Genomic DNA, 57,671 nt, shown 5'->3' with positions numbered 1-57,671 from the left:
CGATCGGGATCGCGCAAAGTCGCCAGAAATGCCACATCGGCCCCGTCCAGATCGCCGGGCAGCGAAATCAGGCTTTCGCCATCTGGGAAGTGGTGCCAGTCGAGAGCGAGCAGGTCCGCCCCAAGCGCGGGTGCCAGGTCTTCGGCAAGCGGCCTCATCTCGGGAAACGCGACAAGGATCATGACACTGCCTCGGACAGCGTCAGCACCCCGGTCTGGGACTCCGCGTAAGCCAGGGCATAGGCCAGTTCGCCTGGTGTCTCGGCATGAAGCTCATAAAGCGGCTGGCCCTTGTCCACCCAATCCCCGATCCGCACCAGAAGGCGGATGCCGGCGCTCTTCTGACGCGGGGCCCCGGCCAGCTTGGCGATGCGTGCGATGCGTCGGTTGTCGATGGCGGTCAACTGGCCCGCATGAGGGGCGCGTATTTCGATCTGCTGCGCTGCGGTTCCGGGTTTGCGGAAACCGCCCTGTGCCGCGCAAATTGCCATGAACTTTGCCTCCGCTGCACCACTATCGAGAAGCGCCTGCGCGCGGTCCCGCCCCCGCCCAGCAACGGCGTGCGGTGCGAGGTCCAGAAGATGTCCGGCCAGATCCAGCGCCCGCGCACGCAGGTCGCCAGGTGCATCCGGCGCGCGCCGCAAAACCGCGAGCACGTCGTGCGCCTCCAGCGCCGGGCCCATGCCACGTCCCACCGGGGCCACGCCATCGCTGATATGTAGCGCCAGGTTCAGACCCAACGCCTTGCCCACCGAAGACAGCCGTATCCCGAGTGCCTCCGCCGCTCCGGCAGACCGCACCTTGGCCGTTGGTCCGACCGGCATGTCGATCAGAACATGGGTGGCACCGGCGGCCGCCTTTTTAGACAGTACGCTCGCTACGAGTTGACCGGTGGAGTCGAAATCGAGGGGGCGTTCGACACGGATAAAATGATCGTCGGCAGGACTGAGGGCGAGCCCGCCACCCCAGACGAGGCAACCGCCCTCGGCTTCGACCACCCGGCGCAGCGCGGCGGCGTCAAGCGCGACGGGCGCCATCACCTCCATGGTGTCGGCGGTTCCGGCAGGCGATGTGATCGCACGGCTCGACGTCTTGGGGATCAGATGCCCCGCCGCCGCGACGATCGCGACGACGATGGGTGTCGTCCGGTTGCCCGGCAATCCGCCGACGCAATGCTTATCGAGGACAGTGTGCTGCCCCCAGTCGAGCGTCTGCCCTGCTTCCTTCATGGCGCGGGTCAGCGCCACGGTTTCGGCCTCGTTCAGCCTGTCGCCGGCGCAGGCGGTCACGAAGGCGGCAAGGTCGAGGTCCGATAACCGGCTGTCGAGCGTGTCGTGCACGATCGTCGCGAACCCGGCCCGGTCCAGCCTCTCGCCATAGGCTTTCGCCCGGATCATAGACGCCGAAGCGGGCGGTTCAGGGTGCGAGAAAGCGGCTTCGTCTCCAATCTCAGCGCCAAGCGCGGCCCACGCGGAAACGGACAATGCCGCCTGGTCCACGGCAAGCCATGCTCCGCGGCCGACGACATTCAGGGTCGCGATGATCCAGCGGTCCTTCAGGTCGATCCGTATGCGTGTCTGAGCAGCAAACCCCTCGGAACGGCAAACGTGACAGTCTTCATGCATGTAGACGACCAGCTGCCGGTAGGTGTCGATGCGGGAAGAGACCAGGGCAAGCGTTTCGGTCATCGCGGCCTGTCCAGGTAGACGGATTCGAGATGTTCGGGCACGCGCGCGGATCGCCCTAGCTCGTGTTCGACGCGGAATCGCAGGGTATCGGCGGCGACAGGTTCCCCATGGGTGAGATAGGTCATCTCGGGGGCGGGACCGGCGGACATCCAGCGCAGGATCTCATCGGCATCGGCATGTCCGGAAAAGGACTGGAGCTGAACCACTTCGGCCTCGATCGGGAACTCCCGTCCGAACATGCGCAATGTCCGCGCGCCTCCGGCCAGCGCCGCGCCGCGCGTGCCACCGGCCTGGAAACCGGAGAGCAAGATCGCGTTCCGCCGATCGCCGCCGAAGCTGGCCAGATGGTGCAGGATACGCCCGCCGGTCAGCATTCCGCTGGCGGAGACGATGATCATCGGGCCCTGGCGCGTGTTCAGCTCCTTGGATTGCTCGACCGTGTTTACCCTCTTGGCGATCTCGAACATCGCAATGCAGTCTTCGCGGCTGACGTGGTGCTCGGCGTGATGACGGTGATAGATCTCGGTCGCATTCACCGCCATCGGGCTGTTGAGGAACACCGGGACATAGGGAATATCGCCGCGCTCCATCAATCGCGCAATGTGCAGCATCAGCCCCTGCGCCCGTCCGACGGCAAAGGACGGGATCAGCACCGTGCCGCCGCGGGCAAAGGTGCGTTTGAGGATCGGAGCCAGTTCGGCTTCTGGGTCCACGTCGGAATGGGACCGGTTGCCATAGGTGGACTCGCAGACCAGAACATCTGCTCCGCCGAATGGCTGGGGCGATCGCATCAGCGGATCGGGATCATGGCCCAGATCGCCGCTGAAATGGACAACCCTGCCGCCGACCTCAAGCCGGATCTGCGCCGCCCCGAGCAGATGCCCCGCCGGAATGAAACGGGCCGCGATGCCGTCGCCTAAATCTATTCGCCGGTCGAAGGGGTGAAGATCAAAGCGGTCCAGCGCGGCCTTTGCATCCTTGAGCGTATAGAGCGGTTTTGGCTTCTTGTGTTTGGAATATCCCCTCCGCGCGGCAAAGCGCGCCTCTTCTTCCTGGATATGGCCGCTGTCGGGCAGAATAAGCCCGCACAGATCTGCCGTTGCTTCTGTGCAAAGAACCCGCCCGCGAAACCCCGCCCGGATCAGTGTCGGCAGATATCCCGAATGGTCCAGATGAGCATGGGTGAGCAGCACAGTGTCGATGGTGTTGACACGCACAGGGAAAGGTTTGCGATTGCGCGCCCGCAACTGCTTGAAGCCCTGGAACAGCCCGCAATCGACCAGAATGCGCCGCCCCAGGGCCTCGACCAGATAGCGCGATCCCGTCACCGTCCCGGCGGCGCCAAGAAAGCGCAGTTTCGGACGTGCGGTCGGGATCACGTCGCTGTTCCCCTTGCCGCGATGGCGTTGTAAAGGCCGCCGAAGATCAGCGCGGCGTACCAACCGTAGAGAAAGCTCTCGACCAGCCCGATGATGAAGCCCACCGGGGTCAGCCAGACGAAACCGGGCAGCAGACCGGACCAGGTTTCATACATTGCATAGGCGGGAAAGATCAGATCGAATGCGATGCACACAAGGTAGGTCAGCGCCAGGAACAGGCTCAGCGCCCAACCAAGCGGCACAACCGGCAGACGCACACGCCCTGCCCCGGCAGGCCCGCCCATGACGCAGGCCCCGCACGTCATGCGCAGGGCCAGGAAAAGGATCACCGCGACTGCGGTGAAATAGAAAATGGGCATCATGGCTTTCTCCCTTCTTGTCGTGGATCCGGACGGAGCGCGAACACATCCGCTGGACGGCGCCGGTTCAGGATGGGCGCACCAAGCGCCAGACGCCCATCCTGCGGTGGCTTTGCCTCGGCCCTAGCCGCAGCAGCAGCCGGATTTGGCCGGTTTTGCCTTTACGGGTTCCGCGACCTGCGGTTCGACATTTGCTTTCGGCTGCGCGTCGGTCTTGCCACCGCAACATCCGCCCTGTTTTTGCTGTGCTGTGTCTTGCGTCTGAGAAGTTGATCGGTCGTCCATCTGGACCTCCTTTTGTTTGGTTTCGTTCTATAGACGCGCCCCGACCGGAAGCATTACAGAAATTGACAACCTGTCGGTCTTCGTTAGTATAGGAGCAAGTGTATCGCTCTGCCGTAGGAAGGCGTCGATATTGCAGACAGAGTTACTGCATCCCGGCAGGCTATCGGCTGACCGGTGCCATAGGTTACAGCAGCCGCCGCGCGGCCCATCCGATCACCTCGAAACCTCGCGCGCGCCAGCCGCGGGAATGCCAAGCCCGAAGAGTGACTTCGCGGGCATCCGAAAGATCTTGCAGATATTGGGCCTGCAACTGCCCTGCCAGCACGCGGTCATGTGCGACCAGAACCAGCTCCTGATTGACGAACAGGCTTCGGTAGTCGAGGTTAGCTGACCCGATGATCGACCAGCCTGTATCGACGACCGACGTCTTGGCATGCAATGGACGGGGCAGATACTCGTAGACCCTCACGCCCGCCGTGAGAAGCTGCGCATATGCCGCCCGCGTCGCCCAGCCAGCGACCATAGGATCGCTCGTGCGAGGCACCAACACACGGACGTCCACGCCGCGACGCGCGGCATCCTGAAGCGCCCGGTCGACCACGGTGCCCGGACCGAAATAGGGCGACGTCAGATAAACGCAGGTCTGTGCCATCCCGATCAGTCCCGCGTGCAGACAGGCAAGCCTCTTTTGACACTTGCGCGAATAGCTCGGTACCAGCAGTCCTTCGATTGCGTCGGCCTCTTCGGGAATGGCGTTTGATGGAAGCGGGCGGGCGTCCTGCCAGAGCCGGTCGAAGTGGCTTTCGGCAAGCGTCGCCAACGGCGCCGGGACACGCACATGTGTATCGCGCTGGCGAGTCTCGCCGTGAAGCCGACGCGAGTTCAACCGGCGGATGTTGAAACCGCTCAGGAACGCTTCCCGGCCGTCCAATATGAGAAGCTTGCGGTGGTTGCGTTGAAAATATCGCAGCGGGTGTCGGAGATCAAAGGGACGAAACCAGCGAAACCGCACGCCGCTGCGTTCCAGTTCCCGCCGAAACTTGTCGAAATTCCGCTGGCCGGCACCGAAAGCGTCGAGATGCAACCGCACGTCAAGCCCGGTTCGCGCTTTGGCTGCGAGCAAGGCGACAAAACGCGCCCCGACTTCGTCGGCGGCAAAGATGTAGGATTCCATCCAGATCGTTTCGGTCGCGCCCTCTATCGCCGCGAGCATCGCATCGAAAAGAGCATCTCCCTCGACGAACAGCTGGAAAGCGCCCTGCCCTTCGCCCAGATTTGGCACACAGATCGCTTGCCGGGCCTGCGGCAACGTCACGGAATTTTGACGAGATGCGTGCGAGCTGCTCATGATCGCGGCTTACCGCCCCACCGGTCCAGTCGCAACATCGGCGTCACGAAGCCGACGCTATGCTTGGAACGCGAATTCGCAAGGAGGCACATCCGTCAGGTGTCCGCTACTTCATGCGCGCCGTGCTGGGACCAGACACAATTGCAGTTGTTGTGGCTGCAACTGCGATCCTGCAAAGGGTTGCGATAGTGAAATCGGGCGAACGGCAGCAGCAGGCGCATAGGCAACGACAGCCGGTAGGCCTGGCCCAAGGCGTCGTCCGTGTCGTTCGATCCCAGCTTTCCGACCAGGTAGTCGATCCCGCGAGGCCCGCGTGTTCGCCGATCACCGGGTTTCTGCCCTGCATCGCGGTGCGCGGCAATCGGACATTCCCGAAACCCCCGAAGCCTCTCGGTCTTTGCATTTGCAGCCCGGCGTGACGTTCGAAATATGATACAGTCGCCGCGAGATATTCTGCCTGATCGTGAAAGCCCGAGAACATGTAACTGGCCACCGCGCCGCGTCCTTGGTGCACGAGCAAATAGGCGTAGCCCTTCGAGGCTATCTCCGCCCCGAACGCCAGCCACGCACCATCGGCCATGGTCGTGTCAAAGACGTAGCCCACGGCGATGATATCGGCCCGCCGTGGCCCGCCCGCCAGGATCATATTGCCCGCGGTTCTTTTCACGCGATCATTGAATCGCACCTCGACCCCGGCTGCGCGGGCCCGATCCAGCAAGGCCCGGTCGAGCGTTCCCGTGGCATTGCCGCGCCGCAACAGATAGAACAGGGGTTGCGATCCATGCACCCGGTGCGCTGTGGCGCGGCTGTCGAACACGACGCCATCGGTCACGCCAAAATGATCGAAATCTGCGGCGGCCCCTGCCTCCGCCAATTCGTCCGGAACGTTCCCGTCGGCGGTCCAGTTTTCAAGGCGTTGAAAGTGGTCGCGGAACCGATGGCCGACATCTTCGTGCCACTCTCGCACCACGACCCGACGATTGGCGTTGGCCAAAACGATTGCACAGACCAGACCTGCGGGACCGGCCCCGACGATTTCAATCGTTTTGTCTTCAGGGTCGGCGGCACCTGGCGTTAGCGCCATCATACGAACCCTCCTCGATGCGATCGACGTCCTGACAGGCCGGGTTTATCTGCGCAATGTGAGTCAGATCCCGTAAGCCCAGGCCGGCAGTCGCCCCATATGGACCTCAACCGTCCTGACACCGGGCACGTTTTCGACGGCAACCCGGATCGCATTCTCCTCGAAATCGCTGTCGGCGACACCCCAGACGGCGACATTCCCCTTGTCCACTGTGTAGTTGATTAGGTTGACCACTGCACCAGGCACTTCTTTCAGAGCCTCTTCAATCTTCGCACGCAGCACGCGGTCGTCCTCCGACGGCTCCGGCAGCGCCCCATCCTGAAGCGCCGACAAGGCGTGGAGCAGGTTCGCCCGGCTCACAATGCCGACCACTTTGCCGGTTCTCACTACCGGCACGCGCTTAATCCGGTGCTTTTCCAGAAGGCTCGCGATTTCCGCGACATTCGTATCCTCTTCTACTGAAACCACATCCCTTGTCATCACGTCCTCGACGCGGTGGCTTTTGAGCTTCACGAAATCCCTGGCAGCATCGCCCGATCCGCCCAGCACCTCGAGCCACCATGACCGGCGTGGTCCGTCTGTTTCGCGGACACGCCGCATGAGGTCGCCTTCGCTGACAAGTCCCTTGAGGTCGCCCTCGGCGTCAACGACGGGCAGCGCGCTGATATTGTGGTCGAGCATCAAGCGTACCGCGTCCTCGATTTGTCCCTCCAGCGGGACCGAGATCACCGATGTTGTCATGATATCCCTGGCTTGCATGTCATAGTCTCCTTCTTGAATTTTGGCTGGTTCAGCACGTCAGGTGCCGATAACGAGTTGCAGGTCGTCGCCCAGATCGTAAGGTGGGATGTCGAGGTTGCGTGGGGCCGGCCCCTTCCGGATCCGGCCCGAGGTATCGTAATGCGATCCGTGGCACGGGCAGAACCAACCGCCGAACTCGCCCACCGCCGACCCATCCTGCCCCAGCGGAATGCACCCCAGATGGGTGCAGACACCGATGACGATCAGCCATTCGCCATCCTCGCCCGCCGCGCGGTTTTCATCCAGCGCTGGCTCTTCACTACTTGCGTTCGGATTCTCGACTGCTTCGTCAACAGGATCGGGAAGCTGGTCGGGATCGACGGCTCGTGCAGCCTCAATTGCGGCTGGTGACCGGCGCCAGACGAAGACCGGGCGCCCCTGCCATTTCACGGTAATACGTTGACCCGGTTCGACGCCGGAAAGATCAACCCTGACCGTGCCGGACGCGGTCACGTCGGCCGAGGGGTTCATCGAATTGATCAACGGCCAGACCGCCGCGCCTGCGGCAATCGCGCCGGTTGAGGCCGTTGCGTAATACAGGAAATCGCGGCGCTCTGTTGCGGGCAATTGATTGGTTTCGTCAATGGTCTGGCGCATCATGATTCCTCCGATTTGACGTTCATTTTGGCTGCGGCGACAGGGCTTTCGACGTGAACACCCGCATCGACATGCAGCACCTCGCCCGTGATGCCGCCGGTATATTCGCTGGCGAACAGCAGGGCGGCGCGGCCCACCTCGTCGGCCGTGACGTTGCGCCGCAATGGGGCAACTCGCGCGGTCGCGTCCAGAAGACCCGCAAAGCCGGTCAGCCCGGACGCCGCGCGGGTCATCACGGGTCCCGCCGAAATGGCGTTGACGCGGATGTTCGACGGCCCGAGTTCGTGAGCCAGATAGCGCACGGTGGCTTCAAGCGCCGCCTTGACCGGCCCCATCACGTTGTAATTCTCCACCACACGTTCGCCACCCAGATAGCTCAGAATGATCAGGCTGCCGCCGCTTTTCATCAGGGGCTCGGCAAGATGCGCCATGCGGATCAGCGATTGGACGGACACATGCATCGCTTGGGAAAACCCTGCAGCCGAACAGTCAGTCAGGCGGCCATGAAGGTCGCCGGGCGGCACGCTGCCCACGGCATGAAGGATGAAATCCAATTTTCCCCAGCGGTCCGTGATGGCGTCGAAGACAGCGTCGAGTTCGTGCGGCGCATTCACGTCACAGGGCAGCAGGATCGGCGCTTCGAGACGTGCAGCCAATGGCACCACATGAGGTTTGGTGCGCTCATCGACGTAGGTGATGGCGAGCTCGGCACCCGCTTGACGGAAATGCAGGGCAGCAGGCCACGCCAGACTGCGATCATTGGCGATGCCGACAACCAGACCCTTCCGGCCGGACAGATCAAGCAGTTCCGCAGGATCGCAGCATGCGTCGAATTCAGGCATTCTCCGACACTGCCTCGGTATCGGCGGAAGCTTCGGTCTTCTTGTCGTGCGCACCATGACGCTTGGCCGACTTGCCATGTTTGTGTCCGCCATGTCCGTGCCCGAAAAGGTGCATGGCGGCCATTCCGCCGAAGACGAGAACCAAAACCCAGTTTTCAAAAAGCCATTCCATAATTGTTCATTCCTTTTTTGATGAGGCCGACAGTTTTTCCGCCTGTGTGACTGCCGCGGCGAACGGGAAATTGCCGAACATCGCGCCGAAGACATGGGTGATCCAGGCATCGCGTCCCTTGCGCCATGCGCCTATACCCTCGCCGGTGCGCGCCGACAGCGCACGCTCGGCCACGATCGCGGGGTGGTCGTCCGGCAATGGTGAGCGCGTCTCGCGCAGCGTTTCGGCGGTGGACTTGATCAGGGCCATCCACGGGTTCACCTGTTCGGAGAACATCATTCTGGTCCAGCGCATGGGGTGCAGCGCACGGAGCGCCTCAGCGCTGGCCGGGGTCGTCGCGGCGCGGATCCAAGGACTGACGAAAGTCGAATAGACCGCCTCGTTGATCCGCGATATCTGCGCCACTTGTTTCAAGGCCGCATCGTCCGATGCAATGCCCAGATCATCGACCTCGCGCGGCTCGAATCGCACCTCAAAATCGCCGGTCTCGCAGTCCGGGTCACCCGACGGGTTGTCGATCACCATCTCGTAGAGACCCGGGGAAAGGGCCTCGACATCGTCCAGGCTTTCCAGAATCGCACGATGCTGGAGCCGCGCGACAGAGCCGGAGACGAAGATGCCCAGATGCCCGACACGCGGATGCGTCATATAGACGATGCGCTGCCCGGCTGCCTTGAGCGCATCGGTATCGGGATAAAGCTTGCCAATCCACCCCATTGCCTGTTCGGGCGGCGTGATGTTGTCACCGTCCGAGGCGAAGATGATCAGTGGATTGCTGATGCGCTTAAGATCGACGGTGCAATGCGCATCCAGCTGCATCTCGCCCTGTTCCAGCCGGTTGCCGATGAACAGGTTCTGCGTGATGCCGAGGATTTCCTCGCGGCTGAGCGTGTAGTAGCCATTCCACCAGCGTTCGAACTCAAGGAACCGCTCGCGTTCGGTGTCGGCATGGGCAAAGAGGTTCGCGTATTTGTCCCAGATCGCCTTTTCGGGTTGCAGGGTCTCAAAATTCTGCGCCAGCCAGGCACCGTCGAACCGCCCGTCCCCCAGATCGGAGATCATATGGGCGGCCCATGCCCCGCCCGACAGTGCGCCCATCATCCGCATCGGGCTGCTTGCCGCCTCGCCCGACCAGTAGCTGAGCGGCGAGCCGTTCAGCACCACGGGTCCGGTCAGACCGTCGCAATCCGCCGCCAGCAGCGTGGCCGCCCAACCGGCCTGGCAATTGGCGTAGAGCACGGGGGCTGTGTCCGGGTGACGGCGAGCGACCTCGGAGACGAAGTCGCGCAAGGCATAATGCACATCCGACAGCGTCTGATGTGGCATGGGCTCGGGGTAGAAGATCACGAAATAGACCGGATGGCCCTCGTGCATCGCCATGCCGACCTCGCTGTCGCGCTTGAACCCGCCGATACCGGGCCCGTGCCCGGCGCGCGGATCGATGACGATCACGGGCGGCTTGGCCTCGTCCACGCAATCGTCCCAGCAATCGTCGCCGACCCGCGTGATCCTGAGCAGCGCGTAGTTGGCCGACCGCTCAAAGGTGCGTGCGTCCAGCAGCAGTTCGTAATCGAAATCCAGTAGCGGCGGCATGCCCTGCCGCTCATGCGCGATCATGTTGTCGGCGCGTTCACCCAGCGTGTCGAGAAACAGCATCCAGCGTTCAAAGGCGTCTTGAGCATAGGAAACGTGAGTGCCTATCTTCGCGTCATCGGAGGCAGCTGCGGGGGGGTGCTCCGGCGCCACGGTTGCAAGGCGCAAGCTCTTATTCATCGCTGATTTCCTTCTCATAGTTGGTCTTTGCGGGCGGTCTCTTCGCATCCAGCAGAAGCACGAAATCCTTCGCCACATCCTCGCGCAGACCGGAAAGGAGATAGGTCGCATCGCCAGGTGCAATGCCCAGTGCACTTGCCGCAAGTGTCCGGGGTTGTTTCATCACTTCCACACGGTTGAACATCGCGCGCGCCATCGGGGCATCTGCGTACGCGGAGGTCTCGGCACATGCGCAGGTCATCCGGGAAAAAAAGACGCGAAGATCGTCATCGGATGATGGTTGACGGGGTACTCCCGAGTTCCAATCCGACGTGATACGTGGCATGTTCAATTTCTCCTGCGGTTGTGCCTTCGGGCAGACTCACAGAAGAAGACGCTGGATCATGGAAATCGTTACAGACCCGACTTCGCTGCGATCAGGATAGTTGTCCCTCTTCTTCGCAATCAGTCTCGTGTTTGTCGTTCTCGCAGCCCTCGGGCGGACAGTAACAATCGTCCCGGTCCTCTTGGCAGCACTTGCCGCAATGCGTTGTAAGCGCCTCGCGCAAAGCAGTGCGTGCCCGGTGTAGCCGGACACCAAGTGCGTTGCGGTTAAGCCGCAGATCGGCTGCCACGCTTTCGCGATCCTCTTCGCCGAAATCGATGCGCCGGATCAGTTCGGCATCCGCCGGGCGCAGTTCGGAAATCAGCCCGCCATGGCAGGTGCACAGCCGCGCCATCTGTGAGGGCGCATCGGCAATCCATTCCTCTGGTTCGCGCGCCGCCGCCGCCGCCAGGCGGCTGCGCCGGGTCCCTTTGCGGTAGTGATCGTTCAAAGTGGACCGCAGGATTGTGTAGAGCCACGCATCCATTCGTTCGACGTCTCGGAGCTGATCCTTGCGTGACAGCACGCGGATGCAGAAGTCTTGCAGGACATCCTCTGCATCTGCGCGGTTGCCAAGCCGTTTGACCAGAAATCCCATAAACGCTCCGCGCCCGTCCAACAGGGCGCGTTCCGGCGAAGCGTCGGGCACATCGGGCTTGCCACTGTCTTGCGATGCCATGATGTCTCTGCCCTTTCCAAGAGGTTTGCGAAGGTGCGATCAGCGCCGATACAGCGCTGATTCGAGCATTGTCTCTCTAACGTACAATTTGCCCCTCCGCGCGTCACTCTGAATAAGCAACACACATTCGTATCGAAGCAAACAGGCTTTCGACGAAGACAATAGCCGAAACGACCGTTTGAAAACAGGTTAACAGGTTGTTCTGTATTATCGACCTTGAGACCGCCGTGTTCCCTTTAAGTTGACGAACACGATCCCCAAAATGACCAGCGCAATACCGGAAAATTGAATCCCGGACAGGCGTTCCCCGAAAAACAAGGCACCAATTGAAAGACCGAAGATCGGAACAAGAAAGCTGAACACAATCGCCCGGTTCAGTTCAACTGCCTCCAGCACGGAAAACCAGAGCCAATACACCAGCGCTGAGCCGAACAGCGCCAGCCCCAAAAGCGATGCCGTGAAGACCGCGTTCCATTGAATGGCGTTTTGATCTTCCAGCGCGAGGGCTGCGAACGCGAGCGGCGCGCTGCCGATGAGCAACTGTAACCCCATTGCAAAAAGCCCGTCCACTTTGCCGGCGATGGACTTGATGGCCACGTTGCTGATGGTCACCCCAACCGCGGCCAAAACGATATAGGCGAAACCGATGGCCGACCCCTCTTGCCCTCCATCAAGCAATTGCGGCAGCGCGATCACGAGGATTCCCATGAATCCGATCGAAAGGCCGACCCAACCGACCTTCGGCAGCCTTTCGCCAAGCCATACAACACCCAGTATTGCGGCCAGCAGCGGCTGCGCGTTTGCGATGACCGTGGCGAGGCCCGGAGACACGAATTCTGCTGCATGAAACATGCCCAGAAATCCCAAACTTGTCGCACCAATCCCGACGATCCCCAAGGTCAACCACGTGCGCCAACCGCGCGGGAATGGTCTGCGCAAAATCATGGCCAGACCCACCAAAGTTGCTCCGGCCAGAACTGCGCGCATTGTCGCAAAAGTCAGATGCGGCGAGTATTGCAGCCCTGCCGTGATCAACGGAAAGCACGCCGCCCACAGGAACATGGCCAAAACGATTTTGGTTATGACAGTCGGCGACATCGAGATTTCCTTTCCAAGTCAGAAGTGGCAGGAATTGCAGAAATTTTCCGATGTGCCAACTCAGGGGCGAAGTAAGAAGACGCTGCGGCAGCCGAAACCTTACGCATTCCTGGGCATACGCCCGTTGGCCCGGGTTCCAAAAGACCGCGCCTGTGCATACCCAACAGCAAAACCACCAACAATCAGGTCACCCGAAGCACCCGAAAAAGTGTAACGTTCTCGATGGTTCGGCGTCTTACTTTTCAGAGGTGTATCATGAATCACGACCCGAATGATCGGTTATCCACAGCAGATCAGCCCAACACAGCCGCCAAGGATGCGGACATCGCTGTCCGTCGCTCGCTGGTGGAAGGTCGGCAGCATATCCTGAATTTCCTGCGTCGGCGACTGGGAGATCCGGAGGCAGCCGAGGATGTCCTGCAAACGTTCATGCTGCGCGCCATTGACCGCTCCGAGCAACTTCGCGATGTGCGCGCCGTTCGTGGCTGGCTCGGCCAGATTCTGGCGTCGTCCATCGCCGACTACGGTCGCAAGGTTTCGCGAAGGCGCCAGAGGGAGGTAGTCATGGCCCCAACCGACCTGGACAGCGTCCAAAACGGGTTCGACGAAGAACTCGACGAGGCGATATGCAATTGTCTGTACAAGCTGTTGCCGACGCTCAGACCGGAATATGCCGAAGTAATCTGGCGCGTCGATCTTCAGGAGCAGCCGCGCGATGCTGTCGCCAAAGACCTTGGCATCACCTTGAACAACATCACGGTCCGCCTTCACCGGGGTCGGCAGGCGTTGAAGACAAGGTTGGAACAGATGTGCCTGACCTGCCCGGTTCATGGCTTTCTCGATTGCGATTGCGACGCAGCGGAAAAGGCCCGCGCTCGTTTTCAAGCGATGAAGGACGACGCCGGAGCGAAAACGACGGACTGAGCCCCGATGTGCTGGCCCTCTCTCACCGGCGTGTCTGCAATTCACGGATCGCGTTCTATTGTCCGCCAGCGAGGACACGCCGATCCGTTTTCCAAGGGTTCCGCCTACGCACGCCTGTGCACCGCGGGCACCGTGTCGGCAGGCCGCTGCGCTGTAATGAACCTTGTCATCTTTCGTCTGTTTTATCAGAAAGCGGCGGTTGACGCCGCCTGCCGACAAAAAACAAGACGGAGCAAGCGATCATGTCCAATAGCGAAACCTCTCCCGACGAACGCTTTGAACAAGAAGGTAGCCGGATTGAAACCGGACGTCTCGCACCGGGACGGGCGGCCATGTGGTTGCTCGCCAAATCGCTGCGACGCCTCGTTCAAAACGGACGCCTCACCATCTACGATCCCTGCGGCCAGACGTGGCATTTCGGCCCCGGCGGCGAACCCGCCGTTTCCGTCCGTTTGACCGAAAAGGTGCTGCCTGTGCAACTTCTGGTGAACCCCAGCATTGCACTTGGCGAGGCTTATATGGACGGGACGCTGCGCATTGAAACTGGCAGCCTGCGCGACCTCCTCTCGATCTGCATGACCGACATAGATACTATCGACGCATTGCCTGGCAGACGATTGACCCGCTGGCTGGACGCATTCCTGAGCCGCAGGCTGCATCATAATCCGATCAGCCGGTCTCACGCGAACGTGGCGCATCACTACGACATCTCGACCGAACTCTACGACCTTTTTCTGGATGCGGATCGACAATACTCCTGCGCCTACTTCCCGATCGGGACCGAAACGTTGGACGAGGCCCAGGCCTTCAAGAAAAAGCACATCGCAGCAAAGCTCTTGATGCGACCCGGTCTGGAGGTTCTCGACATCGGCTCGGGCTGGGGCGGGCTGGCGATGGAGCTTGCCCAGCAACACGAGGCGCGCGTGACCGGGCTCAGCCTCTCGACCGAACAGATTGCCGCTGCCCGCGAACGTGCCCAGCAAACCGGCCTGTTTGATCAGGTGGCCTTTGAACGGCGCGATTACCGCGAAGAGCATGGGCTATACGATCGCGTCGTGTCCGTAGGTATGTTCGAGCATGTGGGCCGCAGCGGATTCGATGCGTTTTTTACCACCCTTCAGCGCGTTCTCAGGCCCGATGGCGTCGCACTTTTGCATGCGATCGGCAGGATGGCGCCCAAAGGCGGCAGCGATCCGTGGATCCGCAAATACGTCTTCCCCGGGGGCTATCTGCCCACGCTGTCCGAAACCATCGCGGCAGCAGAGCGTGCGGGAATGTGGGTCACGGATGTCGAGGTCCTGCGGTTGCATTATGCCGAGACTCTGCGCCACTGGTCCGAACGATTTGCCCAGGAACGCGAAACAGCGCGCATGCTTTACGACGAGCGGTTCTGCCGTATGTGGGAATTCTATCTGGCTGTCTGCGAAATGGCGTTCCGGAATGGGCGGTTGATGGTCTTCCAGATCCAGCTTGCCAAGCGCCGTGATGCGGTTCCGCTGACCCGTGACTATATCGCCAAGGGGCTTTGTCAGGTTGTTTTGTCAGGACGAGACCAGGAACCGCGCCCCGTTCAAGCAGCCATTTCAGCCGCATAGTTGTTCCACAGGCTGAACGCGTCAGCCCGAGATTGGCGGTAGGGTGCTGCGGAAAGGCGGTGGCGTTTTGGTCGGAAGATGGTCGCGGTCTGATCATGGACGGATAGAAGACGCTGCGCCTGGCGTGGGGATTTGAAACGACCCATGATTTTTTCTCTTCGTCGTGTGTGTCGATGCGACGCCTCTGATCGGTTGTTCAAACCCTTGTGGGATCGATGATCTACGCTTGGGCAAAGGTCACGGACGGCCACGCCATAGCTGCGCAGTTTGTCCGTCACGAGGACGCGTGGCACACCCCATCGCTTCATTAACTTCATCAGGAAACGCTTGGCGGCATGGGCATTTCTGCGGCTTTGCATCAGGATCTCCAGTACGTCTCCGTTAGCGTCGACCGCTCGCCAAAGCCAATGTTTTCGCCCTCGAATTGAAATCACGACTTCGTCCAGGTGCCATTTGTCGGCGGGAACCGGGCGATCGCGACGGATCTTGGCCGCTAGCTGCGTTCCGAACCGCTGGCACCACACCCGGATGCTTTCATACGAGACTATTACGCCCCGTTCCGCCAATAGATCCTCGACATCGCGCAGGCTCAGGCCAAACCGATGGTACGCCCAGATGGCATAAGAGATGATGGACCGAGGGAACCGGAAGCCCTTCAGACGCGGCTGTGAAACTTGGCTGATCATGCCCGATGGCTATGCGTGCAGCCGGGCCGCGTCAACAACATGACAAAGCCCGGGGACAAAACCCCCAATTTGATCCTTCGCTTTGTGGGACAAATCACCGATTCGATATGTACGCAGCGCGTCAACTTATTGAGCGTTGCGGAGAAGATTCCACAACATCTTGAGTAACGCCGCTCGAAGCTAATTTTAGCTCGCATTAACATGCTGTTAGCGTCATAGCTTGAAGAAATTGATAGCGCGACATCATTTGTTAAAGCAGCATCCCGCAAAAAATTTGTTGCCTGAGGATAAGTTGCGTGTCATGAGTTCAGTTGTCGCAGTTTGACGTAAATCACGCGGTTTAGCGACGAAATACAGATGACCCACTAAGAGGTCGTGAGGGCAGTATGAATTCAAACGCAGATATCGCGCAAACCAACTCTATCGCCGCATCTATTGCGTCGAACGCTGCCCGCCTGTCAGAGGCGCTTAACAATCATATGCGCAATAGCTTTCAGCCCGATAGCAGAAAGACGCTGCGTAAATTTCATCCTGCAGAGGTTTCAGAGCTGACCGGGATCAGCATGTCGAACCTTCGGACGCGGCATCAGGAAGGCGATTTTCCCGATGTAGAGACTGATTCCAGAGGTCGCAGGCTCTACACAGCCCAAGAGATCAACCAAATTCGCCATGTGATGGCGAAGACTGGTCGGAACGGTGAAACATATCTTCCCGGTCGGCGAGAGAACGATGCCCTTCAGATTATTTCTATTGTCAACTTTAAGGGCGGCTCTAGCAAGACAACCAGCGCCATCCACTTGGCCCAACGCTACGCTTTGCGAGGCTATCGCGTACTTGCAATCGACATGGACCCACAGGCAAGCTTGACTACTATGTTCGGATACCGTCCGGAGATTGAGTTCGCGGAAAGCGGTACGGTTTATGACGCGTTAAAGTACGAAGACCCGGTGCCGCTGAGCCAAATTATCCGAAAGACTTACTTTCACAATCTTGATCTCGCCCCCGCCGGCCTGTTGTTATCAGAGTATGAGACCGAAACAGCCTACGCGCTTCAGCACAAGGTTGATCCGCCATTTACTCAACGTCTTGCAATCGCGATCGACGAGATTGAGGCAAACTACGATCTTGTCATCATCGATTGCCCGCCTCAGCTTGGCTTTACAACCATGACCGCTTTGTTGGCGTCTACAGGCCTTCTGATCACAGTCGTTCCCAGTATGTTGGATGTCGCTTCAATGGCGCAATTCCTTGAAATGGCTGGAGAAACTGTCCAGACCCTTGAGGAGGCAGCCGGACCTATTGACTGGAATTTCCTTAAGTTCTTGATTGCTCGATATGAGCCAACCGACGTGCCACAATCACAAATGGCAGGTTTTTTGAGGTCTATTCTCTTGGATCAAGTGTTGACTACACCAATGCTCAAATCCACCGCAATCTCAGACGCTGGGATGACGCAGCAAACCATCTATGAATTGGACCCCTCTCAGGTCGTGAAAAAGACTCTAACCCGGATATTGGAGTCAGTTAATGGTGTCGCTGATGAATTCGAAAACACAATACAGCAAGCTTGGGGAAGGGAAACTGACTAATGGCCCGTCGAAACCTATTCCAGCCTCCTCCCCCACCTGACACAGACAACTCGGCGGTTCCAGCCAGTGAGCAGAAGGTACGTTTTCCTAATACTGGGGCGATGAGTGGCGTGAAGTCCACTTTAAAGGATGTGGCGAGCAACGCTGTGAGAGAAATCTCGGTTGATGTCATAGAAGAAAATGGCCCTAAGGACCGGCTCTCTTTCAGCGATGCTGATGTTGTAAAGCTAGCTGAAAGCATTAAGGCTCACGGCCAACAAGTGCCTATCATGGTGCGCCCGATTGCGGACAAACCCGGACACTATAAGATCGTCTATGGTCGCCGTAGACTGCGGGCTTTGAGATCGCTCGGTATCCCTGCGAAAGCACTTGTCAGGTCTCTTTCTGACGAGGAAGCAATCCTCGCCCAGGGGCAAGAAAATACCCAGCGTTTGGATCCCAGCTTCATTGAAAAAGCGCTGTTCGCGGCTGAACTTTCCTCAAGTGGATACGAACAGGGCATCATTCTTGATGCCCTCGCGGTGGACAAACCAATGTTGTCTAGAATGACCAAAGTAGCGCGGTCCATTCCAAAGTCAGTCATTGAGCAGATTGGATCCGCTCATGGCATTGGACGAAGACGCTGGGAAGAACTTGCGGACCAGTCGCGTAACAACAGCATCGATCTTGAACAGGTTACCTCAGCACTTCAGCTTAATGCGACTAAAAGTCCCGACGACCGCTTTAGCATGATCTGTGGCGCCGTTAGTCAGATGCTGAAACCTAAGGCAACTAGTAAACCCGTTCCCTCCCCTACCCTCGCCATCAAGCTTAGTGATGGGACTGCCATAGCAGAGGTGAAAGAAACGGCCCGTGCTTTGACGGTTAAGCTGTCGAAGGCTGAAGCCCCAGAATTTGCTCAGTGGATGCGTAACAACGCAGAAGCGGAGCTTACACGCCTCTATGAGGCATGGCAGGCAGAGCGAAAGCCTGACTGATTATCGACCGAGCAGAAACACCAAAAAAGGAGCACACCAACAGCCTAAAAAGAAAGAGCCCCCCAAGGTTTCCCAAGGAGAGCCCGATCTGTTCTTTGCACTTTCAGATTTAACAGCTTCTCCGCGCCAGTCAACAACAACCGATTCGGTTGTTGAAGATTTGCGGCCTTTTTTCTGATTTTCAGGGTTATTGGCGCCTTTCACATCAGGTTGTCGTGAAAAATACATGGCATTTAAACAAGCAACTGCACCCTCCGGGTTGCGGACCGGTGAATTATTGTCCGCGGACAACTCCATTCCAGAGCGCCACATCATTGTTGCGACACTGCGAAATGCGGCCCCCCGCTTGGGTCTCAGCGCTTCTGTGATTTCAACCCTAGACGCAATGCTTTCGTGCCTCGCACCTAAGCGCAACCACCACACAGTGTTTGCATCGAACGCAACACTCACATTTAGACGCAATGGCATCTCTGACCGGACGATCCGGCGCCACGCAGCAACGTTGCAAGAGATCGGGCTGCTTGTTCGCCACGACAGCGCAAATAGAAAACGCTTCACAAAACGCAGCAGCCATGAAGGCAAAGCGTTGCGGTTCGGATTTGACCTATCGCCACTCTTTGATCGTCTGCATGAACTTGCGGCATTGGCAGCAGAGGTGATGCAAGAGCGAGAACAAGTTGATTACCTGCGCACCAAAATCCGCGCAGCGGCGAACGCGTGTCTAGCCGAAAACCCAAACGACGAAAGGGCCCTCAACACCTTCCGTATCCTACGTCGTAAGTTATCCCTCGAAGACTGTGAACGGATCCTTTCAGAGCTGGCAATCTCTGAAATCGCAGCCGAGTCTACGAATGATCCGAGTTCTAGTTTAACAACAACTATGACCGCCAATGACGGTCAATTTGTCCGACACCATCATAAGTCAAATAAAGAACTTATTGATAAAGAGAAGGTTGCTCTAAAAAATGAAAAGTTATCTCCAACTTCAGACGCTCCAATCTCCATCCCAGAGTTGTTATTCGCTTGCCCCGTCGCGGCCGAATTTTCGTTGAAAAGAGTAGAAACGATGCATGATGTCGTTAGCCACGCTCGAACCCTTGCTCCAATGATTGGGATCACCAGCCAAAGCTATGAAGCAGCGCATAAACGCCTCGGCGCACTAAGAGCCGCAGCGACAGTTTGGGCGATTATGCAGTTCCATGACAGGATTCGAGCAGTGGGTGCATACTTTCGATCAATCACCACTGGTTCAAAGAGTGCCGATTTTAGCCCCGAAAGGTTAATACGGCGTCTCGCCACGGCCCAGAGCTATCCAAGTATGAACCTGTAATTGTCCGCGGACAATTTTCTTACCCGAACGCCGTTGAAAAGTCGTTCATGACGATTGCTATCGCGAATAGGCGCGATCCCTGACATGTGGCCCTTTCTGGGCAACGCGCTACGCACCGATGAACAGCCGGTGCGCCACTTCGAGGCCTTTGCATTGCCGCCCAGGCGAGAGGGCGAGTATCTGAACGGGCTGATAAGCACGCTCACGCTGCCTCCTCGGCACGAATGATCAAGGTGACCGACGGCATCAACTCTGGCATCTTTTCGCTCCTGTCACAGTTAGCGATCGCCACCATTGAAAGAAGCGAGGAACGCATCTCCTCGCATGACAGCCTCGGCGACGACCGGTTGCAGGCGGTCTTGGGAGAGCCGGTGTGACGGCGCGCGGACGCCTACCGGTGTTGTCACGTTAACTCGCTGAGCTTGCAAGTTGGCGTGCCGATCGTTGATCAAGGGACGTTTGCCGCGGATTTCCACACCTCGAATGCTTCGGGTCGATGGTAGCGAATGGTGAGAGCGGAACGACGGCGGACTGGTACGGAGAAGGAATTGCGGGTTGCAGATTGCATCGAGACGAAACGTTGTAAACTACCCGGCGATCGGAAACCCTGCATCACCCGCTCTCGTTTTCGGAAAGGCAAATGGCTGTTTTCTGCGCGGATATTCAGCCCTTGTTTGACCAATGATCAAGGCCAGGCGCGACCTCGCGTTTTGCTGCCCCGTAGGAGCGCAGCTTGTCCGTAACAATCCTTTGGGAAACGAAGCCCCAGCGTTTCATCAGTTAGACCAAAAGCCACTTTGCCGCGCGCTTGTCTCGCCTGAATTGAAGGATTTCCTCTAGGACGATGCCGTGTTAATCGACCGCGCGCCGCAGCCAATATGACCGGCCCGCGATTTTCACGACGACTTCGTCTAAGTGCCAGACATCGCCGGGCCGCGGCCGCGGCCGCCGTCGCCGCAGGACGTGGACGATCAGAGGGCCGAACTTGACAGTCCAGCGCCGGATAGTCGAGACGTCCACGCCACGTGCTAGCATCATCTCCTCGACCTCGCGCAGGCTCAGGTTGAACCGGACGTAGAGCCAGACAACATGACCGATGATCTGAGGGGGGAACCGGTGGCGCTTGTAGCTGATTTTCAATACCTGCATCGAAATCCCCTACGCCTAGATCAATGCGCCAGCAACCACACGACTGTTAACGTGACAACACCGCATGGACCAGTACCAGCAGCGGGCGCGAGGGGCCACGCAACAGGCTCACATGATCGACGAGATGCCGAGGATCTCAAGGCGCTGATGATGGAAGGGCTCGAGCGGGACATGACGCGGGCGGATGACTAAGCCTGCCGCTGGATAGGTTTTCTGCTATCCGTTCCTGTGGAAATGCGAACAGATGGCGGGTGAGACCGAGGGCCGCAAGACGCGGCCTGTTTGTATCGCCGTCACTGTCGCCAAGTCCGATAGCGAGACTGTGGTGTTCATCCTGTCGATCACCACGCAGCCGCTCTTGCCGTCGCGCAAGTTCATAGAGGTGCCACGGACCGAGTCGCAGCGCGTGGGGTTAGAGACCCATGTCAGCAAGTGCGTCATGCTGGACGAGATAAACACCGATATTCTGGAGGGGTCCTATGTCTGGGAGGACCGCACGCCCATCGGCACGTTCAGTTCCGTCTTCACATCCAAGATCCAGTCCAGCCTGATTGCGCTTGCCAGATTGGGCGGGGCATCGGTTGTTGATCGGCTGAAGTAATCTCGATCACCGCAGGGTCTACCCAGCTTCACTTGTTCCCGTCGATCCACTTCCACATCAGCCCCTTGTCGCGGAAGCACTCGTCCGGCACGGCACGGCGCTTGATCCGGGCGAGGCGCTCAACAAAGGCGACCTGCTTTGATGTCGGGCGGCTGTCCTGCGCGCCCAGGTTCATCCTGGCTTGTGCGCCGACCTTGCTGAACCTCCCACGGCAGAAGCGTCTGGTTGCGCAAGGCCAGCGCGCCCGCATAGGCGATCTGCTTTGGCGTCGCGGGCAGGGCGTAAGTGGTGCTTTTCACGGGGATCTCCCTTCATAGCGTGGCTTTCAGAAAAGAACATAACCGGAACAAAAACAAGCCGCCTGCAGAAATCAGGGGGGGGGGTGAGAGGAAGAGGAGGGCCGGGGAGGGTCAGTCCTTTGGGGTGCTCGAAGAGGGTGTTCGGGCCTGATCCTGTTCCTCATTGGGGTCTGATGCTGGAAAGTGCTGGATCCTAGGTACTCATGTGCTTCGCATTTAACATTCTTGGGCATCAGATCCCTAAAGAGTGAAAGTGTTCTTCGGGTTTTGTGACTGACGGATGAGGGCCTTTGGGGTCCCTCAGATGGGTCCGGGCCGGATTCCGGTGTGTCCTTTCGGATAAAGGACATGCCGATGCAAACAGGTATCTTGCGCATGTTGCGCGCGAAAGCTGCTTCGTGGTGGCGACACAAGAAACTACGCCGAACTGCCAGACGGGGCAGGCACAACGGCTCGAGCGCGAGACTGTCCTGCATGATCTCGGCTATCTCAGGCAAGCGGCAGCATTGCCACACGCGCATGTGATTTGCGGAGAGGGTGGGACTTTCCTCCACCTCGGCTGGACGACCGTTTCGACCCTCGCGCCGATCGAGCGCTTCCCCTTGGCCGCTTTTGCGGTCGCACGAGGGACCTCGTTCATCGATATCCGACCCTGAACCTTGGGGGCTTGGCAGTTCTGTATCGCTGATCACCTACATTGACATGGTCGAACAGCTTGGCGTGAGCATCACCAATGATCCGCGCCTCGGTCGGTCAACCTAGTCACCACTCACTCTCATCAACACTCGAAAGGAGGCCAGCCATGGCCCGATCCCGCACGCCCAAATTCGATGCCTCCGAGGTCATCACAAACGAAATCATCCGCATCATCGAGCGCGGCGTCCTGCCGTGGCGCAAGCCATGGACCGCAGGTGGCAGCTCTCGCCCCCTGCGCGTGGGCGGTGAACCCTACCAGGGAGTGAACAACTTCCTGCTGACCATGCGGACCGTGATGGCGGGCCACAGCTCTCCCTTCTGGATGACGTTGCCGCAGGCCAATGCCTTGGACGCAAAGGTCCGCAAGGGCGAGAAATCCGCTGTCGTCGTTTACTACGGTCAAAGCCGGAGAGACGCCGGCGATGAGCATGATCACAGCGACGGGGATGATCACTCCGAGGAAGCCCGTATCTTCCGCTTCCAGAAATCCTACCGTGTGTTCAATGCCTGCCAGATCGAGGGCTTGCCCGACAGCTTCTACCCTGACCCGGAGCCCGTGCCCGAGCATCCGCCGTCCGAGCCCATCCCGCACATGCAGGCGTTTTTCGATGCCATCGACATCACAACTGTCTTCACGGGCACGGAGGCGTACTATTTGCCCCCCGTGGACAAGGTTTACATGCCATCCATCACGCGGTTCCAGGACCCGCGCAATTTCTACGGGGTCTGGGCCCATGAGCTGGCCCATGCCACGAAAGCTCCCCATCGACTGAACCGCGATTTCGGGTTCTCGAAGTTTGGCAACACGTCCTATGCGCGCGAGGAGATCGTCGCGGAATTGACCTCGGTGTTCCTGGGTCAGACGCTCGGCTTCACGGCGCATACGCTCGAGATGAATGCCGCCTACCTCCACAATTGGTTGCGCGTTCTTCGGTCGGACAAGGGTGCGATCTTCAAGCACGCCGCAGATGCACAGCGCGCTTGCGACTACTTGATCGCCAGATCGGAGGCGGGCAGGGCAGGGCGCAGCGCCAAAGCGGCCTGACCACACGGAGAACGGAGACTTCCATGTCATGCAAGGAACCCAAGACGCTGCGGGTGGCCTGCTTCAAAGATGGCCGCCGCAAGATCATCACCTTCAAACGCGGCGCCTATTGGTGGAGCTCGTCCGAGGGCGCGTATCCGCTTTCGGCAGCGCTCGAGGCCATCACGGACCAAGGCGGCTGGGTCGAGACCATCCCGAACCCGAATTACAGACCCAAGGGAATGTTCGGGTAGGGCACCTTCTCCTTCGGTCCTGCCGCCAAGCAGAAAAGAAAAAGCAGGCTTTGGGAAGCGTGTTTCAACTTCTCAAAGGAGATCCACATGTCCATGAATGTTCAACCCCAGCCAGACCTTCCGGATCCGACCGTGATCGCGGCGCAAAACGACGCGTTTCGCAAGCTCGCGTGCCTTGGGGTGCCGCCTGCGCCGCCCATCCAGGGCCGCATGCATGTCACCCGCGCGCTTATGGAGGCCGGTGACGGCTTCATGGCCGAGGCGGTGAAGGCAACCGGTGAGTTTGCCACGTTCGAGCCTGAGAATGACCCAGAAGGCTGGCATGATTTCGGGGCGGTCGAGATCCGGGGCGAGACCGTGTTCTGGAAAATCGATCTCTATGAGGCGGATTCGGACTTCCGCTACGGGGCGGAGACCCCAGACAATCCCGCCACCACCGTCCGCGTGCTCACCATCATGCTGGCGCGCGACTGGTAGGGCAGGGGACACCCCCTCCTGAAACCCCAGGCGATGAAGGCCCACTGACCCCTCAAAGGGAAAGTGGGCCTTTTGTCGTGGTGATCCCTGAAGCCGGGGATTGGTCACGCGCGTGAGCGCGCGGGCCACACCTCACCCTCCTGGAAGGATATCCCATGACCACAAGCTTTGCTCCCCTTACCGTCGCTATCGGCGATCTCGTCCCGCATCCCGCCAATGTGCGCAGCAACTCTCCGGAAACTTATGACCCCGAGAACATCGCGCATCTGAAGGCCAGCATCGCCGTTCTGGGTCTCCTGCAGCCGCTCCTGGTCCAGAAGCTTGACGGCAAATATGCTGTCCTCGCCGGCGGACGGCGCCATGCAGCCCTGAAGGAGCTGATCGCCGACAAGGCCACCAAGGGGTTCACCGCGAAAACCAAGATCGACTGCCGCCTCGTGCCGGAAGACTGCGACGTCACCACGGCGCTGTCGCTCGCCGAGAACATCACCCAAGCACCGATGAATGCCATCGACGAGTTCGAGGCCTTCGCCCGGATGATGGAGGTCGACGGCCAGACGCCCGAGACGATCGCAAAGACCTTCGGCACCACGGTGGCGGCCGTGAAGGGCCGGTTGCGCTATGGCCTGATCCACCCCGACATCCGCGCCGCGGCCCGGGGCAAGGTGATCACGCTCGACACGATGAAGGCCTTCGCCGAGCACCCGAGCCAGGAGGTGCAGCGCGAGGTCTTCGAGGCGCTCACGAAAGACGGCGGCTATTTGCAGGCCTACACGGTCCGTCAGGCCCTCAAATCCCGCGGTGTGCAGGTCAGTGACGATATCGGAGCTTTCGTGCGCGCGGACTATGAAGCGCGCGGCGGTGCCGTCGCTGCTGACCTTCTGGAAGAGCATTCCGTGCTCGAGGATGCGGCGCTGGTCGAGACCATCCTGCTCGAGAAGCTCGGTGCTGCTGCCGAAGAGGCCCGTATGAGGCTGGGATTTGCCTGGGCCGATGCGATGGTGCGCTATGATTACGCGACCATGGCCGACTACGGCCGCGTCTATCCCGGCCCGATCGAGCCGGATGAGGCTGCCCAGAAGCGCATTGATGAGATTACCGCCGAGCTTGAGAAATTGCAGCTCGAGATGGAGAATGAGGGGCTCGAGGACGGTGCCTACAATGCCCTTTACGACCGCGTCGACGCTCTGGAAGAGGAAGCCCGCGACCTGCAGGAGGCCTACAGCGCCGAGGACCTCGCGCGGTCCGGGGTGATCGCGTCGTGGCAGGGTGGGCAGATCACGCTCCATGTTGGCCTCGTCCGCCCCGAGGACACCGTCAAAGAGGAGGGCGCACGCGGCTCCTCAAGTAACCCGACGGGGGAGGAGGCACCGGACGCCGGCGAAATCACCTACCCGGCCTCACTGGCTGAGGACCTCAAGACCGAGCGAGCCATGGCGCTTGGGGCCGCGATGGCGCTGCATCCGGAAGCCACGCTCGATCTGACGCTCTTCAAGCTGGTGAGCGACGTTCTGGCCAGCGGCATGAGTGTCACGCAGGCGATCAAGATCGATGCCCGCAAGGAATACCGCAGCCATGCCAAGATGGACGAGATCGACGAGACCTCGCTTGAGCAGGTGGCGGCGGCGCATGATGCGCTTGATCTGTCCTGGCTCGATGACAGCCGCGCGCCCGCCGATCAGTTTGCGGCGTTTCGCGCGCTGAAGGCCGGCGAGAAGGCCAAGCTCGTCGCCTATGCCACCGCCAGCACCACGCAGTCCTGCTTCGCACGGGACCGCCAGCGCGACAGCCTGATGCATGATTTCGAAATCGAGATCATGCCCGATATCCGCGCGCATTGGACGCCGAATGCGGCGCTCTTCAACCGCTTCAAGAAGGCCTGGCTCCTGAAGATCCTCGGCGAGGATTTGGGCCTGGCCCAGGAGGCTGTGACGCTCGCCTCGTCGAGCAAGAAGGAGATCGTCGCCTTCTGCGACAAGCTCTTCGCCGAGCCCTTCGCCACGCTCACGGACGCGCAGCGCGCCGCGGTGGCCGCCTGGTGCCCACCGATGATGCAGACCGCCGGTGTCGCCTTTGAGGAGGCGGAGCCCGCTGCGGAAACCCCGGAGCCTGACAGCGAGGTCGCGCAAGCGGCCTGAGCCATCACGCGACCCGCGCGTGGACCACGCCGCCCGCGCGGGTCGACCCTCCCACACCCAACGGAAAGACATCCCCATGGCTATTCTCAAGTTCTCTGCCTCCGCTGTCGCAGCGCAGATCGCCCACGCGCGTGCCTGCAAAACCTTCCTGCCCAACTGGAACGGGCCCGTGGACAGGCCCGCCCTGATCCTCATCGTCGGCAACGGCGTGCATCTGCGCTCGAACGGCATCGATGGCACGACCACCCGTATCGTCACCACCGAACAGGCCGATCCCTCCTTCGCCTTCGCCGACGGCATGAACCCGTTTCGGGACACCGACTGGATGGCGCAGCGCCGCATGGCGTTTCGCGATCTGACCGGCCAGTTCTACACCGACATCCTGGACGATGTGCAGGTGCTCATCGACCGAGGGCAGGGGGCGATCCGGCTCGCCACCGATGGCCACAGCATCCGCGTCTTCGTGCGCCGGGCCTCGGACTATCTCATCGGCGGGACCTACGAGGTGCCCTCGGGCCTCGGCGGCACCTTCCGGGTCATCCTCAAGGATGCCTGCGACACCTTCGCGATCGTGCAGAACTGCGGCAATTGCGAGGATTTCGACGCCATGCAGCCCTATCGCGTGCCGCTTGATGCGCTCATGGAGATCGACGATCGGAGGGTGGCGTAACCCGCCCTTTCTCAAACAAGCATCGCCAATACCCTGCCGGGCCTGCGGCCCTCTCGGGACATTGGCGACAACAATTTTCCCAAACGAGAGAAAGGACTCTGAAATGGGTTGGCTTTTCTACACCGACGGCCGCGTCCAGACCTACGCGGATGAGAAAGCGGAAATCGCCCGGCTCTGCACCTCTCATGGCGAAAGGCGCAAGACGGAACTGGTCAAAGCCTGCAAGGTGGGTTCGACTTGGTACGCGGCGGCAAAGGTCACAAATATCGACGGCACCCCTGTCGAAGACACGACCTATATGACCGATGCGGATGGCTCCATCACTTTCGCCGCCGTATTCCTTACCCGATATGATGACGGCTGCTGGGGCTACAAGGACATGGAGGAAAGCGCGGGACCGGTCGAATCCCGCGCGCCACTGAGCCTATTGGCCCTGCTGTCCGAGCTGAAAGACCCAGACAGCTATGCTCATGCCTGGCGCCAGCGCTGCCAGGACTGGGCTGCGATCCCGGACTACGAGGAAGGCGACAAGATCAAGCTCGCAGCACCTGTGACGCTCACCGATGGCAGTACATGTCAGATCGTCACCGCGACGCACTACAAGCGGGGGCGGCAAAAACGCCGCTGCTACCGCATCGAGGAAACCGGTGGGCTCGTACGCCTGTCGAAGGCCTCGCTTGCAGGCTCGGAGCTGCTCAGCTCCGCGAAAGGTGCGGCTAGCCCGGTGCTGGCGGAGTTCCTGGCGAGGCGAAATTAGGTCCTGCGCCGGACGGGTCATCGACCTGCCCGGCGACAGCAGATGCTGCGGCTTGTCTTGACAAGGCAATGCAAATGCATTACCTATCGCAGGCAGCAAAGATCCCTCTCTTTCAGGAGACTGCCATGACAGCGCTCGCACAAGATGTCTCGAAACTCACGGATCGGTATCAGACGACCGTGCCGGCGGGTGTTCGCAAGCAACTCAAGCTGGGCAAGGGCGACCAGATTCGTTACTGCACCGAGCCGAGTGGCAGGGTCTATATCGAGCCCGTGCGCAGCGACGAGGAAGATCCCGTGCTCGGAGCCTTTCTCGATTTTGTCGAGGCCGATATCAAGGCGCATCCGGACCGCATTCGGGCGTTCGATGGGGCTTTGCATGACCGTCTTGCAGCACTGGTCGGCGACGTTGACGTCGATCTCGATGCGCCGCTATCGCTCGAGGATGAATGAGCGGCGATAGCGTGCCCGCCCAAACGCCCCTTGTCGTAAACGGATGGTCGATCTATGCGCATCCGCTCTTTCTGGACCAGCTCGAAGGGCTGATCGAGGAGGTTGAAGCGCGTAAGGTACGCGATCCAAAGACCTGGCGTAAGAAAAACCCCACGAAACGGCTGGCAGCCATCTTCAAGCTGGTCACCGAGGCTATACCGGCAGATCCGGGTGCCGCCGCCTTCCGGCAAGGCGGCACACTCGGCGATCACCGCAAGCACTGGTTCCGGGCGAAATTCTTCCAGCAGTATCGATTGTTCTACCGCTTCAACAGCGATGCCAAGGTCATCGTGGTGGCCTGGGTGAACGACGATAAGACCCTGCGCGCCTACGGCAGCAAGACGGATGCCTATGCGACGTTCAAAGGGATGCTGGAAGATGGCAATCCACCTGACAATTTCGACGCGCTCTTGAAAGAAGCGGCGGCGGCGGACAAGCGGTTCGAAACTTCCCTTGAAGCGGTGCCCTATCGGTAAGTGGGGTCGAATGCCTGAAGGAGCCGAATCCCACGCTAAGGCTGCCAGTAAGGGGGTCGTTCTGCGTTTCAATCTCCCTTCACCATTCGGCCGAGTGAAATAGGCGACATTGGTTTATCACATGGCTGGTAGGTGAAATTCTCAGAAGTCCCTCCCTATCCGTACACCTGCCGTTCGCTGCATCGTGTACGAACTGGCATGATGCGGACAAAGTGTGAATTCGACGCTGTTGATCCAAGGTCGGCTTTGTGGCTGGTCGGGGGGCTATCCCCTTGGACCTACAATCCTACGCGCAAGAGTTCTCGGTGTGGAATTGCTGGCACAAAGTTGTCGTCGCGACCGGTCATGTCCGAATTTGCGATCATACTGTTCAGTATCGCCTCTTCAGTGGATTGGACGACCGCCTCGAAGAACCTGTCAAGATGTTCATCCGGTACCATCTCAAGGCGAAGCAAGCGCTCGGAAGCGCGAAAATCCGGAACTGTGTTCCCTGTCGAGAATGCCAAGAAGATGTCTCCGGACCCGTGTCGGCCAATGCCGCCGGTTTTGCCGACCCCAAGCGTCGCCCTGCGCGCCAAACGCTTCAGTTGATGCGGCAGAATTGGCGCGTCAGTCGCGACTACGACGATGATCGAACTTAAATCAGGGTCATGAGTATTCCTGACCATAGCGGGTTCTTTCATCTCTTTACCCAGAGGATAGCCCAGTACGGTCAGGTCTGTCCGGCCGCCAAAGTTGGCCTGTACAAATGTGCCGACCGTATAAGTGTGGCCATCAAACTGCACCAACCGCGAGGAAGTCCCTGATCCAGCCTTGAAACCAAAGCACTTCATCCCCGTGCCGCCACCAACGCTGCCTTCTTGTATCTGGCCAGTCGTGGCATGTTCGATTGCGGAAATTACATGTGCGTCTGTGACGTGAAACCCGTTGATGTCATTCAGAAATCCATCATAGGTTTCGGCGGCGACCGGAAGCGCAAATCCGTCGGCATAGACATCAGGGAACCTTGCGGCAGCCCATTTGATGACCGCATCACGTGCAAGACCGCAGGAATGCGTGTTCGTAATAGCTATAGGCAAGGAAAACTTTCCAGTTTCCTCGATATAGTGCGACCCGGTAAGCTCTCCGTTTCCGTTCAAACTGAATATGCCTGCCATTACTGGATCGCAAAGCTGATCTGTCGGTCTGGGCAAGATGGCTGTCACCCCGGTTCGAATTGGCCCAGAACCGACTTCGAGTGCGCCGCTGCCACTGATCAGCGTCGTGTACCCAACTGAAACACCCTCGACATCTGTAATCGAATTCCACTGCCCTGTGCTACCGTCGAGCTTCAGACCGAGTGTTCTGGCCCGCAGCGTTTTGGGCCTTTCAGACCGGGCAAGGTCACTTGTCTCATTTATCATGCTGTTTTGCTACCTGATGAATTGATCTCGTCAGCCTAGATCAGAAATCACCTGCATCTCAAACCCTCAATTTCGGTAGGCACGCGCTAAGACCGAATTGACGATTTGCTTGAAGTCACCTGGCTAGACAGGACGTTCGACGAGTCCGCAGCATCCGGTATTTTGGGCTCACAGCTGACCTTCGCCACAGCTGCAAATAGAGGATCAGACGTTATAGGGGTTTTAGGTTCGTAGTGCAGACTTAGCAGGCGTTGCCAATTTTCTTAATTTCTGAAAGAGCGAGCCTACCGCAAACTGAAAGTTCTTGCTCTGTCTCATCTTGGTTCATTTGGTCCTGCCGTCGCGAAAAGTTCGCCTGTCGAAGCCCTTCGAGCGGGCCTTGGTGCATTCGTCGGGCTTGCTTTGGCTGGAGCCTTTGTTCTCGCACCAACGATTGATTTGACGCTTGGCTTATATTTGGTCGCGCCGTTCGGAGCGAGTTCGGTTCTTCTTTTTGCCGTTCCGAACAGCCCGCTGGCTCAACCGTGGTCGGCGATTATCGGCAACGTTACCGCCGCCTTGGTCGGTGTTGCGGTATGTCTGGTCGTGCAGGACCCCGTTCTACGTATTGCTTTAGCTGTGGGCTTGGCAATTACCGTGACTATACTGTGTCGTGCGTTACACCCACCGGCTGGTGCCGTCGCGATGACAGTAGCAATGAGCCCTGACGCGGTGCAGGAGTTAGGGTTTTATTTTGCCCTTATGCCGATTGGGATCGGCACGGTCGTTTTGGTCCTCATTGCCATGGTATACGGACGCATGACAGGGCGACACTATCCATTCCGCCAGTTCGATGATCCTAACCGTTATGGGACGCAAGACCTTGAGCCAATGAAGCGTCTTGGATTAACTGAGGCAGAACTGTCCGACATTTTGGGCCGCTATAAACAATCTTTCAATCTTGGAGTCGAGGATCTGGCGCGCTTGCTTGGTGCTGCGGAAATGCAGGTGGCAGCCCAAAGGTCGGGGCCAACGGTCGCCGCTGATATCATGTCGCACAATCTGATTACGGTTCAGCCGGAAACGCCTTTAACAGAGATAGCAGATTTGTTCCGGCGTTACCGGTTTACAGCATTGCCGGTCGTAGGGGGTGCAGACCGATTTCTGGGGGTTATCTTTCAAATACATCTCATCGACCGGGCTCGTGAGGATAGTTTGCGCCTCAAGCGCGGCTTCGGGAAGGCATTACACCGACTGCTTGACCGCCGCCGTGAAATACCTGTGCAAGCAACTGATATCATGAGCGTCGGCGGACCACGTGCAACCGCAGACACCCCCTTGTCGGCGCTGCTTACCCAGATGGCTGACGGAGCTGTTGACGCCGTCCCCGTCTTAGAGCGCGGTCAACTAATAGGGATCGTCACACGCACGGATCTGATCAGCGCGTTGGCGCGGAAAAGTCTGGATAAATAATCTATAGAATTACGAAATTCTCGCATGAGTTATGAAATGCATTAACCAAGTAGATTTTCGCACGCCTCCCGAAAAAAAACATTGGAGAGCTCACAAATTCTTCGTTTGGCGCTTCAATAAACCCTGTTTAATATCCAAGGCGCTTTTGATCATCGTCGCCTCTCACCACGGTAACAGACTTTAGCTGCGCTGTCGAAAAGCGGCAAAGTGGGCTCCTGGCGGTCATTCGCCGCGCTCTGCCTCGATGTCGGCTTCTCGAGAGACAGGTTCAGCGGCTTGGCTGCGTGGCCTTTTCTTCGATGCTGAAGAGGGCTGCCCGCGTTGACGGCCCGTCCTTCTCCATAGCTATCGGGCCGGACCCGAGGAAAGGTGGAAAGTGGGCTTTTTGTCCTTTGGAACTCAGACTCTCATCCAAAGGAAATCCCCATGACCAAGCCCAACTCAGCGAACCCGACTCTCTCAATCTCCCGCCCTGACCTCGCCTCTGCGCTAGAGCAGATCGGCGCGGAGATCGAGCATCAACCCCTGCGCAGCTCAGCGCTCGCGCGTATCATGCGCGAGACGTTTCATGGCAGCGATGCTGGCGGCACCTGGGACTGGCGCATGGCCTACGACCTGATGCAGGCCACGGCTGTGCAGGCGCTGCTACGTGGCGACAACAGTGAGGATGATTACTACGCCGCAAAACTCCTTGCCTCACGGCTCCTCACGGAAACCCGCCGGTCGGAGCAGCAAATCCGGTTGCAGCAGTTCTCCACGCCGTTGCCTTTCGCGGCCCTGACGGTGCGGGCGGCAGCCATTCGCAAGGGTGAGACCGTGCTGGAGCCGTCGGCTGGTACGGGTGCCCCGGCTGCTTTCGCTGCACGGGCCGGTGCCACGCTTTTGCTCAATGAAATCGACCCCTTTCGCCAGCGCCTCCTGCGCGCGGTTTTCGGCGGCGAGGTCACAGGCCATGACGGGGAACATATCGACGATCTGTTGCAGACTCCTGTTCTGCCCGACGTCGTGGTGATGAATCCGCCCTTCGCCTCCTCGGTCGATCGGTCGCGGGACAAGCACATCGCCGCCAAACATCTCATTGCGGCTGCAAAGCGCCTGGCACCAGGTGGGCGCCTGGTGGCGATCATGCCGCCGGGGTTCACGCCCGAACGCGATGCCGCGCATTGGTCCCGCGCCTGCGGTCTCCTGACGCCACGATTGGCGCTGACGATGCCGGGGCAGGTCTACCGCAAGCTCGGCACCTCTGTCGAAACCCAGCTGATGGTCTTTGACAAGGAGCAGGAGGACGGCGAAATGATCCGCGTCCCTATGCGGGATCTGGATGAAGCCTTGGCATATGTCGATGCCGTGGCCGCAACCAGGACCAATATGCGCCGCGTACAACAGGCAGCGGCGATCCCTAACGGGCGGCCGACCGTTCCATCCTCTGCCCCGCGCAAGACCGCCGCTGCGCCTGTCGCCGCCTCCAAACCCCGAGCCAATGCCGTTGTCCCGCTAGTTTTCACGAGCCTTGATATCCCGCGCGACAACACGCCCATCTCGGACATCTATGCGCGCTACCGTCCGCAGCGGATCGAGATCGCGGGTGCGCAGGAACATCCCACCCCGCTCGTTGAAAGCATCGCCATGGCCTCGGTTGCCCCGCGCATGCCCTCAAACACGGGCAGTGATGACTTGCGCCTGCCTGCCAGGCTGATTGAGGAGGGACATCTCTCCGAGGCGCAGCTCGAGACCATCATCATGGCGCATGATGCCCATGGGCGTGATCTGCCCGGTCGGTTTACCATCGACGACGACCAGACCAAGCTAACGCGCACCGATGATGACCCGGATGCACGTGCCTATCGCCTCGGCTATTTCCTCGGAGATGGCACCGGTTGCGGCAAGGGGCGCGAATGCGCCGGGCTCATCCTTTTGAACTGGCTGGCCGGTCGCAGAAAGGCGATCTGGGTCTCTAAGTCCGCCGCGCTCATCGAGGACGCGATCCGCGACTGGACCGATCTCGGCGGCTCGCCCGCCGACATCCAGCCGCTCTCCAAATGGAAACCGGACCAGCCCGTCCCGATGGGCGACGGGATCCTTTTCGTCACCTACGCCACGCTGCGGTCCGCGGGCAAATGCGGCACCACGCGACTGAGCCAGATCCTGGACTGGATGGGCGAAGACTTTGAAGGCGTGCTGGCCTTTGATGAGGCCCATGCCATGCAGAATGCGGCGGGGTCCGAGCAGGGCAGGGGGGCCAAACCCTCCCAGCAGGGCCTTGCAGGCCTGCGGCTGCAACTGGCAGCACCCCGCGCTCGCGTCTTCTACATTTCGGCCACGGGCGCCACGAGCGTGCACAACCTGGCCTATGCCGCGCGTCTCGGTCTCTGGGGGCAGGGGCAGGAATACCCCTTCCCGAGCCGCGAGAGTTTCGTGTCGGCGATGGAAGCCGGTGGCGTTGCTGCCATGGAGGTGGTCGCGCGCGATCTCAAGACGCTCGGGCTCTACACGGCGCGTGCCCTCAGCTTTGATGGCGTGGAATATGATGTGCTGGAACATGCGCTGACCCCGGCCCAGATCGAGATCTACGACGCATACGCGACTTCGTTTCGGACGATCCACCACAATCTCGAAGCCGCGCTGACGGCGACCGGCGTCAACGACGCCTCGGGAGAGACTAATGCCTCGGCCGCACGCGCCTCGGCCAAGTCCCGCTTCGAGAGCACGAAACAGCGCTTCTTCAACCATCTCCTGATGGGCATGAAAGCCCCGACCATCATCCGCGCAATCAAGGACGATCTGGCGGCGGGCAGGGCTTGCGTCATCCAGGTGGTTTCGACAGGCGAGAGCCTGCTGAAGCGTCGGCTTGAGGCGATGGACCCGGAGGATGAACTCGTCGAGGGTGCCTTGACGCCGCGCGACTATGTTCTCGGCTACCTCGAACAGGCTTTCCCGATTCATGCGCAAAAGCTGGTCGAGATCGACGGCAATATGGTGCCCGAGCCGTTGCGCGATGAAACTGGCGCGCTCGTCGTCTCGCGCGAGGCGCTCGCCCTGCGCGATGCGGCCATGATGGAGTTGATGACGCTCGCCCCGATCCCCTCGGCGCTCGACCAGATCCTCTGGGCCTTTGGCGACGAGGCCGTGGCAGAGGTCACCGGGCGCTCCATCCGCCCTTTGAAGGCCGAGGATGGTCATCTTTTCATCGAGAAGCGCGCCGCCAGCAGCAATTCCTCCGAAACCCAAGCCTTCATGGACGGTGAGAAGGATATCCTGATCTTCTCCGATGCAGGCGGCACGGGCCGGTCCTATCACGCGGCGCAAACGGCGAAGAACCAGAAACGGCGGCGGCACTACCTGCTGGAGCCCGGCTGGCGCGCCGATGCGGCCATCCAGGGGCTGGGCCGCACGCATCGCTCGGCTCAGGTCAGCGCGCCCTTCTTCCGGGTCTGCACCTCGGATGTGCATGGCGAGAAGCGTTTCACCTCGACTATAGCCAAACGCCTCGACCAGCTGGGGGCCCTGACGAAGGGTCAGCGCGAGACCGGCTCGCAAGGCATGTTCCGCGAGGAGGACAATCTCGAAAGCCCGATCGCGCGAGCAGCGCTGCGTGGGTATTTCGCCGATCTTGCCGCCGGGCGCGCTGAGGCGATGAGCTACGAGAGCTTCGCCGACTGGACAGCCCTGCGACTGATCGACAAGGACGGGGTGCTCCTTGAGGAGCTTCCCCCGATCCAGCGGTTTCTCAACCGGATGCTTGCCCTTCCCATCCACATGCAGAACGCGCTCTTTGCCGAGTTCATGCGCCGGATTGCCGATCAGACTGAACGGGCGCGCGCGGCGGGCACGCTCGATCTCGGCGTGGAAACCCTGCGTGGCGAAAAGATCGAACAGGTCTCCACAGAGGATCTCTGGACCTGCCCGAAATCCGGCGCCGTGACGCGGATCATCGGACTTGAGGTGACGGACCCAGTGTATGTCCTGGGCGCCGAAGAGGCCATATCGCGCAATCCCGACAAGCTGCCGATGGTGAATCGCGCCTCCGGTCGCGCGGCGCTCATCTCGGCGCGCCCCATGCAGATGTATGACGAGGACATTGTCACGCTGATGCGCAAGGCGGTGAGGCCAAACGGGTCCAGCTATCTCGAAGAGGCGCGGTTCGAGTCCTCGGCTTGGGAAGACATTGAGCGGCCCGAGTTCACCCAGCTTTGGGACGCAGAGGCTGCGTCCCTGCCAAAAACCACCACGACGAAGCTCTACCTGCTGACCGGGCTGCTGCTGCCGATCTGGAAGGACATTCCGACCACCAATGAACGCATCTACCGGGTCACGCCTGACGGGGCGACGGCGATGATCGGGCGCACGCTGAGCGAGGAAGGGGCGGCAGCGCTGCGCGCCCGCTTCCTCGTCTCCAACCCGCAAACACCGCAGGAGATGCTGACCGCCGCCCTCGGCACCACCGTACCTGTCGATCTGGGCCGGGGTCTCACCCTGACCCGTCGCCGGGTCGCAGGCGAGATGCGTCTCGAGCTGGGTGGTGCGGATCGGGGCATGATTGAAGGTCTCAAGGCCATGGGGTGTTTCACGGAGATCATCTCCTTCCAGCTGCGGGTGTTCCTGCCGCATGGAGACGGGATCGACACGGGCCGCATTCTGGCCCGGATCGTTGGAACCGAAACGTCAGCCGCGCAGAACGTGGCTTCAGTGGCAGCGGAATAGGCACGGAGGCGATCATGACACTCGAAGAGATCAAAGCCGCCATCGATGCCGGTCGGACCGTGCATTGGGCCAACACCGGCTACCGCGTGCAAAAGGACAGCCTCGGCCAATACCTGATTACGTTTGAGCCGAACGGCAGCACCATCGGGCTGACCGACCGGAGCGGGCAGCGGTTGAACGGGGAGGAAGCAGAGTTCTTTATCGCTGGACCGGAGGGTGGCGACGAGAAGCGCCAGGATAGCCAACTGAGACCAGACGGGCAGGGGAGGGGCGTCGTACCCGGCGGGGAGGTGGCACAGTCTCTCAGGCGCCAGCGCTGAACTGAAGGTTGGGAAGAAAGGAAAGCGAGCTTTCTAGTTTGTGATCCCAGGAGGGGTCGAAAAAGCAATCCCGGATGCGCTGGCAAGAACGTCAGGCACCGGCCAATCCAAGAAGGAACTATCCCATGTTCGCAGGAACCCTTACCCGCAACGCCGAGACCGCTGCCGCCGAATACACCGGCATGATCCATTCGACGCGCTTTGACATCGCCATCCAGCTCGAGGCACGGGCCAAGATGTCCGAACGCAGTCCGGATTTTGACGTCACGGCAATCAACAAGTCGGGCCGCAAGGTGCGCATCGGCACGGCCTGGAACGAGACCGGCAATACCAGCGGCAACCCCTACATCTCGATGCAGATCGATGTCGGCTTGGGCCCGTTCCGGGTCAACGCGGTGCAGACGAAAGAGGCGCGTGCGGCCCAACGCGGCGCGTTCGAGATCATCCCACTGGTCTCGAACGGCCTGATGAAATCCGGCTCGATCTCGGGCGAGCTCACCGCCATGGACGCCGACAACGCCTTCACCGGCTACATCGCCAACATGATGTTCGATCTGGAGTTCATGCTGATCGAGAACAGCTACAAATCCGAGGAGACCCACCCCGATTACCGGATCGAGGTCAGCTCGCCCCGGGGCACACCGATCCGCGTCGGCTCGGCCTGGATGGCCAAAAGCAGCCGCACGGGCAATGACTACCTGTCGCTGCTGATCAACACGCCTGATGGCGACCTGCGCGTCAACGCCGTGCAGAACGAAGAACAGCGCGGCGGGCAGACCTTCTCGATCATCCCGTTCATCGACAGCGGTGAGCAGCCGCAGGACGCGGGCGCGGGGCTCTCCTTGGTCGCCTAATCGGCCCGCGAGGGGGAGACGATCTGATCCGAAAGGGGAGCCGTGGGATCACGGTTCCCCTTTTTTCATGCCTGGGTCAGTCGAGCGATCGAATGGCGATTGCATGAGGCGGTCCGATGTAGACGCATTGTCTAGATTGGAAGCGCTGCACAGCGTCTCCAATAGAGTCAAACTTGCACAACCGCTTGAGCGGCAATTAGGGCTCCGACAGCTACTTGAACCTCGGCATAGAGTTCGGTGTCCAACCCTTCCGCATCGATTTCTACGATTAATGCATAGCGCACAGAAGGCAAACCTTCGGCGAGAAGCTTTTTGGATTTCCACCATCCAGTGACTGGGTGAACGGCCAACAAGTTTCGCCTTGCGAGATCTGATGCCTTGCAAGTCAGTTGATCGATGTGCAGCGATCCGACATGGCGCCGATTGCTACCGTAGTCCCAAAGATCATCCTCGTCGTTTGCGGGACCGTCGGGCTGTTCGGCCGCCTTGCTGATCCGAGCTAGGAATTGGGCTTCGTTCTCGCCGGCGCGATTGAGTTGGAACCGCAGATTGTGGGATGCGTAGCGATAACGAACGCCGCGTGAGGCTTCTGACGGGTTTGGAGCAATAAAGCTGCTTAGCGCCACCCGCAAGGTAACGTCGGCATTGCCGAGCGCGCGCAAAGCCTCAACGGGCCAGGGTAGGGCGAAGAGCTTCAACTCATTGTGGACATCACCGCCGGTCTTTTCGGAGATTCCGTAGGGTGTAATCGTGTCTTCCACGATGAGTGTCAGCGCGTTCGACGCGCTGCGGCGGGCACGGGCCATGTCCGGAACGCCAAATCCATAGCGCTGAAAAAGCGGCATGTATTGACCTTTGTTCGCTTGGGCCGGCAAATGTGCTCGCATCTGCTGAGTCCAACGCGCGGAAGACACATAGAGACCACGGACTGTCTCGGGCCAAAGTGTCGGATAATCCGACCAGAGTTCCGTTACATCCTTCGCTGCAAGCGCTGTCGCAGCGCTGGTGTCGAAGGTGAATGTGAAAGATCGGACCGGATAATTATGGTGCGTCGAAAGGAGCGACAACCATCCATGCCGCATTGGCGGAGGCATGGCACTTAGCGCCCAGTTTCCGCCCTCAAGGACAACGTCCGGCTTGTTCGGCCAATGGGACGACCACGATGCAGTTCTCGAAGCTGGCGATAGATCGCCGAATGGTGCAAGCGCTTGGGCCGGGTCTCCGTTTGGTAGTACAGTCTTCTCGGTAAAGGCTCCAACAGACAAAACATTCCACGCTTGGGCAGGCGACTCGATCTCGTTGTCTTCGTGATCGCATCGGTCGAGGTAGTTTCCGGCACCAAAGGTGAAGTTGTCGGTATTCCCTGCCGAAACCAGCACCAGGCGCTGCTGTCTGAGTCCACCTGAAACACCGGCGGCAAGCTGATCGACTTCCGTCGACCACGAGGTCGGGGCACCGTCGTGCGGCGTATCCTCACCCGTCGTCGTCGTCATGGTGAAAGTACGGCGTCGGGGACCAACCTGTTCGACCGCATTGATCGCCTGCCTGGTCACCGCGCCTAGGAGATGATGCGGGTTCATGCCGGCATCTGGCAGGAGTTTGACGGATTCCAGACGGTTCATGACCATAACTGGGTTCGCCTGATGAAGTTTTTGCGTCAGATCGCCAAAGAGCGCGAGTCCTCCCATCTGCGTTCCATGGCCCTTCACATCCTCCAATCCCCAAGCCGGATTTGCGGCATGTCGGTCATCCACGCTAAGCGCCGGCTGAATCAGAGGATGCGCCCGACTGATACCAGTATCCAGGAGCGTAACGTAGCCAGCATTGGGGTGATCCGAATAGGTGGTCCGGCCTGAAAGCTCATCGACCCACTGTGCCTGTTCGGCCACCGGCAAGCCGTCAAAGAAATCTGCAGTGATTGTCGGAGCGGCAAGTGCGCGTACGCCACCCAGTCGCCGGACGGCTTGGGCAAGCTGATTGCGATCGGCCTGGACGACCACCACTGTATCTTCGGGAAACTCCAGCCGATCCGCGCCCACAGTCACACCAAAGATAGGCGCTGCTGCAACGAAGGCCTCGGTCATTTGGGGCTCGAGCCAAACCTCCCAGACTGCTGCAATATCCGCCGCGGGAAACTTGCCCGGCGGGCTGCGCCAGAGGGCACGCAATCCCGCTTCCGTAATGGCATTGACGCTTTGAACCAAGTCTGCATTCTTTGGTCGGCCCGGGATGAATTCACCATCTTTCTCGCGATCAGGCGTGTCTTCCGTCCGAAACTGGTCGACCTTTTTGCGCAGGTTCTCAATACCCTTGGCTGTTGCAAACACCGTCGCACGCTCTTGGGCGCCACCTGGAATAGGAAAATCTTCGATGCGGAGAAGCATAAGGCCACTGGCGTCTAGGCTATCCTTTTTCAGGCGCTCGTCGATACGGGAGCTGATTTCGAGATAAACGCCGGGAAGCTCAGTGGCCGGAATATCCGGCAACGCGTCGATGGCCTGAAGCAGCGCTTGGGCGTGCGCAGCGCGATTGGGGACATCACTTGGTCTTTTGGACCCGCCCCGGCCTTTTGCCTGGAATGGGCGAGGTTGTCCTAGATTGCGAAGGTGGAAGTGTGGAAGCTCTCGTGCCATTGTCATTGGTCCCTAAATCTTGGAGCGACCGTCGGCGTTCGAGGGCGTCAAGCAAATCCTGTGTCGCAATCTTGTCAGTATCATTCAAAACCGCACGTCTCGCGGCATCTTCCGCCGCCGCCACAATATCGGCCGTTGAGAGGCCAGTGGCGACATCCGTCACCCGCTTCCATCCTATTCGATTGAACGAGAAACCGATCAGACGGCGTTCGAGTGCCTGTCGGATGGCGGGACCATCGGGCATCACATAGGGCAACACGAGATCGAAGCGGCGCAGAACGGCACGGTCAAGAATTCCCGGCAAGTTTGTAGTGGCGACGACGATCGAAGGCCCTGTGTCTTCATCCAGGAACTGCAAGAATGAGTTCAGAACCCGCCGGGCTTCGCCGACATCGTTCTCACCGCCCCGGGCCGCAGCCAAAGCGTCAATTTCATCGAACAGGTAGATACCGCGTGTCGTCTTGATGGCATCAAAGACCATCTTCAATTTCTGCGCCGTTTCGCCCATGAACTTCGTTATTAGACCGTGGAGCATGACCGAAAATAAGGGGTACTGCAGCTCCCCGGCCAGTGCTGACGCACTCAGTGTCTTGCCGGTACCGGGAGGACCAGAGAGGAGAACGCGCCTCCGTGGCTTCAGGCCTTTTGCCTCGAGCTTTTCGCGCATACGCGTCTCGAAGACGAGATGCGACAGTTCACTCCTAATCCTATCCGGTAAGATTACATCGACGAGTCGCTCCGTCGGATAAGACGCGGCAAGAAACTCTGCAAGATCGCCGCGAGGCGTTGCGATAGGGGTGACTGCAGGGGTTCGCTTTGCTGGCGGCTTTTGCCCCGCTTCAGCCCACTGCCGCAACTGTTCAGCCAGTCGGGTGTGTCCCTTCTGCTCTTCGGCCGCCGAGAGTTGCATCGCCAGATCGTAAAAACGATCAGCGTCCCCTTCTGCGTGGCTCTTGACGAGACCGATGAGTTGTTGGGCGGAAGCCAAAGTCGAACTGCTCTTTCTGAATGATCATTTTCAGCGTTGATAGGGTCTTTTCTACATCCGAACCCTTTAACAGACCAGACAATTTGCACGGTTTGCATGCGGAGTGTGTCGGTTTTGTGCACTCGACCATCGACCTGAGTCCCAGCCTGTCGTCCTCCCCTGCTCGGCTTCGCGTGTCGCAGGCGAGAACGGCCCTTCGGTCCGTCGCGCATTCGGCCATGCGGCCTCACCGCGGCGTTGCGCTTGGCGTCCCGGTTTGCCCGCCTCGCGAGCACGTCCCTCCCCGGCCGCTCCGCCGGATTGCGCTCTGGTCTGTTTTGCGGGGCAAAACGATCCCGCCGCTGCATCCGTCTCCCGCGTCCGGTCGGGCCGTTTGCCTGCTCGTGTCGGGCAAACCTACCGTCAAAACACACACACATGAGCGTGGAAGCATATCCTCCGGATGGCCCCCAAATCAGCCCGCGTCAAGGATCGCAAAACTTTTCGGCGAGGACGGGGCCTGTGGCTTGGGGCGGTCCCGTGCGTGAGGGCGCGCGCGTGTCGGGTGTTGCGCGCGGAAAACTTTTGCGCCCGGCAAGCCGGCGGCTGCGCCGTCCCTGACCCGGGCAGATTCGGAAACCAGGCATTCGGCCATGCCCCCACACTCACGTGGTGGCCTTGGAACCGAACACTGGAGACCAGACATGGCTTACGACACCGCAAACACCTACGAGACAATCGAGCTTTTCGGACTGACGGAGAAAGACGCACAGCTGCCGATCCCGGAGGATCACATCCTGACCGACTGCGTCATCCGCGAGAGCTTCGAGGCTCTGCTTGGCCCGCTGCGCGGGACCGGGCTCGAGGCGGAAATCGAACCATTGGCCCACGGGTTGGCGACGATCCTGCAGCGGCGCAAGGTGGCGCTCGGCAAGGAGGTCGACCGCACCGCCGACAAGATCGGTGCACTGGCAAAATCCCACGACGGATCGGAGATCGCCGAGACCGCCATTGAGGAGGCACAGGCGCGGTTTCTGCAGCTGCGCGAGATCGTCAGCGCCATTGAAGTGATGAGCGAGGCAGCGGCGGAATGCTACGAGGTCGAGACGGGCCACGCCTTTATCCCGGCAGCTGGGTCGCGCGCAAGCGTCCGGGCGCAAGAGACCGGGGCGGTCTTCGAGGCGCGGCAGCTGCTGGAGCAGCACGACCGCGAAACCGCCGAGAAGTCGAAAGTCGAGGGGGTGCCCCTGATCGTCTCGGGCGCCACCGACTGGACCGATGTCGATGTGATCTTCAACACGCTCGACAAGGTTCGCGAACGGATCAAGCAGAACCGCAACCAGGAGATCTTCCTCTGCCACAAGGGTGGCAAGCACGGGGCGGAGATGATTGCGGCGCGGTGGGCCCGGGCACGCGGAGTGGCGCAGGCGCGGTTCGATCCGCGCTGGTCTGCACACGGTCGGGCGGCACCGTTCAAGTGCAACGACGAGATGCTGGACGACAAGTTCGCGGCGACGGGGGTTGTCCTCTTCGGCGGCAACGGGGTCGCGCTGAACCTCGGGCAGAAGGCGGAAGCGAAAGGCCTGACGGTCATGCGGGTTGCTGACCCGGCGAAGACGGCGTCGCAGGAGTGAATTGAGAGGGTCGCCTTCGGGCGGCCCTTTCGTCATTTCTCATGGCGCGTGCGATCGGTCACACTTGATCGGCAGCTCACGGCGTCCAGCACCGTCATCCCTCTACCCAGCCCGTCAGAGTTCGGCCCATCCGCATCGGTACGGGCTGGGGATGGTGCGCACCTCGCACATCGTCAGCAGCGCAAGACCGAGGGGTCGAAACGTCGCACATGAGGCTGAAGACCTGCACAACCCTCGGGGGGTGTTTCGGAACATCGCATCCACGCGGGCGGGCTCCATCAGCACCCCGGCCAGGATCGGCGGAACTAGGACGCGGAAGGTGGCTGCGGCGTGATGGCAGGGGTCATCCGGATCACTCCTTTTTGCTCATAGATGTGGATCGCACGGGGTCGGCCCAATCGTGCCCTCAGCTCACGCTTCGGCAAGCACAAATACGGCTTCCACGGCAGGGCCACGGACCCTCCGCATTTGCACTTGCGACCGGGCCTCTTGCCCCCGTGCCGGGTGATCCCCATCGCAACAAGGAGTAACCCAAATGACCAACCACTACGTCGCCACCGTCCCAGTCAAGTTCACCGACACCGATGGCCAGGAGCGCACCCGTTTTCAGCGCGTGGGTGCGATGTTCCGCAACACCCGCAACGGGGACGGCTCGGAGTTCTTCAGCCTCAAGCTCGACTTCCCCGTCGCGGTCTCGGAGCTGGTGATGTTCCCGCCGAGCGCGAAGGATCCCCAGGACTGAATCCTCTGACGAGGATGGGTCGCCCCAGGACGATCTTGGGGCGGCCCGATCCCTGTTCCAGGGATGCCGTGTCCGGCGGTCAGATCGCCCGAGGCGACTTCACGAAGTTGCCGGTCGTTGCGCATTGATCAGACGCACCTCCCTCGGAATGATCAGGTAGCGACAGACCGGCCAGTCAGCCTCAAGGGGGCCATCCACAAAAACCTATCGGCCAGGGCCTCCCGGTTTTTGCGGCAGAGATTTGGGGACCCAAATCTGGCCCTCCTTGACCCTGCCTGTCCGCCCTGTCGGTGGGGTTTGCGCCCGCCCGCGGTTCCGTCCGAACACATGCGTGTTCGGCCAGACCCTCGGGGGTGCTGGGGAAGGGGACCCATTGGACAGGTGGGTCGCCCGGTGGTGAGGGCGGCAGAGCCGCGTCCCTGCGGGCCGCGGGGGAAGCGGACACCAAGGCTGCCTGAGACTGAATGCGACGTAAGTATATAATTGACAGCTCGGTATAATATCGTAAGGTAGGGGCAGCCTTGGTGGAAGGTGGCAGGAAATAGGGGGTCTTTCTTCGCATGTCTCGCTCAAAACGCCTCATCGATGCGGAGCGCATGGAGATCGTTCGCGAAGCTGCGGAAGGCGTTTCCACTTCAGTGCTGGCGGAACGGTTTGGCGTGTCGGTGCGGGCGATTCAGTACACGCTCAAAGCAGATGCCGAGCGCCAGACGGATGCCGCAATTCCGGTCTCAGCGGTCAGTGTGAAGGTCACGGCTGCGGAGTTGTCGGCGCTCGACGAGGTGCTGGCGAAGGCGGGGATCGAGAGCCGGGCCGAGGGGCTGCGGCGGCTCATTCAGGCGGCGGGCGGGGTGTTCGTTCCGGACGCGCAGATGGCAGCAGAGATGGCGCGCTACAGGGCCTCTCTGCACGAGGTCGGCAATGGGGTCGCGCAGATCGCCAAGCAGATGACGCGGGCCAACCGGATGGGGCAGGGGGCCGTGGGGGGCGCGAGTGCCGAGTTCTCCGAATTGCGCCTCGCGCAGATGCGCGGGCTGGCGCGGTTCATTCTGGATTCCGCTGACGAGATCGATCTGCTTCTGCGCCGCCGTCGCGATGGGATGCAACTGCAGGCCACGGCCGCGCTGAGGGAGTTTGCCCATGCGGCTGAATGATGCTGTCGACGCAGTCACCGGCGAGGTCTTCCGGGATGGCTGGAGCCGCGTCCGGGGCTCGATGCAGGGGCTGCATGTCGCCAAGCAGAGCCAGCTTGTGCGCGCGGCGGCAGGGCATCGGCCAGCCGTCTTCAAGGCGATCCGGGGCGGCGGTACGCATACCAAATCACAGCTCACAAACCAGCTCGATTACCTCACCACCAAGTCCACCCATATCGTGGACAGCAGCGGGTTCCTGGATGGCAAGGCAAAGCTCGAGGGGGGCGACATCAAGGATCTGACCGAGCGCTTTGCCAAGCGGTGGGATGCGGGCTTCAAGCCCAAGCTGGGCCAGACCACCCACATGCTCATGTCCTTCCCCATCGGCACGCGCGGGGAGGATGTGCGCGACATCGCGACGGATGTGGCCGGGCGGTTCTTCCAGACCGATGCGGGGCATTTCGACTACATCATCGCGGTGCATGAGGATCGCGATCACCCGCATGCGCATCTGGTGCTGAACCGCCGCTCGCAGGAAGGCGAGTTCTTCTTTCTGGGGCGCAACCACCGCTTCAACTACGACGATTTCCGCCTCGCTATGGTCGAGGAGGCGGAGAAGTACGGCGTGCGCCTGGAAGCCACGCGGCGGGTGGATCGCGGCGTCGTGCATTACCCGGCCCGCACCAGCGAGGTCTATGCGGCGAAAGAAGAGGGTCGCGCGCCCCGCGAGCGCGAACGCGTGGGGCAGGACCTGACCCGGACGTTGGCGGAAATCGCCAACACCAGAACCGTCTACCATTCGCTTGCCGCGGAGGCTTCGCGCGAGGCCCGCGAGGATATTGCCGCAGCCCTCTTTCGCGCGGGCGAGGTGCTGGCGCATGGCGGGCAGGTGGACCGAACAGGAGATGTGTATATGGCCGAGGATCAAAGCTTTGAGGATTTGAGAAGCCTCTATGCGGAAAAGCTCGCGCGGGTGCAGGGCATGATCGCCGAGAAGTCTGACGCGGAACGTCCCGTGCTGGAAAAACGTCTCATCGAGATCCAGACGCAGGTCCAGCACATGCAGCCTCTCGGATTGCGATCATCCACGCTGTCAGAGACCCCCTCGGAGGGCGGGATCTATTCCGAAGCCAATATTGACGCCAGCCAGCGCGAGCGACTGGCCGAGCCCGACCTGAGATCGCGCATTGACGCGGCACTACGGGGCACCGGGATCAGCACATCGGAAGTGGTGGCCCGGATCGAGACGGGCGCGTCAAATGCAGCGCTCGAGCATCAATGGATCGCAGATGATCTCTCCAAGGTGGCCGAGGCACGCGATTTGAACCTCGAACGCCGCGCCGATCTGGAACAGGCCCGCGACATTCTCAACGATGTACATGTGGAACTTGGCACGCTGTTGGAGCGCGAGAACGTGCTGCGCCGGGATGGCGTCATGGAAGCGGAACCGGTCAGCGAGCGGTTCCATTATCATGAGGGCGCGGTGCGGGAGATGGAAGGGACAATCCGTCAGGAGATGCGCGCAGAGGGCCTGACAGCGCAGCAGGTGGAGGACCGGGACTGGGAGGTTGTCTCACGGGCGGAGCGCCGGATCGAGACGGAGCAGCGTGCATATCTCGAGGCACACCCGGACCTGCTCGCACGCCCCGGCGATGTGATCGACCGGTCTGAACCCTACAGGGAAACCATCACCGATGCGGCCCGCGCCAGCGCGATCACCCGCGAGGTCGACCGGATCATGGAGGGACGCGACGTCCGCACGCCCGTTGCAGGTGCTGTCACGGATGAATTCAGGGAGCGCTATCCGGACATGCCGTCCCACCTCGCCCGCGGGCTCGGCGCGACCTATGCGGCTGTCGTCGAGATCCGGGACACGGAGGCCATCAATCAGGTCCGCCGCGAAACCGAGATGCGCGACGGGCTTGGGGTTGGCACGCGCGACGACATCCTCGCAACCCGCGATGGAACGCCGATGCGGTCTGACCGTGCCGACCGCCTTGCAGACGAGATTGCGCGTGTCCTGGACCATGAGCGGGCGGGGGAGTTGTCCGCGCCCTTCGAGACCGAGGCGGAGCGGGGCGCCTTCCGTGGCGAGATCGCGCGGGTGCTGGACGTTCGCCAACTCGAGCGGCTCACATCCGGCGATGCGGATGCGCTGGAAAAGGTTCTCGAGGACCGCCTCGACCGGCTCTATGTCGCCAAGGTCTATCTGCAATCCGATGCCGCGACGGCCAACACGGAGGCCTTGCGCCAGGTGGTCGATGATCTTGCCGACACCGAATATGAAAAACACCGCGCGACAGACGTGGATGGCGAGACCGAGCGGGGTCAGGTCCATTGAGCGCCGTCATGGGAAAAGCGCGGATCGCCACAGGGGTCTTTCTGGTAACGCTGGTGACCGGGGCCATGGGCTATACCATCGCCTCGGCGGTGCTGACCTACCAGGATCTCGGCTTCGGGGCCGAGATCGACTTTGCCTATATCGCGCAGAACTATCTGGCGATCCTCGATCGCCGCCCGGAGGACGCGCAACTTATTCACCTGATCATCGGCAGCTTCGCCGCCGCCGGCCTGATGTTGAGCCTCGCCCTCTCGGGGTCCGCTCTGACACGGTTTGGCCAGACCCATTGGCAGAGTGCGCGCGAGATGAAGGCCAATGGGTTCTTCGGGGCGCCAGGGACCGGGTTCATCCTCGGCAAGCTGGGGCCGCCGGGCTCCCGCGCCAATTACATTTGCTCGAAGGTTTTCCCGCATGCGCTGATCGTGGCGCCCACGGGCCGCGGCAAGACCACGGGGTTCGTCATTCCGAACCTCCTGACCTGGCAAGGCTCCGCCGTGACGCTCGATGTGAAGGGCGAGTGCTTCGAGGCCACGGCCCGGCACCGCGCAGCCCAGGGCGACAAGGTCTATCGCTTTGCCCCAACCGATTGGGAGGGCAAGCGCACGCATCGCTACAACCCGCTCCTGCGCATCTTTGAGCTGAAAGATCCCGCGCGCCAGCAGATGGAATTGCAGCTCCTGGCGACGCTCTTCCTGCAGAGTGACAATGACCGGGTGCAGGGCCTCCTCAAGGGCGGGATCGATCTCTTCGTGGCGGCAGGGCTCTTGGCCTTCCAGCGCAAGCGCCCGACCTTAGGAGAAATCTACCGCATCGCGGCCTCCGGCGGGAACAAGCAGAAGGAATACTTCGCGCGCGGCCACGAGGTCGACAACAGAGCGGCCAAGCTGATCTTCACGCGGCTGGCGTCGACCAACAACGATACGCTGACCTCCTATGTCTCGCTCCTGATGACCTCGGGGCTCGATCAATGGCAGAACCCGGCCATCGATGAGGCGACGGCAGTCTCGGACTTTGATTTCCGCACGATCCGCAAGAAACCCTTTTCGGTCTATCTCGTGGTCCAGCCTCTGATGGTGAAGCCGCTTGCACCCCTGATCCGGCTGTTCTTTTCCGATCTCCTCTCCGCCATGCAGGAAAAGGACCCCGGGCCGGATGAGCCGTGGCCCGTGATGATCATGCTCGACGAGTTCAATCGCCTCGGCAAGATGCCCATCGTGGTCGAGAGCATCGAGACGCTGCGGACCTATCGTGGTCACCTCGCTGTGGTCACCCAAACCATCCCCGCCCTTGATGAAATCTACGGCGAAAACACCCGCCGCGCCTTGCAGGGGAATGCCGGGGTGAAGCTCTACCTCACGCCCTCTGACGAAAAGACCGTCGAAGAACTGAGCAAGGCGGTTGGCAAGACCACGAAGACCGTCATTACGCGATCCCAGTCCATCGGCAAAAACCCCTTCGAGGGCCGTAGCCAGTCCACCCGGACCGAAGAAAGCTCTCTCCTGCCGGAGGATGAGGCGCGCCGCCTACCGCTCGACGAGATCGTCATGGTCATCGATGCCCAGATGCCGGTCCGCGCGAAGCGGATCCAATATTTTGACGATCGGCTGTTCAAGACGATCCACGCGGCACAGACGGGAGTGTTGCCGTTTCCGAAGCCGGGGGGAGGGGGGCCGCAGGGCACGCTGCCGCTGAGTGTGCGCGCCATGCCGATGACGCCGCCTTCGGACGGAGCAGGCGGACCCGACGCCGACGTTGAGGCCGCACGCCAGGCTGCTGATGGCCAATCGTCAGGGCAAACCGACGTCACCCCAAAAAAGACCGCGCCTGTCGTTCAAGCTGTGATCGCCGAGGAACAGCGACAGATGGAAATGGATTTTGGGGGCCAGGTTGCGGATGCCGAGACAGTGGGCGTGGATGATGAGGCGCAGATGCGCTCTGCTGTAGATGGCTTAGAAGACATGGAAGCGATGCTGCAGGAGGAGGGTGGTGAAAAGCTAGTTGCTCGGTAGCGTGGCGAGCGTGGCTTGTCTGTCTGTCTGTCTGTCTGTCGTGCGGGGTGGAGTTCGGACATTCGCTGGAAGCGCAGATAGGCTTAGAACAAATTCAAAAGCGGTCCTGAAAGCGCTTAGAACTGAAGTGTAGGGTTCAAGATCGCCGGTTATGTCGATAGACGGATGAATGGAAGCCGAATCCACATCAAATCGGGTGGCTGCTTCGACAAGACTCGCTAGTTGGCTTTCCGTCAAAAAGCTCCAAGACACAGGTGTTCGATGACGATCCATAAAGATGAGATACTTAACAGACTGGCTGCTCGCGGAAACGTAGCGCAATTTGTGTCCTTCGCACCGGATCAGAATCGATCGCCTCAACAGACGTTTTCTCGACTAGTCGGACACGAAGCTAACGAGGTATTTCCTGACATCGAAGCCGCCATCGAGGTACTTTTCAATAGAAGTAGCGCAGGTACGATAAATATTAGGAGTTACCTGCCTGAAGATCCACGCAGCCGTGAATTTCTATATGCGCTAACGTCTGTCGAAAGCGCTTGCTCCGCGGTAAAGCGTTTGAGCCTTGAGGGACTGCACACGATCGTCAATGAAACGATTGACGTTAGTGATGGCGGTGTATCCGGAGTTGTCCAAGGCGATATCATCGAATTTAGTCCAGACGACACGCCCCGCTGCGTTGAGAAGCCCGGCGTCCTGTCGATGCCCTTCGACCTGGGAATGGCCCTCTTAGAGAAAGTGTACGGCTTCAGACCCGAGCTTGAAGGGTCGGCAAATGAGAGAACAGAGTTTAGCATCCATCCAAATGCTTGTGGGTGGAAAGGATCTCATACACTTTTGTGGGAGCACGAGGAAGACGTAGTTTCCCCAGCTAAGCAGCCCATACGTTGGCCAAACAACTTTAGTCGACACTTAGGCGACAAGGCATTCGGCCTTTTGGTAGCAGATGGGTTGGGCTTTCCAGTTCCTTCAACGCTCGTAATTCCGAGAAAACTTGCGCCTTTCTCATTTGGGACCGCGACAGGCTCTGGCGAGATTTGGACACGTACTTGTCCTTTTGAACCTCAACCTGGTCTATTTACAACCGTGAAAGGGTGGATCGATCCTTTTACGCTATTGGCAACAGAGGATCCCACCGGTTCCGCCATTGCGTCGCTGCTTAAGCAAGATGCGGTTGTCGCAGCGTGGAGTGGTGCTGCAATTACTGGGCAGGATGATGAAATCGTAATTGAAGGTGTGCCAGGGGAGGGCGACCAACTAATGCTTGGTCTACATCAACCCGCCGCCCTTCCGAAGGAGATTACTCGTGACGTCTCCTTACTGCACTGCAAGCTTTCCAAGGTCCTCGGTCCCGTTCGGATTGAATGGGTACATGATGGGAGTCAAGTTTGGTGCGTACAGCTGCATGTAGGTATCACCCAAAGCAGTGGCTCGGTCATTGTTCCTGGAGAAGCTAGCGATTGGCGTGAAGTTAGTGCGTCTGATGGCCTCGAGGCCATCAGAAACCTGCTAGCTTCGCTGCCTGACGGCTGTGGAGTTTTAGTCAATGGTCATGTCGGTGTGACCAGTCATATCGCTGATCTACTGCGCAAGAAGGGCTCTCCCGCTCGTCTGGTTTAGACTCCGGCAAAGATCAAGGGTGGTCGTTGTCATCAGCGTCGGGAGATCGCCAGATCTCGCCAAGCAGTCTATCATTCATTACCTCATGTACGGCTAGCACATGATCTGCCATGTCGGGGACCGAGTGCTCAACTAGCAATTCAACAACGTTATTTGCTGCAGCGCGAGTGACAGATCGCTCTTCAAACGGAAAATCTCCAATGCGCATGAATGTGCCGAGCCCACGAGGCTGTGGCTTGAACAGCGTCGAACCGCTATTGATCGGGCTTAGCCAAATCCGCTCCCTGTGAGCAGCAACCAAGCTGGCCGTATCAATAGTCAGAACGGTCTGCGGTAGGTTGCGATATGCCCGTGCTTTCAACAGTCGCCAGATTCTGTCGCGCGACAACCAAAAGAATGTTCGGGAATTTAGCAATGCGTACCATTGATTTGGAGTTAGCCCAGCATCAAGACACTTGATCAATGCTGCGTCACTCATTGGTTTCTGATCGCGAATGATAGCTCCGAGACGGTCGGGATGTGCGATGTGAACCGATTCAGGTCGACGCATGGTCTCTAAGCGAGTTCTTTGATCTCCCTGAATAACATAATCTTCCAGCAAGGCTGTGGAACTCATCAACCCACGCTCACGAATTGCAGGCCATGCCCCTTGGTGCGCCATATGCCAAAGGCGAGGATACCGCAGAACTAGATCTTGCTCGTCCATTATACATTCTCACGCTTGATCACAGAATCTATTGCGAACGCCTTCGATATCAGCGTAACTGGTACACCAGCAACCCTCTCGACTTTTTGGACAAAGTCTTGGGTGCCTTCATTAAGCTCGCTGTAGGTCGTTGCTGCGCGGTTCTCAATGCCAAAGTAATCCGCGAATGTTATGGCGATTTCAGTAGCTCCGTTCAGGATTACTGAATGCCGTAATTGGCCCCAGTCAAATTCTGCGACGCGGCGCTGTTTATAGGAAACACTTCCCGTCTCGGTTTTTCGTAGCTCGTCTATAGGGATGCCGGATCGGTTGCTTAGCTCTTCAAACTCAATCTCTTGACCAATCCAGCCAGAGGTTCCACCAACTCTAATAGGGTAAGTTCGAACGACCATAATAGCGCGGTTAAGTCGAGCTGGGGCGATCCCTGCTTCAGAGAGGCAGCCAGCCACTGATGTCTCACGAGACGTTACGTGAGGGTAAAGCCCGTGATGAATACTCAGCATCGTCCCCTGAGTTCCCTCGATTAGAATGCGTCCCCCTCTCTCAAGGATTTTTTCAATCCGTAGGCGAACGTTTCTTACGTATTCTTTCAGTTCGCTAACTTCACCTGCCAGCCTTACAGCCGGGCCAAAGGTTTCGTTGTCACGGTTTAGGATTTTCCGTGAACTTGCGGCACCAACACCTTGGCCAGTAGTCGAAATTTTTTGCAATCCCTTTTGCTCTATCTCACGGTCCCAGTCATTGATGATCATCGCACGCGGATCGATAGATAAGCGTTCCCCTTCAAGTTTTTGGTCCAAAATCTCCTTGAGAAGCTTTGGCAATGAAATGGTTGAACCTGCACCGATCATAATCTCTGCATCGGGAGTCGAGCCGGTGCCTGAAGGGAGTTGAACGAAAGTGTATTCCGGAACTGCAACTTTATGACCAGCGTTCGGTCCGCCGATCCGAACAAGCGCGGCGTAATCTGTTGCTATGGCGGCGCAGACATTACCTTTTCCTTCGCTACCGTACTGGCCGCCGACAATAACATCGACCAATTGTTCAGGATCATATGGTTTCGAAGAAAGTCCGCGCCAGGCCAATGCTGCCGTTGCCAAGCTTTCAGCATCGACATGATCAGTATTGAGGCACAAGTCCGCAACGGAGGCAAGATCCTTGACGCCTCGCTCGGTGCCATGACTGGCAGCCTCTTGGTAGGTAGGATATTCTTTAAGCTCTTGTTTTCGTAGCTTGTAGCGGCGTTCCAGCTCTTCATCTGCCGCGGTCAAATGAATATGAAAGACTGCCCCGCCAAACCGGTTCCGGAGTTCGCTTACCTGGCTCTCAATTCTTGCAGAATCTACGAGGAAAATCTCGACTGAACTGTCATTGTTGATAGCGTTCTCGACGGCGTCAGCGACCCATTTTCCATCGCTCTCCACGTCGAGTTTATCTCCTGCCCGCTGGAGTGCACCTCGCTCATTCTCACATTTCGTGGCTTCAAGAATATGCTTGCGTGTCGAAACACGCTTGACCTTGGGTCGCTTCTCAATTTCAGCTGAAAATAGTGATTTTCCGACGCCGATCGGCCCGGATGTGACTATAATATGTTTCAAAATGATACTCCATATCGTGCCGTAGGGTCACGGTCCTACTAAATGTTGCGCGCTCTCCAAAAAAATGCAACACAGCATTAGGAAATACGTGCTACACAACACTAGGCTGTGTGGCTCAACCTTAGAGTGATTATGGGGGCTTACAATATGAATATGATCAGCTCAGTGGTCGGGGTCCGTGTTGCAACGGGACCAACAATAATGTTGGCGAGCGGCAAGTGGTTTGACTTTCTTGATCCACATGGGAGTGACTTTGACATTCTTGATATTGCTAATGGACTATCGAAAGTCTGCCGTTATGCGGGGCAATGCAAGGAGTTTTACTCAGTTGCTGAACACAGCTTGATCGTTAGTGAACAGGTCGATGACTACGCCTTCGAAGCCTTGATGCACGACGCGGCAGAGGCCTTCATGGGCGATATCACTCGCCCACTCAAACAGTTGGTTCCCGAGTTCAAACGGTTAGAGGCGGCGATAGAGGATGCTATTTCAGAACGTTTCAATTTGCGTCCGGATTATCGAAGCGTTGTAAAGCAGGCTGACCTCCGTGTCTTAGCTGCCGAACAAATGCAGATCATGGCAGAGGGGTGCGCTGATTGGGCTAAAGAAGCAGGTATCGAACCTGCTCCCATTAGGGTCAATAATCTAACGCCTGAGAGAGCAAAGGAAGCATTTCTTTCGAGATTTTATGATCTTGCCGGGGCTCGTTAGCGTCGCAATATATCCCTTTTTGAACAGTGTTGATCAGGACTGGGGTCAGAATAAATGCGCCGGTTCGTTTGAATAACAGGCGCGTGGAGGGCGCATGGCCCGCTACCAGCTGTCGTTTTTCATAAATAGGTTCAGCACTGGCCATTGTTTTCATTGACACGCGCTTGTCACAAAAGACTTCAATACTGATCGCCAAACAGTTCGGTGCGTTGCAAAACCGTCAGACACCGGTTCAGCGCGTTGCAGGAGGCAGGATCGGTCATGGACCTGGAATCCGTTCCGAAAGGCGTGTGGCAGAAGGCCGAGGAACGGGCGGCCTTGCTTCGACCACTTGCCGCGCTCCATGAAGCACCAGCGCATCTTGTCCGCGCTGCAGCGATTGATCTGAAAATTTCCGAACGTTGGGCCTACAGGCTGATCCGCCGGCTCCGTGAAGAAAACGGCGCGGTCACCGCGCTCTTGCCGCGCGATGGCCGCGGTGCTCCGCGCAAGACGCGGATCGCGGGGGATCGGGAAGCGATCATCGGTCATGTCATCGAAGGCCACTATCTCAAACGGCAGAAGGCGCGCCCCTCGGAAATCGTGAGGGCGGTTCAGGTCGAGTGCCGCAAGGCGGGGATTTCGTCTCCTAGCGAAGCCACGATCAGGCGACGGGTTAACCTGATCGACAAGGGTGTCGCGTCACGGCTTCGCGAAGATGATCCGGACACAAAGCCGATCCTCGGCGCGACCCCGATCCCGAAATACCCGCTCGACGTCGTGCAAATCGATCACACGCCGGTCGATGTCATTTTGGTCGATCCGTTCGAGCGTCTGCCAATCGGGCGGCCATATCTGACGGTTGCGATTGACGTGATGAGCCGGATGATCGCGGGCTTCCATCTTAGCCTTGATCCCCCTTCCGCCGCGAGCGTCGGCCTGTGCCTCGCCCACGTCGCTGACGATAAGAAAACCTGGATGACAGCGCGCGGCGTTACGGATGTGGAGTGGCCGATTGCGGGAAAGCCAAAGAAGATCGGCGTAGACAATGCCGGCGAGTTCCACTCGCAGGCTTTCGAGCGCGGGTGCGCGCAACATAATATCGAGATCGAATGGCGACCGCCGGGGCAACCTCAGTTCGGTGGCATTGTAGAGCGTGTGATCGGCACCCTCATGCGGCGCATTCACAAGTTGCCGGGCACGACATTTTCCAACACGGCGCAGCGCGGCGCATACGACAGCGAAAGACAGGCCTGCCTGACCCTTGAAGAACTGGAACGCTGGCTGACGGTTGCGATTTGCAAGGATTATCACCTGTCCGGGCATCGTGGGTTGGACGGGTCCACACCTCTTGCCCGGCTGAAGGAAGGTCTCGTATCCTTGAGCCGATCTGGCGGCAGCATCGCTATCCCGCGTGACATGCGCAGCTATCTGATCGACTTCCTTCCGGTTCTGCGTAGAACGTTGCAACGCGACGGATTCACCGTAGATCATATTCGCTATTTCTCGAACGCCCTGAAACCGTGGATCGTCTCGCGCGACGTCCGGACGGAGGGACATCTGATCCTGCGCCGCGACCCACGAGACCTTTCGCGTGTTTATGTTCTCGACCCTTTCGACGGTTCCTGGCTCGAAGTGCCGTATCGCACACTCTCCCGACCGTCGATCACGCTCTGGGAACATCGGGCAGCGCGACGACGTGCCCAAGAACGCAATGCGGCGACCGTGGACGAGGACAGCATTTTCACCGCCTTCGCGGAAATGCAGGAGATCGAGCGCAACGCGGCCCGGCTCTCCAAGGGTGCCCGCCGCCGTCGGTCGCGACCGGTGCTGGATCGACAATCTCCTTTGGCGAAGCAACCGGAGGCTCTCGGCCTGGGCGAGCTCGCGCAAGATCAACCGGACGCTCCACCGCAACCATTCACCGACATTGAAGAGTGGTAGGGCAGATGGACCATCTTCGACCCGAAGCCCGACGCATCGCGGAAAAGCCTGCTATCGAACGGCTCGATTGTTTCGCAACCGACCGCTGGATCGGCTATTCCCGCGCGCAGGATGCCCTGAAACGCATGGACATGCTGTTGGCGACGCAACCCGGCCGTGTTCGACCGCAGAACATGCTGGTTGTCGGGCCGAGCAACAACGGCAAATCGACCATCGCCGAGAAATTCCAGCGCCAGCACCCCCGAAGAAGTTCGGAAGAAAGGGACCGACATATCTTTCCGGTCCTGTCGGTCCAGATGATGCCGGACGTGACCGCGCCCCGTTTCTACGCACAGTTGCTTGACGCATTGGGATCACCTCTCGGGAACATCCGAAAGACCGACCGGCGCAATGCACTGACACTGAATCTCATGCGGGCATGCGGGGTGCGGCTGCTCGTCATTGACGAGTTGCACAACCTGCTTTGCGGCCCATCATCGCGGCAGCGCGAAATTTTGGGGCTCATCCGGTATCTGGGCAACGAGCTGCGTATCCCGATTGTCGCGCTTGGGACCAAGGATGCATGGCTGGCTCTCCGGTTGGACGACCAACTCGAAAACCGCTTCCAGCCCTTTTTGCTATCGATGTGGGGTGACGATGCCGAGACCGGGCGGCTGCTGGCCAGCTTCGAGACAGTGATCCCCCTGCGCGGGCGGTCCGGTCTCGGTCTGCCTGCGTTGCGCAAGGTGATTGTGGAGCGCTCGGAGGGCCTGATCGGAGAAATGCACCAGCTTCTTTCGAGCGCAGCAGCGCATGCCCTGACGGAAGGACGGGAACGCATCGAGAGAGAAGACCTGCTGGGCTGCCCTTTCCAGGCACCCTCCTACCGGCGGCAGATGATGGAACGGGAACTTCGGGCATGACGGGGGAACCCGCATGGCCGCTGCACCCGCCCCCCAAGGAGATCGAGACTTTACGGCAATATGTGCAAAGCCTAGCCCGTCTCTATGGCGTCACCTTCGAAAGCTTCTGCTATCATGCTCTCAAGATTGCGCATGCGGATGAAGAGGCCCGCTCCTTCACGCAACCCACAGAGGATGTCTTGGAGCGCCTCGCTGTCGGGCTTGGTATTCCAATCGATGAATTGCGCGGTTTCGAGGCGCGCCGTCGCCGCAATGTCGCACGCCTATACGCGGAACTCGAAGCATGGATAGCCACGCCCGAGGGCCGACAAAGATATGAGTGGGCTTTCCCGCCAAAATCGTAACATTTGGGCACACCCGTGAGGGACGCATGAATGTGACAGCAGAAAATGTCACAAATGAGTGGCGCAACAGGCATTGTGACAGTATCAGGAATATAGCCACCCTAAAGTGACATTTCTACATGCCCAAGATCGGTTACGCCCGCGTCAGCTCAACAAGTCAGGATCTCGAAATCCAGAAAGCCAAACTGAAGGCGGCAGGCTGTGAAATTGTCCGCGCCGAAACCGGCTCTGGAGCATCCCGTGACGGTCGCACCGAACTGGCAACCGTCCTGGAGTTTTTGCGTGCAGGTGACGAGCTGGTCGTGCATCGCCTCGACCGCCTTGGGCGGTCAACCCGAGACGTTCTGAATCTGGTGCATGAGTTGGATGCGAAGGGCGCGTCGTTGCGTATCCTTGAACCCGAGGTGACGACGGCCGGCGACATGGGGCGCATGGTGATCACTGTCCTCGGCATGGTCGCTGACATGGAGCTGAAGTTCATTCGCGACCGCCAACGCGCAGGGATCAACGCCGCAAAGGGCAAGGGGATCTACAAGGGGCGGCAGAAGAAGGTCGATGACGCTGAAATTCAGAGACTGGCTGCAGCGGGCACATCCAAAGCCCAGATTGCCCGAGACCTGGGGGTTTCGCGCATGACCGTATATAGAGCGCTGGATACAGGAAGTGCCAAAGCGGACGCAGACCCGGATTAGGTCCGCTGGCTGCTATGCGGACAAAACCGTCATTCGTTTTTAGCGTTTCGCTGCCGCAGCATCTCCTCGCAGGTGCGGCACGCTTATCGCTGCGTTGCGGCCGATGTCGCCAGACCGGCCATTGCAAGCCAGTCTGAGGCGCGAAATTCAGACCGCCCTTTCGCTGCAACCGGGATCAACCATCGAGGTGCGGACTTTCCAGACCTTCGCTGCACGTGCACCGATGTCCGGTCTGGTGAACCGTTCAACAAACGGTCGTTTTTGAGGTGTCTGTGCAAGCGCAGCGAATGTCAGCTTCTCTAATTGGGTGTTTGGGTCAAGCTCCTTTTCCTTTTTAGTTTCGGGTCATTGTCACTCATCCGGGTCACGCTTCTCTTCGCAGTCTGGT

General features: G+C 59.5%; 52 protein-coding genes and 3 pseudogenes (1 of these 55 running past the window's edge). 32 read left to right on the top strand and 23 right to left on the bottom strand.

Going from position 1 to position 57,671, the window contains the following annotated elements:
* The 15 genes from FHS72_RS16950 to FHS72_RS16880 all read right to left on the bottom strand — a co-directional run.
* Positions 1–182, bottom strand: partial view of a ribose-phosphate diphosphokinase gene (locus tag FHS72_RS16950; RefSeq protein ID WP_183530930.1) — the 5' portion only. 766 nt of this gene lie to the left of the window's left edge; only the first 182 of its 948 coding nucleotides appear in the window; its start codon is at positions 180–182; its stop codon lies off the left edge, out of view.
* On the bottom strand, positions 179–1,687 hold the full coding sequence (locus tag FHS72_RS16945) for a thymidine phosphorylase family protein (protein WP_183530929.1): 1,509 nt from the start codon (positions 1,685–1,687) through the stop codon (positions 179–181). Before FHS72_RS16945 ends, FHS72_RS16950 begins: the two co-directional genes overlap by 4 nt.
* Positions 1,684–3,066 (bottom strand): MBL fold metallo-hydrolase RNA specificity domain-containing protein, encoded by a 1,383-nt coding sequence (locus FHS72_RS16940; RefSeq protein WP_183530928.1) that lies wholly within the window; start codon positions 3,064–3,066, stop codon positions 1,684–1,686. Before FHS72_RS16940 ends, FHS72_RS16945 begins: the two co-directional genes overlap by 4 nt.
* The gene (locus tag FHS72_RS16935; protein WP_008282887.1) at positions 3,063–3,428 is read right to left on the bottom strand and encodes a DUF5676 family membrane protein; all 366 of its coding nucleotides are present in this window, start codon (positions 3,426–3,428) and stop codon (positions 3,063–3,065) included. Before FHS72_RS16935 ends, FHS72_RS16940 begins: the two co-directional genes overlap by 4 nt.
* Positions 3,429–3,548: 120 nt before the next feature.
* A complete protein-coding gene (locus tag FHS72_RS16930) occupies positions 3,549–3,710 on the bottom strand; it encodes a hypothetical protein (protein ID WP_183530927.1) in 162 nt (53 codons plus the stop codon).
* A 184-nt stretch (positions 3,711–3,894) separates the two neighbouring features.
* Positions 3,895–5,058, bottom strand: a complete 1,164-nt coding sequence (locus FHS72_RS16925; protein ID WP_183530926.1) for a phospholipase D-like domain-containing protein — start codon at positions 5,056–5,058, stop codon at positions 3,895–3,897.
* A 106-nt stretch (positions 5,059–5,164) separates the two neighbouring features.
* Entirely contained in the window at positions 5,165–6,145 is a 981-nt protein-coding gene (locus FHS72_RS16920) for an NAD(P)/FAD-dependent oxidoreductase (protein WP_183530925.1), read from the bottom strand.
* Positions 6,146–6,205: 60 nt separating this feature from the next.
* Positions 6,206–6,901 carry a CBS domain-containing protein gene (locus FHS72_RS16915; RefSeq protein WP_183530924.1) on the bottom strand — a complete coding sequence of 232 codons (696 nt, stop codon included), beginning with the start codon at positions 6,899–6,901 and terminating at the stop codon, positions 6,206–6,208.
* Positions 6,902–6,940: 39 nt separating this feature from the next.
* A complete protein-coding gene (gene petA, locus FHS72_RS16910; RefSeq protein WP_183530923.1) occupies positions 6,941–7,543 on the bottom strand; it encodes a ubiquinol-cytochrome c reductase iron-sulfur subunit in 603 nt (200 codons plus the stop codon).
* The gene (fabI, locus tag FHS72_RS16905) at positions 7,540–8,382 is read right to left on the bottom strand and encodes an enoyl-ACP reductase FabI (RefSeq protein WP_183530922.1); all 843 of its coding nucleotides are present in this window, start codon (positions 8,380–8,382) and stop codon (positions 7,540–7,542) included. The genes petA and fabI overlap by 4 nt, the downstream gene beginning before the upstream one ends.
* A complete protein-coding gene (locus tag FHS72_RS16900) occupies positions 8,375–8,554 on the bottom strand; it encodes a hypothetical protein (protein ID WP_183530921.1) in 180 nt (59 codons plus the stop codon). The genes fabI and FHS72_RS16900 overlap by 8 nt, the downstream gene beginning before the upstream one ends.
* A 6-nt stretch (positions 8,555–8,560) precedes the next feature.
* Positions 8,561–10,327 (bottom strand): DUF3141 domain-containing protein, encoded by a 1,767-nt coding sequence (locus tag FHS72_RS16895; protein WP_183530920.1) that lies wholly within the window; start codon positions 10,325–10,327, stop codon positions 8,561–8,563.
* Positions 10,320–10,652, bottom strand: coding sequence for a hypothetical protein (locus FHS72_RS16890; protein ID WP_237273920.1), 333 nt, complete (start codon positions 10,650–10,652; stop codon positions 10,320–10,322). The genes FHS72_RS16895 and FHS72_RS16890 overlap by 8 nt, the downstream gene beginning before the upstream one ends.
* A 91-nt stretch (positions 10,653–10,743) precedes the next feature.
* Positions 10,744–11,370 (bottom strand): RNA polymerase sigma factor, encoded by a 627-nt coding sequence (locus tag FHS72_RS16885; protein ID WP_183530919.1) that lies wholly within the window; start codon positions 11,368–11,370, stop codon positions 10,744–10,746.
* Between the two features lie 207 nt (positions 11,371–11,577).
* Positions 11,578–12,432 (bottom strand): DMT family transporter, encoded by an 855-nt coding sequence (locus tag FHS72_RS16880; protein WP_246414844.1) that lies wholly within the window; start codon positions 12,430–12,432, stop codon positions 11,578–11,580.
* Between FHS72_RS16880 and FHS72_RS16875 the strand changes: the two genes are divergently transcribed.
* The 3 genes from FHS72_RS16875 (at position 12,431) to FHS72_RS16865 (ending at position 14,987) form a co-directional block, all read left to right on the top strand.
* A complete protein-coding gene (locus FHS72_RS16875) occupies positions 12,431–12,682 on the top strand; it encodes a hypothetical protein (protein ID WP_162655213.1) in 252 nt (83 codons plus the stop codon). The genes FHS72_RS16880 and FHS72_RS16875 overlap by 2 nt on opposite strands.
* A 41-nt stretch (positions 12,683–12,723) precedes the next feature.
* Positions 12,724–13,392 (top strand): RNA polymerase sigma factor, encoded by a 669-nt coding sequence (locus tag FHS72_RS16870; protein WP_008282897.1) that lies wholly within the window; start codon positions 12,724–12,726, stop codon positions 13,390–13,392.
* Positions 13,393–13,634: 242 nt separating this feature from the next.
* Positions 13,635–14,987, top strand: a complete 1,353-nt coding sequence (locus tag FHS72_RS16865; RefSeq protein WP_246414843.1) for an SAM-dependent methyltransferase — start codon at positions 13,635–13,637, stop codon at positions 14,985–14,987.
* On the opposite strand, the gene FHS72_RS16860 is transcribed toward FHS72_RS16865, so the two are convergent.
* Positions 14,963–15,673: an IS6 family transposase gene (locus FHS72_RS16860; protein WP_183530917.1), complete on the bottom strand. Its 711-nt coding sequence runs from the start codon at positions 15,671–15,673 to the stop codon at positions 14,963–14,965. The two genes, FHS72_RS16865 and FHS72_RS16860, sit on opposite strands and share 25 nt — an antisense overlap.
* A gap of 386 nt (positions 15,674–16,059) precedes the next feature.
* Here FHS72_RS16860 and repA point away from each other — a divergent pair, with 386 nt between their 5' ends.
* The 4 genes from repA (at position 16,060) to FHS72_RS16840 (ending at position 19,946) form a co-directional block, all read left to right on the top strand.
* A complete protein-coding gene (gene repA, locus FHS72_RS16855; protein ID WP_183530916.1) occupies positions 16,060–17,262 on the top strand; it encodes a plasmid partitioning protein RepA in 1,203 nt (400 codons plus the stop codon).
* Entirely contained in the window at positions 17,262–18,239 is a 978-nt protein-coding gene (gene repB, locus FHS72_RS16850) for a plasmid partitioning protein RepB (protein WP_183530915.1), read from the top strand. Before repA ends, repB begins: the two co-directional genes overlap by 1 nt.
* Before the next feature lie 226 nt (positions 18,240–18,465).
* Positions 18,466–19,569 carry a plasmid replication protein RepC gene (gene repC, locus FHS72_RS16845; protein ID WP_183530914.1) on the top strand — a complete coding sequence of 368 codons (1,104 nt, stop codon included), beginning with the start codon at positions 18,466–18,468 and terminating at the stop codon, positions 19,567–19,569.
* Positions 19,570–19,793: 224 nt separating this feature from the next.
* A complete protein-coding gene (locus FHS72_RS16840; protein ID WP_221235458.1) occupies positions 19,794–19,946 on the top strand; it encodes a hypothetical protein in 153 nt (50 codons plus the stop codon).
* Positions 19,947–20,017: 71 nt separating this feature from the next.
* Here FHS72_RS16840 and FHS72_RS16835 read toward each other — a convergent pair.
* Positions 20,018–20,718 (bottom strand): annotated as a pseudogene (locus tag FHS72_RS16835) (IS6 family transposase).
* A 244-nt stretch (positions 20,719–20,962) separates the two neighbouring features.
* Between FHS72_RS16835 and FHS72_RS16830 the strand changes: the two are divergent.
* Positions 20,963–21,319: a hypothetical protein gene (locus FHS72_RS16830; RefSeq protein WP_183530912.1), complete on the top strand. Its 357-nt coding sequence runs from the start codon at positions 20,963–20,965 to the stop codon at positions 21,317–21,319.
* A 28-nt stretch (positions 21,320–21,347) separates the two neighbouring features.
* Here FHS72_RS16830 and FHS72_RS16825 read toward each other — a convergent pair.
* Positions 21,348–21,618, bottom strand: a pseudogene (locus FHS72_RS16825) (hypothetical protein).
* Positions 21,619–21,972: 354 nt separating this feature from the next.
* Between FHS72_RS16825 and FHS72_RS18520 the strand changes: the two are divergent.
* The 9 genes and pseudogenes from FHS72_RS18520 to FHS72_RS16785 all read left to right on the top strand — a co-directional run bounded on the left by FHS72_RS18520 (position 21,973) and on the right by FHS72_RS16785 (position 28,601).
* Positions 21,973–22,380, top strand: a pseudogene (locus tag FHS72_RS18520) (hypothetical protein).
* A gap of 40 nt (positions 22,381–22,420) precedes the next feature.
* The gene (locus FHS72_RS16820) at positions 22,421–23,359 is read left to right on the top strand and encodes an ArdC family protein (protein ID WP_183530911.1); all 939 of its coding nucleotides are present in this window, start codon (positions 22,421–22,423) and stop codon (positions 23,357–23,359) included.
* A 23-nt stretch (positions 23,360–23,382) separates the two neighbouring features.
* A complete protein-coding gene (locus FHS72_RS16815; protein ID WP_076534281.1) occupies positions 23,383–23,592 on the top strand; it encodes a DUF6330 family protein in 210 nt (69 codons plus the stop codon).
* Between the two features lie 87 nt (positions 23,593–23,679).
* A complete protein-coding gene (locus FHS72_RS16810) occupies positions 23,680–24,069 on the top strand; it encodes a DUF3768 domain-containing protein (protein WP_055296357.1) in 390 nt (129 codons plus the stop codon).
* A gap of 155 nt (positions 24,070–24,224) precedes the next feature.
* Positions 24,225–26,207, top strand: a complete 1,983-nt coding sequence (locus FHS72_RS16805) for a ParB/RepB/Spo0J family partition protein (protein WP_183530910.1) — start codon at positions 24,225–24,227, stop codon at positions 26,205–26,207.
* A gap of 76 nt (positions 26,208–26,283) precedes the next feature.
* A complete protein-coding gene (locus tag FHS72_RS16800) occupies positions 26,284–26,877 on the top strand; it encodes a regulator (protein ID WP_074637398.1) in 594 nt (197 codons plus the stop codon).
* Positions 26,878–26,980: 103 nt separating this feature from the next.
* Positions 26,981–27,634, top strand: a complete 654-nt coding sequence (locus FHS72_RS16795) for a DUF6927 domain-containing protein (RefSeq protein ID WP_132998393.1) — start codon at positions 26,981–26,983, stop codon at positions 27,632–27,634.
* 125 nt (positions 27,635–27,759) lie between these two features.
* Positions 27,760–28,086, top strand: coding sequence for a type II toxin-antitoxin system PrlF family antitoxin (locus FHS72_RS16790; RefSeq protein WP_005668772.1), 327 nt, complete (start codon positions 27,760–27,762; stop codon positions 28,084–28,086).
* Positions 28,083–28,601, top strand: coding sequence for a type II toxin-antitoxin system YhaV family toxin (locus tag FHS72_RS16785; protein WP_132998392.1), 519 nt, complete (start codon positions 28,083–28,085; stop codon positions 28,599–28,601). The genes FHS72_RS16790 and FHS72_RS16785 overlap by 4 nt, the downstream gene beginning before the upstream one ends.
* Positions 28,602–28,879: 278 nt before the next feature.
* Here the strand turns inward: FHS72_RS16785 and FHS72_RS16780 are convergent, their stop codons facing one another.
* Positions 28,880–30,004, bottom strand: a complete 1,125-nt coding sequence (locus FHS72_RS16780) for a DmpA family aminopeptidase (protein ID WP_050525648.1) — start codon at positions 30,002–30,004, stop codon at positions 28,880–28,882.
* A 309-nt stretch (positions 30,005–30,313) separates the two neighbouring features.
* Here FHS72_RS16780 and FHS72_RS16775 point away from each other — a divergent pair, with 309 nt between their 5' ends.
* The 4 genes from FHS72_RS16775 (at position 30,314) to FHS72_RS16760 (ending at position 37,331) form a co-directional block, all read left to right on the top strand.
* The gene (locus FHS72_RS16775; RefSeq protein ID WP_074637390.1) at positions 30,314–31,456 is read left to right on the top strand and encodes an HPP family protein; all 1,143 of its coding nucleotides are present in this window, start codon (positions 30,314–30,316) and stop codon (positions 31,454–31,456) included.
* 426 nt (positions 31,457–31,882) lie between these two features.
* Positions 31,883–36,157 carry a strawberry notch family protein gene (locus FHS72_RS16770; RefSeq protein ID WP_183530909.1) on the top strand — a complete coding sequence of 1,425 codons (4,275 nt, stop codon included), beginning with the start codon at positions 31,883–31,885 and terminating at the stop codon, positions 36,155–36,157.
* A 14-nt stretch (positions 36,158–36,171) separates the two neighbouring features.
* A complete protein-coding gene (locus tag FHS72_RS16765; RefSeq protein WP_074637386.1) occupies positions 36,172–36,477 on the top strand; it encodes a hypothetical protein in 306 nt (101 codons plus the stop codon).
* A gap of 125 nt (positions 36,478–36,602) precedes the next feature.
* Entirely contained in the window at positions 36,603–37,331 is a 729-nt protein-coding gene (locus FHS72_RS16760) for a DUF736 family protein (protein WP_074637384.1), read from the top strand.
* 167 nt (positions 37,332–37,498) lie between these two features.
* Here FHS72_RS16760 and FHS72_RS16755 read toward each other — a convergent pair whose 3' ends face one another.
* Both FHS72_RS16755 and FHS72_RS16750 read right to left on the bottom strand, forming a co-directional pair.
* Entirely contained in the window at positions 37,499–39,964 is a 2,466-nt protein-coding gene (locus FHS72_RS16755; RefSeq protein ID WP_240790921.1) for a S8 family peptidase, read from the bottom strand.
* Entirely contained in the window at positions 39,870–40,952 is a 1,083-nt protein-coding gene (locus FHS72_RS16750) for an AAA family ATPase (protein ID WP_132998390.1), read from the bottom strand. Before FHS72_RS16750 ends, FHS72_RS16755 begins: the two co-directional genes overlap by 95 nt.
* A 683-nt stretch (positions 40,953–41,635) precedes the next feature.
* Here FHS72_RS16750 and FHS72_RS16745 point away from each other — a divergent pair.
* The 6 genes from FHS72_RS16745 (at position 41,636) to FHS72_RS16720 (ending at position 50,407) form a co-directional block, all read left to right on the top strand.
* The gene (locus tag FHS72_RS16745) at positions 41,636–42,565 is read left to right on the top strand and encodes a DUF2493 domain-containing protein (protein WP_183530908.1); all 930 of its coding nucleotides are present in this window, start codon (positions 41,636–41,638) and stop codon (positions 42,563–42,565) included.
* A 535-nt stretch (positions 42,566–43,100) separates the two neighbouring features.
* Positions 43,101–43,307, top strand: coding sequence for a hypothetical protein (locus tag FHS72_RS16740; RefSeq protein ID WP_007120662.1), 207 nt, complete (start codon positions 43,101–43,103; stop codon positions 43,305–43,307).
* Between the two features lie 560 nt (positions 43,308–43,867).
* The gene (locus tag FHS72_RS16735; RefSeq protein WP_183530907.1) at positions 43,868–44,461 is read left to right on the top strand and encodes a helix-turn-helix domain-containing protein; all 594 of its coding nucleotides are present in this window, start codon (positions 43,868–43,870) and stop codon (positions 44,459–44,461) included.
* A complete protein-coding gene (locus FHS72_RS16730) occupies positions 44,448–46,781 on the top strand; it encodes a relaxase/mobilization nuclease domain-containing protein (RefSeq protein WP_183530906.1) in 2,334 nt (777 codons plus the stop codon). Before FHS72_RS16735 ends, FHS72_RS16730 begins: the two co-directional genes overlap by 14 nt.
* Positions 46,782–46,789: 8 nt before the next feature.
* The gene (locus tag FHS72_RS16725) at positions 46,790–48,790 is read left to right on the top strand and encodes a type IV secretory system conjugative DNA transfer family protein (RefSeq protein WP_183530933.1); all 2,001 of its coding nucleotides are present in this window, start codon (positions 46,790–46,792) and stop codon (positions 48,788–48,790) included.
* A gap of 261 nt (positions 48,791–49,051) precedes the next feature.
* Complete coding sequence (locus tag FHS72_RS16720) at positions 49,052–50,407, top strand: hypothetical protein (RefSeq protein ID WP_183530905.1); 1,356 nt, start codon at positions 49,052–49,054, stop codon at positions 50,405–50,407.
* Positions 50,408–50,420: 13 nt separating this feature from the next.
* Here the strand turns inward: FHS72_RS16720 and FHS72_RS16715 are convergent, their stop codons facing one another.
* Positions 50,421–51,113, bottom strand: coding sequence for a DUF7002 family protein (locus FHS72_RS16715; protein ID WP_183530904.1), 693 nt, complete (start codon positions 51,111–51,113; stop codon positions 50,421–50,423).
* Entirely contained in the window at positions 51,113–52,711 is a 1,599-nt protein-coding gene (locus FHS72_RS16710; RefSeq protein WP_183530903.1) for an adenylosuccinate synthetase, read from the bottom strand. The genes FHS72_RS16715 and FHS72_RS16710 overlap by 1 nt, the downstream gene beginning before the upstream one ends.
* A 147-nt stretch (positions 52,712–52,858) precedes the next feature.
* Between FHS72_RS16710 and FHS72_RS16705 the strand changes: the two genes are divergently transcribed.
* The 5 genes from FHS72_RS16705 (at position 52,859) to FHS72_RS16685 (ending at position 57,283) form a co-directional block, all read left to right on the top strand.
* Positions 52,859–53,422 carry an HD domain-containing protein gene (locus FHS72_RS16705; RefSeq protein WP_221235457.1) on the top strand — a complete coding sequence of 188 codons (564 nt, stop codon included), beginning with the start codon at positions 52,859–52,861 and terminating at the stop codon, positions 53,420–53,422.
* A 261-nt stretch (positions 53,423–53,683) separates the two neighbouring features.
* Positions 53,684–55,345, top strand: a complete 1,662-nt coding sequence (locus FHS72_RS16700) for a Mu transposase C-terminal domain-containing protein (protein WP_183530902.1) — start codon at positions 53,684–53,686, stop codon at positions 55,343–55,345.
* A 5-nt stretch (positions 55,346–55,350) separates the two neighbouring features.
* Positions 55,351–56,247, top strand: a complete 897-nt coding sequence (locus tag FHS72_RS16695) for a TniB family NTP-binding protein (protein WP_091846272.1) — start codon at positions 55,351–55,353, stop codon at positions 56,245–56,247.
* Positions 56,244–56,591, top strand: coding sequence for a TniQ family protein (locus FHS72_RS16690; protein ID WP_139210116.1), 348 nt, complete (start codon positions 56,244–56,246; stop codon positions 56,589–56,591). The genes FHS72_RS16695 and FHS72_RS16690 overlap by 4 nt, the downstream gene beginning before the upstream one ends.
* 119 nt (positions 56,592–56,710) lie before the next feature.
* Entirely contained in the window at positions 56,711–57,283 is a 573-nt protein-coding gene (locus FHS72_RS16685; RefSeq protein WP_047998169.1) for a recombinase family protein, read from the top strand.
* Positions 57,284–57,671 lie beyond the last annotated feature (388 nt).

The organism is Yoonia ponticola, from assembly GCF_014199395.1.
GTDB classification, from domain to species: Bacteria; Pseudomonadota; Alphaproteobacteria; order Rhodobacterales; family Rhodobacteraceae; genus Yoonia; species Yoonia ponticola.
The sequence above is the reverse complement of the archived record's forward strand: the minus strand, read 5'-3'. Positions and strand labels throughout refer to the sequence as shown.

Bases quoted from the DNA above. Each gene is read 5' to 3' on its own strand.
- FHS72_RS16945 (WP_183530929.1), bottom strand. From the start codon at position 1,687: ATGACCGAAACGCTTGCCCTGGTCTCTTCCCGCATCGACACCTACCGG.
- FHS72_RS16935 (WP_008282887.1), bottom strand. From the start codon at position 3,428: ATGATGCCCATTTTCTATTTCACCGCAGTCGCGGTGATCCTTTTCCTG.
- FHS72_RS16930 (WP_183530927.1), bottom strand. From the start codon at position 3,710: ATGGACGACCGATCAACTTCTCAGACGCAAGACACAGCACAGCAAAAA.
- FHS72_RS16925 (WP_183530926.1), bottom strand. From the start codon at position 5,058: ATGAGCAGCTCGCACGCATCTCGTCAAAATTCCGTGACGTTGCCGCAG.
- FHS72_RS16920 (WP_183530925.1), bottom strand. From the start codon at position 6,145: ATGATGGCGCTAACGCCAGGTGCCGCCGACCCTGAAGACAAAACGATT.
- FHS72_RS16915 (WP_183530924.1), bottom strand. From the start codon at position 6,901: ATGCAAGCCAGGGATATCATGACAACATCGGTGATCTCGGTCCCGCTG.
- petA (WP_183530923.1), bottom strand. From the start codon at position 7,543: ATGATGCGCCAGACCATTGACGAAACCAATCAATTGCCCGCAACAGAG.
- fabI (WP_183530922.1), bottom strand. From the start codon at position 8,382: ATGCCTGAATTCGACGCATGCTGCGATCCTGCGGAACTGCTTGATCTG.
- FHS72_RS16900 (WP_183530921.1), bottom strand. From the start codon at position 8,554: ATGGAATGGCTTTTTGAAAACTGGGTTTTGGTTCTCGTCTTCGGCGGA.
- FHS72_RS16895 (WP_183530920.1), bottom strand. From the start codon at position 10,327: ATGAATAAGAGCTTGCGCCTTGCAACCGTGGCGCCGGAGCACCCCCCC.
- FHS72_RS16890 (WP_237273920.1), bottom strand. From the start codon at position 10,652: ATGCCACGTATCACGTCGGATTGGAACTCGGGAGTACCCCGTCAACCA.
- FHS72_RS16885 (WP_183530919.1), bottom strand. From the start codon at position 11,370: ATGGCATCGCAAGACAGTGGCAAGCCCGATGTGCCCGACGCTTCGCCG.
- FHS72_RS16875 (WP_162655213.1), top strand. From the start codon at position 12,431: ATGGCCAAAACGATTTTGGTTATGACAGTCGGCGACATCGAGATTTCC.
- FHS72_RS16880 (WP_246414844.1), bottom strand. From the start codon at position 12,432: ATGTTCCTGTGGGCGGCGTGCTTTCCGTTGATCACGGCAGGGCTGCAA.
- FHS72_RS16870 (WP_008282897.1), top strand. From the start codon at position 12,724: ATGAATCACGACCCGAATGATCGGTTATCCACAGCAGATCAGCCCAAC.
- FHS72_RS16865 (WP_246414843.1), top strand. From the start codon at position 13,635: ATGTCCAATAGCGAAACCTCTCCCGACGAACGCTTTGAACAAGAAGGT.
- FHS72_RS16860 (WP_183530917.1), bottom strand. From the start codon at position 15,673: ATGATCAGCCAAGTTTCACAGCCGCGTCTGAAGGGCTTCCGGTTCCCT.
- repA (WP_183530916.1), top strand. From the start codon at position 16,060: ATGAATTCAAACGCAGATATCGCGCAAACCAACTCTATCGCCGCATCT.
- repB (WP_183530915.1), top strand. From the start codon at position 17,262: ATGGCCCGTCGAAACCTATTCCAGCCTCCTCCCCCACCTGACACAGAC.
- repC (WP_183530914.1), top strand. From the start codon at position 18,466: ATGGCATTTAAACAAGCAACTGCACCCTCCGGGTTGCGGACCGGTGAA.
- FHS72_RS16840 (WP_221235458.1), top strand. From the start codon at position 19,794: ATGATCAAGGTGACCGACGGCATCAACTCTGGCATCTTTTCGCTCCTG.
- FHS72_RS16830 (WP_183530912.1), top strand. From the start codon at position 20,963: ATGGCGGGTGAGACCGAGGGCCGCAAGACGCGGCCTGTTTGTATCGCC.
- FHS72_RS16820 (WP_183530911.1), top strand. From the start codon at position 22,421: ATGGCCCGATCCCGCACGCCCAAATTCGATGCCTCCGAGGTCATCACA.
- FHS72_RS16815 (WP_076534281.1), top strand. From the start codon at position 23,383: ATGTCATGCAAGGAACCCAAGACGCTGCGGGTGGCCTGCTTCAAAGAT.
- FHS72_RS16810 (WP_055296357.1), top strand. From the start codon at position 23,680: ATGTCCATGAATGTTCAACCCCAGCCAGACCTTCCGGATCCGACCGTG.
- FHS72_RS16805 (WP_183530910.1), top strand. From the start codon at position 24,225: ATGACCACAAGCTTTGCTCCCCTTACCGTCGCTATCGGCGATCTCGTC.
- FHS72_RS16800 (WP_074637398.1), top strand. From the start codon at position 26,284: ATGGCTATTCTCAAGTTCTCTGCCTCCGCTGTCGCAGCGCAGATCGCC.
- FHS72_RS16795 (WP_132998393.1), top strand. From the start codon at position 26,981: ATGGGTTGGCTTTTCTACACCGACGGCCGCGTCCAGACCTACGCGGAT.
- FHS72_RS16790 (WP_005668772.1), top strand. From the start codon at position 27,760: ATGACAGCGCTCGCACAAGATGTCTCGAAACTCACGGATCGGTATCAG.
- FHS72_RS16785 (WP_132998392.1), top strand. From the start codon at position 28,083: ATGAGCGGCGATAGCGTGCCCGCCCAAACGCCCCTTGTCGTAAACGGA.
- FHS72_RS16780 (WP_050525648.1), bottom strand. From the start codon at position 30,004: ATGATAAATGAGACAAGTGACCTTGCCCGGTCTGAAAGGCCCAAAACG.
- FHS72_RS16770 (WP_183530909.1), top strand. From the start codon at position 31,883: ATGACCAAGCCCAACTCAGCGAACCCGACTCTCTCAATCTCCCGCCCT.
- FHS72_RS16765 (WP_074637386.1), top strand. From the start codon at position 36,172: ATGACACTCGAAGAGATCAAAGCCGCCATCGATGCCGGTCGGACCGTG.
- FHS72_RS16760 (WP_074637384.1), top strand. From the start codon at position 36,603: ATGTTCGCAGGAACCCTTACCCGCAACGCCGAGACCGCTGCCGCCGAA.
- FHS72_RS16755 (WP_240790921.1), bottom strand. From the start codon at position 39,964: ATGGCACGAGAGCTTCCACACTTCCACCTTCGCAATCTAGGACAACCT.
- FHS72_RS16745 (WP_183530908.1), top strand. From the start codon at position 41,636: ATGGCTTACGACACCGCAAACACCTACGAGACAATCGAGCTTTTCGGA.
- FHS72_RS16740 (WP_007120662.1), top strand. From the start codon at position 43,101: ATGACCAACCACTACGTCGCCACCGTCCCAGTCAAGTTCACCGACACC.
- FHS72_RS16735 (WP_183530907.1), top strand. From the start codon at position 43,868: ATGTCTCGCTCAAAACGCCTCATCGATGCGGAGCGCATGGAGATCGTT.
- FHS72_RS16730 (WP_183530906.1), top strand. From the start codon at position 44,448: ATGCGGCTGAATGATGCTGTCGACGCAGTCACCGGCGAGGTCTTCCGG.
- FHS72_RS16725 (WP_183530933.1), top strand. From the start codon at position 46,790: ATGGGAAAAGCGCGGATCGCCACAGGGGTCTTTCTGGTAACGCTGGTG.
- FHS72_RS16720 (WP_183530905.1), top strand. From the start codon at position 49,052: ATGACGATCCATAAAGATGAGATACTTAACAGACTGGCTGCTCGCGGA.
- FHS72_RS16715 (WP_183530904.1), bottom strand. From the start codon at position 51,113: ATGGACGAGCAAGATCTAGTTCTGCGGTATCCTCGCCTTTGGCATATG.
- FHS72_RS16705 (WP_221235457.1), top strand. From the start codon at position 52,859: ATGAATATGATCAGCTCAGTGGTCGGGGTCCGTGTTGCAACGGGACCA.
- FHS72_RS16700 (WP_183530902.1), top strand. From the start codon at position 53,684: ATGGACCTGGAATCCGTTCCGAAAGGCGTGTGGCAGAAGGCCGAGGAA.
- FHS72_RS16695 (WP_091846272.1), top strand. From the start codon at position 55,351: ATGGACCATCTTCGACCCGAAGCCCGACGCATCGCGGAAAAGCCTGCT.
- FHS72_RS16690 (WP_139210116.1), top strand. From the start codon at position 56,244: ATGACGGGGGAACCCGCATGGCCGCTGCACCCGCCCCCCAAGGAGATC.
- FHS72_RS16685 (WP_047998169.1), top strand. From the start codon at position 56,711: ATGCCCAAGATCGGTTACGCCCGCGTCAGCTCAACAAGTCAGGATCTC.